The sequence below is a fragment of the Alkalihalobacterium alkalinitrilicum genome (assembly GCF_002019605.1).
Lineage (GTDB): Bacteria > Bacillota > Bacilli > Bacillales > Bacillaceae_F > Alkalihalobacterium > Alkalihalobacterium alkalinitrilicum.
The window spans coordinates 5215556-5273226 of sequence record NZ_KV917368.1; the positions used below are offsets into that span (position 1 = coordinate 5215556).

A 57671-nucleotide genomic window follows, 5' to 3' on the forward strand; every position below is an offset into this window, starting at 1 on the left:
AAGGTGAAATACTAGATTTAATAATTGGATCAATTAGCTAGAGCAAGTGACCAATTAAATATCAATTCTATTCTGCCATTGCTTTTAAACGAAACATGAAACATAACCCCTTAATTTCTCGTATAAATAGTATGAAATTTTGCGAGGGGGCTTTTCATTTGAAGATTGTAAGTGAGACACAATACGGTGATGTTATTATTGAATCAGATACGATGCTTATGAGTGAGGTTAAAGGAAGCGTGACGGTATTATCTGGTGCTAAGCTGAATTTAATATTTTAGAGAAATTAAACATAGTGAGTAATGGTAAAAGCCACTCAGATAAATAATACTGAGTCGTTTTTACGTTGATTTAAGAACTCACCATTTTTTTGTAGTTCACTTTTTTCTGAATTGTTTCTTTTTTGATTTACATGTTATATAATAATGTTATAATGTTATATAACAGATGAAGGTACACGTATCTTCGCTCATTATTATGTGGCTATTTTAAGGAGGTAAATAAAAATGAAAGACTATTTAAGTGTAGGAAATTTACAAGTAGCTTCAGCTCTTTATAAGTTTGTTAATACTGAAGCACTTCCAGGAAGCGGACTAACTAGTGAGCAGTTTTGGTCCAGTATGGAAACATTAATAACTGAATTTGCACCCGAGAATAAAGAGTTACTACAACGCCGTGAAGAATTGCAAACAGCAATTAGTCAATGGCATAAGGAAAATAAAGATAATTTCAATTTTGAAGCGTATAAAACATTTTTACTTGATATCGGTTATTTAGAACTAGAAGTTGAAGATTTTGAGATTACAACGCAAAATGTCGATGAGGAAATTGTTCTACAAGCGGGACCACAGTTAGTTGTTCCTGTTAATAATGCTCGTTATGCGTTAAATGCGGCTAACGCTCGTTGGGGAAGTTTATATGATGCCCTTTATGGAACGGATGCGATCCCAGAGGAGGATGGGGCTGAACGTGGAAAAGGGTATAATCCTGTGCGTGGTGAGAAAGTCATTTCCTTTGCAAAAGATTTTCTTGATCAAGTCGTTCCACTCGTCAATGCTTCACACAAAGACGTTGAAAAATATACGATTTCAAAAGATCAATTAGTCGTCGTACATAGTGGTGGGCAAACAACTGAACTCCAGGATGCTACAAAACTAGTAGCCTATCAAGGTCACCCTGAAGATCTATCCACTATTTTATTAAAAAACAATGGATTACACTTTGAAATCCAAATTGATCGTGACCATTCAATTGGAAAGTCTGATCAAGCAGGTGTCAAAGATGTATTGATGGAATCGGCACTTACAACAATTATGGATTGTGAGGATTCGGTGGCTGCTGTTGATGCGGAAGATAAGGTAGAGGTATACCGTAATTGGTTAGGTCTGATGAAAGGGGATTTGACAGCGACATTCTTTAAAGGGAACCAAACCTTAACACGTGATCTGAATTCAGAACGATCGTATACATCATTATCAGGAGACACACTAACATTACGTGGGCGTTCGCTGATGTTTGTTCGTAATGTTGGACACTTAATGACGAATAATGCAGTGTTAGATCCAAACGGTCAAGAAGTTCCTGAAGGAATTTTAGATTGTATGATTACGAGTCTCATTGCGAAACACGATCTATTGAAAAATAGTAAGCGTACAAACTCTACAAAAGGGTCTATTTATATTGTTAAACCAAAAATGCATGGCTCAAAAGAAGTTGCCTTTTCAAATCAACTTTTCAATCGTGTCGAGGATTTGCTTGGACTTGAAAGAAACACATTGAAAATCGGTGTAATGGATGAAGAGCGTCGTACATCATTAAATTTAAAAAACTGCATTAATGAAGTAAAAGAACGAGTTGTCTTTATAAACACTGGTTTCCTTGATCGAACAGGGGATGAAATGCATACTTCGATGGAAGCAGGGCCGATGATTCGCAAAAGTGATATGAAGTCCTCAACTTGGTTGCAGTCATATGAACAATCGAACGTGAATGTCGGTCTTGCTTGCGGACTTCAAGGGCGTGCGCAAATTGGTAAAGGGATGTGGGCATCGCCAGATTTAATGGCAGAAATGTTAAAACAAAAAGTAGGCCAGTTAAAAGCTGGTGCAAATACAGCATGGGTACCATCACCAACAGCTGCAACGTTACACGCACTACATTATCATCAAGTCGAAGTCCCTTTTGTTCAAAACGAATTGAAAAAGGGCATTACTGATTTAAAAGATAGTATCTTAGAAATACCAGTTGCTGCAAATTCTAACTGGAGTGCTGAAGAAGTTCAAAACGAATTAGATAATAATGCGCAAGGTATTTTAGGTTACGTTGTACGTTGGGTAGACCAAGGAGTAGGTTGTTCTAAAGTACCAGATATTAATAATGTTGGTTTAATGGAAGACCGTGCAACTTTACGGATTTCGAGTCAACATGTGGCAAACTGGATTCATCACGGAATTTGTACAGAAGAGCAAGTATTAGAAACAATGAAGCGGATGGCTGCAGTTGTTGATGAGCAAAATGAAGGCGACCCTGAATATCGTCCGATGGCAACGGACTTTGACAATTCGGTAGCATTCCAAGCTGCTTGCGAACTTGTTTTTAAAGGAATTGAACAACCAAGTGGCTATACGGAGCCAATTTTACATCGACGTCGCATCGAGGCAAAACAGAAGTTTGCGGCTCAGACAAAATAAAAGCCTATAATAAACCAGTGTGGTGGAAGTATATATCCCAACACACTGGTTTTTTAATGTTACTATTAATAGTAAAGAGTACGATTAGTAGTTAATTTTGAAGAGGTAATTATACATAAGGGAGTGGAATAGGTGGAAGAAAGATTATATTACGAAAATGCTTACAAGCAGTCATTTAGCGCACAAGTGTTAAAACAAACGAAGGATGAGGCTGGAAACTGGTATGTTGTCCTCGAACAAACGGCATTTTACCCTACAGGAGGGGGACAGCCGCATGATATAGGAACGATAAATGAAACGAACGTTACAAATGTTGAAGAAATTGATGGTGAAATTCGTCATTTCATAGAAACGCCCTTGGATGATGAACAGCATCAAGTAGTAGGTGCTATCGATTGGCAACGACGATTTGATCATATGCAACAACATTTGGGACAGCATATTTTATCTGCATGCTTTGAAGAGTTATTTAACATGGCTACAGTTAGCTTTCACCTAGGAACAGAAAACATAACTATCGATTTAGAAGCGGATCAATTAACGATAGATCAAGTAGAGCAAGTAGAGAGGTTAGCCAATCAAGTGATTTTAGAAAATCGACCTGTTGAAACAATATGGGTAAAGGAGGCTCAGTTAAGTCAATATCCATTACGAAAAACACCAACTGTTTCAGATGATATACGCTTGGTCATTATCCCTGAATTGGACTATAACGGCTGTGGAGGAACTCATCCTAATACAACAGCTCAAGTCCGAGCAATCCAAATATTAAATTGGGAAAGACAGAACAAGAAAATTAGAGTTCATTTTGTCTGCGGAGAGCGAGTGTTGACTCAATTTCAAAGTAAGCATAGGACCCTTAGTGAATTAACACAGCTTCTTAGTACCCCTGAACAAGAAATGGTTGTAGCAGTTCAACGACTTTTGAATCATGAAAAATTAACACAAAAATCATTAGAAGAAGCACATGAGCAATTAATACAGTATGAGGTCAATGAGCTCCTTTCTGAAAGTAAAATGGTAAATGGTGAAACTGTATTGACCCATGTATTTCAAAACCGTACCATTAAAGATTTACAAAAGTTAGTACGACTACTTACAAACGGGCTTTGTGAAATAAATGTGTTTTTAGTTGCAGAAAATGACGATAAGTTACAAGTTGTTTTTGGACGTGGTGAGGGAAGTGAAATCAACATGAAAACAACTGTCGGACAGATACTACCTCTAATTAACGGAAAAGGTGGAGGAAATGAAGCGATTGCTCAAGGGGGGGGAGAAGCTATCTTAACTGGAGAACAATTAATTGTAGAGACGATGAAGTTGCTACAATTAAATGGTGAAAACGAACAAATAAGGTAGTATCCGAAGGAAAAACTTGAACAACGAGAAACCTTATTGTACGATCAGAATAGTAAAAAGGTGAATAGAGGTACAGTATGGACTACCGTAAGTATATATTGCAAGAATCAATAGGGTTTAAAATTGCCAATACGGGACGACTTGTTATTAACCGTTTAAATAAAAACTTTAAGGATAATAATTACCCAGTTACTAATGAGCAATGGTCCATTATGATTCGTTTATGGGAAGAAGATGGACTGACTCAACATCAACTTGCTCTATTAACAGGTAAAGATCAACCAAGTGTTTCAAGGTTAATTAATAATATGGTCAAGCGAGATCTAGTTAAACGAGTACCACATCCAGTTGATGGGAGAACGAATTTGATCTTCTTAACGTCTGAAGGAAAAAAAATGCAAATAGGCCTCATTGAGCAAGCCCAAAAAACGATTGAACAAATTTCTGAAGGAATACCAAAAGAGGAATTGGATGTTTTTTTAAGTGTATTAGATAAGGTCAATAACAATCTCAAATAATGAAATAAAGTTCTAGAAACACATGAGATTCTCAATGGGGAATCTCATGTGTTTTTTGTTGGATTCTGAAAAAAGTAGTTGTTTAAACAATGAATTATTATTGTGATAAATTGGATAACGATAATATATTGATGAAACAAGGTTATAATTCAATAAAAATACTTGTCTATGCAATTATATTTTAATTAATCCATTGACAATTGTTATCAGTTAGAATTATAATATGAACCATGGTAACGATAATCATTATCAACTAATAAATTGCTATGTTTCCCCAAAACATAATTTAAAGTTTTTGGTAATGGTTATCACCATAACATCAAAAGGGATATGAATACAAAAATAGGCACGTAAGAAATGTAGTTTTTTGTACCCGAAACCAAAGTAGGGGAGAGTTATGAAAAAAAGGTATTTAGTTTTAGCGTTGATTGTATTATCATTCATTTCACTATTTATTGGCGTTTCAGATCTTCATCCGAAACATATACTTAATTTAAGTGACGAGCAAGCTCAAATATTATGGGTCAGTCGATTTCCTCGTTTAGTGAGCATTATTATTGCTGGCGTAAGTCTTGCGATTTGTGGTTTGATTATGCAACAACTGACGAGAAATAAATTTGTCTCGCCAACGACAGCAGGAACGATGGATTCAGCTAGATTAGGAGTTTTAGTTTCACTCATGTTATTTAGTTCAGCTAGTATGTTACAACAGGTAACTGTCGCTTTTCTATTTGCATTAGCGGGAACGTTAATTTTTATGAAGATCCTTGATAAAGTTAAATATAAAGATGCTATCTTTATCCCATTAGTTGGACTCATGTTCGGTAATATCATCGGCTCAATTACAACTTTCTTTGCCTATAAAGAAGGTCTTATTCAAAATATGTCCTCGTGGTTACAAGGAAATTTTTCATTAATAATCAAAGGTAGATATGAGCTTTTATACATAAGTATTCCACTAATGATTATTGCTTACATTTATGCAAACCGCTTTACGGTGGCAGGCATGGGTGAAGAGTTCTCTACTAATCTAGGTTTAAATTATAAGAGAGTCGTAAATATTGGACTAATCATCGTTGCAGCTGTGGCATCGATCGTGCTTTTAACGGTTGGGATGATACCATTTTTAGGATTAATAGTACCAAACATTGTAAGTATTTATAACGGAGATAATTTAAAGAAAAATTTATCTCACACTGCTTTACTAGGTGCTGTGTTCGTTTTAGTTTGTGATATTTTAGGTCGTCTCATTATTTATCCTTATGAAATACCAATCGGCCTTACAGTAGGTGTTATCGGAAGTGGCGTCTTCCTTTACTTACTAATGAGGAGAAAGGCATATGAGTAATAAGACAAAAATTATTTTACTAGCTATATTAGCATTCTCATTAATAGCCACATTTATTTTCTATAATATTGGTAGTAACTGGAGTTATGTTCTTCCGAGACGAGGTAAGATTGTCTTAGCGATTATTATTACTGGAGGGGCTATTGCCTTTTCAACATTAATCTTCCAAACGATTACAAATAATCGCATTTTAACACCAAGTATTATCGGATTTGATTCACTATATTTACTCATTCAAACCTTTATTATTTTTGCTTTTGGTTCAACGAGTGTAACGATGCTGAATCAAAACTTGAATTTCTTAATTTCAGTAGGAGCAATGATTATATTTGCTGGTCTTTTTTACAAGATTATCTTTCAAAGAGAAGGACGCAATATCTACTTTTTACTTCTAGTCGGAATAATTTTTGGAACACTGTTTTCAAGTTTATCGACTTTCATGCAAGTGTTAATTGATCCGAATGAATTTATGGTCGTACAAGATCGCATGTTTGCTAGTTTTAATAATGTAAAGACCGACCTTCTGTGGATTTCAGTTATAGCACTCATATTAGTCACTATTTATTTTATTCCCTATATGAAATATTTAGATGTTCTCTCGTTAGGAAGAGATGAGGCAGTTAATTTAGGTATTAATTACGACTTAGTCGTGAAACGTTTGTTAGTTGTTGTGGCAATTTTAATCTCGATCTCTACTGCTCTAGTTGGACCGATAACATTTTTAGGGTTGCTAGTTGTCAACGTGACTTATGAGTTTTTAAAAACCTATAAACATAGCTATTTAATTATAGGTTCAATCTTAATAAGTATAGTGGCTTTAGTGGGTGGACAGTTAGTCGTTGAGCGAGTCTTTACCTTCTCAACTACACTCAGTGTCATAATCAACTTTATCGGTGGAGTTTACTTTATCTATCTACTCTTAAGGGGGAGAAAATGATGGTCGTTGTAAAAGAAGTAACAAAACAATATGGAAATAAAAACGTTGTAGAAAATGTTTCAGTTTCTATTAAAAAAGGAACGATTACTTCCTTTATTGGTCCAAACGGCGCAGGGAAGAGTACATTATTGTCGATGGTTAGTCGCCTTATCGCGAAAGATCATGGTGAGATTTATATTGAAGATAAAGAAATTGGTCAGTGTAAAAGTGGTGATTTGGCGAAGAAAATTTCAATTTTAAAGCAATCAAATAATATAAATATACGCTTAACGGTTCGAGAACTTGTCTCATTTGGACGCTTTCCATACTCGCAAGGTCGACTTTCGAAAGCGGACTGGAAGTATGTTGATGAAGCCATAGAATATATGGAACTTGGCGATATGCAACATAAATATTTAGAGCAATTAAGTGGTGGTCAACGACAACGCGCTTATATTGCAATGGTTATCGCTCAAGATACAGAATATATTCTTCTTGATGAACCACTAAATAACTTAGATATGAAGCATTCCGTACAAATTATGCAAGTGTTAAGAAGGCTAGTAGATGAGTTAGGCAAAACAGTTGTAATCGTCATTCACGACATTAATTTTGCTTCCTGTTACTCAGACCATATTGTTGCTCTTAAAGATGGCAAGATTGTAAAAGAGGGGACAACACCTGAAATTATTAATCCAGCTGTTTTAAAAGAAATATACGATATGGATATACATATTGAGAACATCAATCAAAATCGTATTTGCGTATATTTCTCTTAGGTTATTATCCACTTTTGATTTTGTGTATAAAGAGTGTCTCTTTAAAGGTAATTTGCGTGCACTAATATGGCCAAATTGGGTTCTAAAACTGCGCAGTAGAACACGAAAACGAGCTGTTGAGGTACACAGGGTAACAAACGATTATCGAGGCTATCAATATACTACATAATCAAACAAAATATATAAAATCCAAACACATATAGGAGTGAGAAGTAGTGAAAAGATTACTTTTGTTAGTGATATCCTTTGTTTTATTAATTACTTTAGCCGCTTGCGGTGAGAGTGCAACAACTACAGGAAGTGAGCCAGAGACTGAGCCACAAGATGACGCTGAAACGACTGAAATCATAGAAGAAGAACCGACGCAATTAGTATTTGAACACTTATTAGGTGAAACAACAGTTGATGTAAATCCAGAAAAAGTCGTTGTCTTTGACTTTGGAATACTTGATTCTTTAGATAAATTAGGCGTTGAAGTTACAGGAGTACCACAGGTGAATATCCCTCCGTATCTATCAAAATATGAAGATGAAGAATATGAAAATGTAGGTAGTTTAAAAGAACTAGATTTTGAGAAGATTGCTGAAATTGATCCAGACTTAATTATTATTTCTGGAAGACAACAAGAAGCTTATGAAGAGTTAAGCAAAATTGCTCCAACGCTTTATATGGCCCTTGATACTTCTAACTATATGGAGTCATTTGAAGAAAATATGAATCGTTTAGGTCAAATCTTTGGTCTAGAAGAAGAAGTGGATGCTGAACTTACTGTCATTAAAGATGCAATTACAGAATTAAATGAAAAAGTATCTGCTACTGATAGCAAAGGTTTAGTTGTGTTAGCGAATCAAGGTAACATTAGTGCATATGGAGCAGGTTCACGATTTGGAATTATTCATGATGAATTTGGATTAACTCCAGTCGATGAGAATATTGATGTTTCTACACATGGTATGAACGTATCATTTGAATATATCGTCGAGCAAGATCCAGATTATTTATTAGTTGTTGATCGTGATCAAGTTGTTGCTGGAGAAGCTGCAGCACAACAAACAATTGAGAACGAACTAGTACAAAGCACAAAGGCTTATCAAAATGGCAACATCATTTACCTTGATCCGAACTACTGGTACCTTTCTGGTGGTGGACTTGTTTCGGTTTCGGAAATGGTGAAAGCCATTGATGAAGTAATTCAATAGGTAAATATTCCCCCTATCTTCGACACTGTGTCGGAGGTAGGTTTTTTACATTCATGAGAAAAGACATCTATTAAAGAACGGGTATGAACGAAATAGAAAATGATGGAGTTATAGTCTGAGTAACTAGTATGCTAGGATCGGATTGACTTTGTCGGAAGGTGTGAGATATTGACAAAAAATATATATGAATTTCAAAGGGCAATTCTGGTAGAATAATAAAATCAAAATAAAAAATAGAGGAACTGTACCTAATGAAAAAAATGATTTTTTCTAGCATATTTGTTTTTGTTATTGTTTTAGTAACATGTGTTAGTTTTTATTATTTACAAGAGAGAACAAGCGAGACAAGTTCATTAATAAAGTATGATGAACATAGTCTGAAGGATGGAGCTTTACTAGATAAAGGAACTTCGGAAGTGCGATTTGATAAGCAAGAGGAATATCCTGTAGTGATGCATATTCCAAAATACAAACATGATAATATTAGTTTTCAAATAACAGGGCCTAATCAGATAACAACGTTTCACACAGAAGAACTTCCGATGACATTTCCAGATATTTATACAGACGTCCAGGGAGTATTAACTTTTAGAGGGAATGCTTTACGAGATGCCCCAGCTTTTGGAAAAGTTAATGAAGAAACTTCTTCATTGGCCATTGATTGGAACTTCCAGACTTCAGCAAGTCCGAGGTGGGGTGGAGGAGCAGGGTGGACAGGACAACCTGTGTTAATCAAATGGGATGATGAAGTGAAAGCTATGATGAATTTACATGAAGATTATAAGAAAAAGGAAGATTTTGTCGAAGTGATCCAAGGCTCGTTAGACGGAAATGTTTATTTTTTAGACTTAGCTTCGGGTGAACAAACAAGAAAGCCAATCAATGTCGATAATCCAATTAAAGGTAGTGTCTCAGTCGATCCAAGAGGATACCCGCTTCTTTACGTAGGGCAAGGGATTCCTCAAGTCGGTCATATCGGTTTTTATATTTATAGTTTAATAGATGGTGAATTACTACACTTTGTCCCTGGAATGGATTCGTTTGCGTACAGAGAATGGGGTGCATTTGATAGTTCAGCTGTAGTCAACCGGATGACGGACACTTTCTTTGTAGGGGGCGAAAATGGCCTATTCTATTCTTTAAAACTAAACACCAATTTTGATAGAGAGAGTGAAACAATCTCCATCAAACCAGAAACGATAAAACTCCGTTATAAAGTAAATGGTAATAGGTATCAAGGAATTGAAAATTCATTAGCAATTTATCGAAACTTAGCCTTTTTTGCAGATAACGGTGGAAGTGTGCAGGCACTAGATTTAACGAAAAATAAAACGGTTTGGGCTTCTGAGCCAACCGATGATACAGATGCAACGATTGTTCTTGGAATTGAACATGAAATCCCATTTCTGTATACTGGAACAGAAGTGGATAAACAAGGACATAATGGGAAAGCCATGTTACGGAAAATTAATGGAATTTCAGGAGACGTTGTTTGGCATAAAGATTATCCTGCCTTTTTTAACGACGGGGTAAATGGTGGTTTATTAGCGACTCCTATTATGGGACAAAAGGATATTGAAAATGTTGTGATTTTTACAATCGCTCGCTATCAAACGATGAATGGTGGAGTGATGGTTGCTTTAGATAAGTTGACAGGTGACGAAGTATGGCGTTGGGATATGCCGAATTACGCTTGGTCGTCACCAGTCGATGTTTATAGTAAGAATGGAAATTCATATATTATTCAAGCTGACTCTGTAGGTAATATTCATTTACTAGAAGGAGCAACAGGAGAGTTGTTAGATAAAATAAGTATTGGCTCAAATATTGAAGCCTCACCCGCGGTTTTTAACGATACTTTAGTCGTTGCTTCACGTGGGGGGACAATTTATGGAGTGAAGATTAAATGAATTGGGAAAACATCGTGGGTAGGAAAATACTCACGATGTTTTTTAAATTTGCTATTATTTAATAAACCATACTTTCGTTATTTTGTCTTCTTCGACTTCATAAATCGCGATCGCAAATACGTCTATTCCATTTTCTCTTCCAGTAACATGTTCATGATCAGTTACGATGTTGTTATTAACCATCCTAGAAAGTAGTTCGGCGTGTTGATTAGGATTTTCTTTAAATAGCTGACTATATCGTTCACTCATCTTGTCTAAACCCGTATATAATAATTTTGAAGGGAATTCATAAATAGAAACATCTTCATGATAAACGGCTAGGAAGTTTTCGATATTTTGTTTGTTGTAGGCGTCTAGTTGTTTTTGAGCTAACATTGCTGCTTTATTTTTCATAGTGATCCTCTTTTCTATTATGTGATGGGATCTTTTATTAATAATTCTTTATTGAACTATTCACAATACGGTTTATCCAAAAAAATTTTAAACGTTTACGATTAGCCTATTTCCTTTTATTTTCTAATCCAAATTTCTTGCTCTTCCATCACACTATTTTCATACGCTTGTGCGATCCCCATTACTTGGATCGCACTTTTTTGAACTGTTTTATATTTTACCGTTAAGTGAAAATCATCGTAAAAAGGGAACGGATTGAACTTTATTTCATTCGCATTATGCCATTCAGCGATAAAAGGATGCTTGCCATCATTAAAAATTTCACTGTTCGTAAATCCATTCCTAAACCACGGATGTTCCTTATCCTTCTTTGTTCCAGGTTCATTTATACAAATATATAAGGATACATCATCACAAAATTGAAGTAAGCGGAAATGTTCTAAAAGTAATTCGTGGTTAGGGTCCTGTAAATGCTCTTTAATATTAGTTTGTCTCCTCCTTTCTTCATGTAAAAAATGAATGCTATTTTTATCACTAGTGGAAGAAAAAAAGGAGCAATAATGTAGGCTACATAATAAGCTAGCATACCGATTTCCCTTTTCGATTTCATCTAGTCCGAGTTTATAAAATGCCAATTTTGGAATGAGGGGAAAATCTGAAAATGAATAAGGTGTGTTCGTTTGATCATTCCATATTGGCCTATCGTCTAAACCGATCCAACTTCGATCGTGTTCATAAGCGGCAAAAACTAAGTCTTCAAAGAAATGAAGAGTTGATAGTAAATCAGACTGAAAATGTTTAGCGACTTCTCCTGATAGGAAGGCATGGTCATGTTGTTTAATCATAATAAATGCATCATTTGTTTCACGGATAATCAATGTTATAAACACTCCTTCCACGGTATGAATTACTACTATTGTACCGATGTTATAAAAATGATCAAAGTAAAACGCGAGAAGATTATGATCATTTACTTAATACTAGTTATAAAGCATATAACGATGAATAAAGGGTATATTAAATGAAAGGGTAAAAAGAAGAACGAAAAGTTTTTTAACTAATAAATGTACCAATAAGGAGAGATTTATGGCTAAACGAAATAGTAATGGACCAGGATTGGTGATTGGAACCCTTGTCGGTGCGATGATTGGAGCTACAGGTGCGCTATTACTTGCTCCAAAAAGAGGCGAGGAGGTTCGGAAAGATCTTGTTGAACGATTGAATATTACGCCCACTGAAAATAAGCCTCTGTCACATATGATCCTTGAGATGGGAAGTGAGTGGGAGTATGATTTTTTTGAAGATGATGAGAATCAAACTTCTTCGGTACAAGAAGATCAAGGTGGCGGCGACGTAGGCTATGTGGTAAATGATATGTTGGACAATATGGAAGAACAAAGAGGCTGAATTTAAGGTCTGTCTCTTTGTTCTTTCTTTGTACTCAAGGAAAGTTTATTCCGTAAAAGGTAATGTATGAGAAAGACAATAATTTTTCGCCATTCTTGGTGGAAAATCGTGATTTTTTAATATTTACGTAACCTCTTAACACTTTTTACATACTTTTGTTTTACGATGAAAAATAATTAACATATTAGAGTGAATGAATAATGCGGTCGATGTTAAGATCAATGATCGGTTCATCGTTCATAATTCGCTGATAGATTTCATTTAATAGATTTTTCTGTTTATTATTTAGGTTGGTAGTATCCCATTTTTTATGAAGCACTCCATATAGTTCACAATCTCTTAATTTGAGAAAAAGCGGAATTTCATAAAGGTGGTCTAACGGTATCGCTCGTTCAACTTGATAGCCTTTTAAAAAATCGGTGAGAAAGTTGTGACTATATTCTGTTCGTGCTTCTTTGGTAGAGACTTTTAACCAAGTGGTATAATAAACAGGTATGGCAATATCACTTATAAAATGATGATAAGAGCAATCGTCAAAATCAAATACAGAAATTTTATTTGTTTCTTCGTCATAGAAAAAGTTTCCTGAATGTATATCCGAATGAATGAGTCCATACCGTTCTGATGTTTTGGGAAGAGCTGAAATGGATTCTAAAACATGCTTTACTTTTTCACGCAATGGTTGGTCGGCAGGAAGAAAAGGTGCAAATTGACTAGCATACTCTTCTATGAGATCGGGTCGTTTCATTATGTAGTCAGGTTTTTCATAATGTCTTGTTAAACGATGAAACGTACCAATCGTTTCTCCCCATTTTGTAATTAAAGCCTGATGAAAGGAAGGTGCATCAACTTTTATTGCGTGACCTTCAGCTTTTTCAAATAAACTAGCGTAAAACGAGGTACTTTCTGCTTGAATGGTTTCAACTGCATTTCCATGTATGGAAGGCAAGCAACCACAAGCAGGGGCCTTATTTTTCTTTAAATAAGACAGCCAATGAAGTTCTGCTTCAATTTGCTCTTTCGTTCTATGACTACTATGAGTTAATCTTAGAACCACATCTTCTCCTTTTGGATTAGTTCCTTCATAAACGTAGTTTTCAAAGTTTCCTAATTCTTTTAAAGAGGAGAATGGTAATTGAAAGCGAGAAGCAGCTTGAAGTAAAATATTACCATTAAAATACTGTTGGACTTCTTTTTCCATAAAGTTCACTTCCTTATAGATAGTACTTTTTGTTTTCCTTTTTTATCGTAGTAAAGCTTAGTCTCGTCATCATTCATTAAAATTAATGTGTTTAGGTACTTGTAAAGTATATAGGATTAGACGTTATAGAATAAAGAAAGTTACGAGGAGGGTCAATTATGAAAAAAAAAAATATTCTCATTGTGGATGATGAAAGAGATATGCGTGAATTAATAAGTATTTGTTTACAAGGTGAATATGAAACAATAGAAGCCGAGAATGGGGATGTGGCGCTAGAGTTATTCGAGTCACAACCTGTTGACCTTGTACTTCTTGATGTGATGATGCCAATTATGGACGGTTTTTCAGTCCTATCGGAAATGAAACAAATCGAGAAAATGAAAGATATTCCAGTAATCTTGCTAACTGCACTTGGAGATACAGATGATATCGTCAGAGGATTAACTCAAGGGGCAGATGATTATATTGTTAAACCGTTTGAACCCAGAGAAATGGTCGCAAGGATTCAATCTGTTCTACGACGGTCAGCAATTACAGAAGACACGTTTGAAATTCATCAACTTATATTTGATCAAGAAAAATATCAAGTGTCTTATAATGGAAAAATTGTTCCATTAACAAAAAAAGAATTTCAACTCTTTTTCCGCCTAGCAAGCCGTCCAGGAAGAGTATACTCACGAGAGCAGTTGGTGGAATTAGAGTGGGATTTTACATTTGACGGAGATGCAAGAAATGTTGATGCTCACATTAAGAACATCCGTGAAAAATTAAAGAAAACAGGATATACTCATAAAGTTATTGAAACGGTTTGGGGCATCGGCTATCAAGTTGTTCAAGAACTTTAGTGAAAAGTGGAGGATAGAATGAAACTTTCTTCAAAACTTACGCTACTCTTAGTGATTAGCTTAATAGCTACAATATTAACGATGAGTATTACGTTTTATATACAATCTAAAGAATTTTATCAGGATCACCTTACAAAACAGTTAGAGCATCGTCTTGTCGCTCATGCTGACAGTATCGAAAACCATTTTGTGATTGATACGATTTTACATGTGTTAAAAATGGAAAAGGAAGATACGGTCAACTTTCTCCTTTTTGACGAACAGTTAACGCCGCTAGTAATGGCACAGCCTATTGATACTGAACTAATTGAAGCGTACCGTTTATGGGTGGAATCAGTTATTTATATAGTTCCTTTGCAGGCTGGTGACCAACAACCGTTTACTGAATATGTCAAATCAAGGGAGCATCATATTCAACATATATGGTCAATGCAGCCAGTGTACGTCAATGAACGAGTCAAAGGCTATTTATTTATAGATCAAGATATGAGGGAATTTGAAACGACGAAAAACAACATCCTTCAACTTGTATTTATTATGAGTATGATTATCTTTGTTATAGGACTCCTATTTGTCTTATATTTAACAAGAGTATTAACCAAACCATTACAAAAGATGGGGGAGGCGACGAATCGAATTGCTCAAGGGGACTTTGAGTATGAAATTCAAACAACAGCTAAAGACGAGGTCGGACGACTTGCCCAAGATATTCAACAAATGTCAAATCAATTAAAACGATATAATGAAACGAGAAAAGAGTTTTTATCCCACATATCACATGATTTGCGAACGCCGTTAACGTATGTAAAGGCCTATGCTGCCTTGTTAAAGGATCGTAAAGAGAGTGATTCTATGTGTAAAAAACAAGCGGAAATGATTTATAAACAAGCCAAAAATATGGAAGTTCTCGTCAATGATTTGTTTGAACTTGCAAAATATGAGGAAGGAAATATACAACTCCATAAAGATGATGTAAACTTATATTCTTGGCTCCAGGATCTGAAGTTAGATTTTGATTTAAAATTACAACAAGAAAATATTCAATTTGAACTACACATTGAAAATAAACAGTGGTCGGCTTATTTTGATAAAGAAAAAATGAAGCAGGTTATTAAAAATGTAATAGAAAACAGTATTCGCTATACACAGAATGGTACGATTCATGTTCGTATTCATAAGGATGAGCAATTAAGGCAGTTAATGATCTCAATTGAAGATACTGGAAAAGGTATTCCAGAAAGTGAATTGCCGTTTATTTGGGAGAGGTTTTATCGAGTCGATAAATCAAGAACTTCTAGCAATGGTGGAAGTGGTTTAGGACTAGCAATCGTAAAACATATCGTTGAACTTCATCGCGGTACAATAGAGGTTGAAAGTATATTAGGTGAAGGAACTACATTTACTCTCTTGTTACCACAAGATGAATAGGAGAGGAAGTCGAATAATGGGGGAGTATGAAGTGCCAGAGTTAATCAATCAACTTATTTCTTTATTTATGCACTATCGAGAGATAACAACAATTATTATTGTCATATTCTTTGTTTTTATTAATCGTTGGATATCAAAGCTCGTAATCTATGTACTATCGAAGCTAATCAATAAAACTCATAATCCATTTTTTATTGCAGTCTTAAATGCGTATGAAAAACCACTGCGAACGTTTTTTATCTTCTTACCGATTTATATTGGAATTAAGACGCATGATCTACCTCTAGGAACTGAGTTAATGGTGGATCGTATTTTCAATACAATTGTCATTTTAATTATTGGATCTGGATTGCTTAAGCTTTCCAGTAAAAGTTCGAGTGTATTTGAAAAACTTAAAGAAAAGTTTGATATGGAGTTTGATGAAATTTTAATTCCATTCTTTTCGAGAGTTGTACAAGTTGTTATTTTCGCTGTACTTCTTAGCTTAGTCGCGCAAGCCTGGGGACACAATATTAACAATTTAGTTGCAGGTTTAGGAATTGGTGGTTTAGCTGTAGCGCTTGCGGCCCAAAGTACATTAGGGAATTTATTTGGTGGAGTCGTAATAATTACAGAAAAACCGTTTTCTCTTGGTGATTGGATCAAGACCGCCTCTGTAGAGGGGGTAGTAGAAGATATTGGATTTAGAAGTACAAAGATACGAACATTTGCCAATTCAGTAATTGTGATACCGAACTCTACATTGGCGAATCAGGAAATTGAAAATTTTAGCAATATGGGTAAACGAAGAGTGACATTTAATCTCGGCTTAACGTATCGAACGTCACGAGAGCAGATGAAAAATTGTGTGGAACGCATTGAAAAGATGATTCGAATACACGAAGAAGTTCATCCAGAAACGATCATGGTTCGTTTTGATAAATTTAATGATAGTAGTTTAGACATTTTCTTATATTTCTTTACGAAAACAACTGTATGGGCCGAATACTTGGCAGTTAAAGAAGATATTAATTTTAAGATATTAGAAATTCTTGAGGAAGAAGGAGCTTCCATTGCGTTCCCAAGCCGATCATTATACATCGAAAAGGGAGAAAAACTGGAAAGAATGGAACAGGTTGAAAAAGAAACTAAAGAGTTAAGCTGACCAATATGTGTCAGCTTTTTTTTTTGTATATTGATGGTGTGCTTTTATACTTAGGCGGAATGAAACTAGTAACGGATTTCCTCAGACATGAAATTACTCGAGATTTAAAGGGGTTTGTCGATGTTCATGAATTTCTACGTATAGTTATTACAGTGTTAATGTCCATTAATTCATCGTAGATGAAAAGAAGACGCTTTAAGTTTACTAAAACTAATGAGTTAGTTTTTTAGATTGATCTGTTATTAAATGTAACAAAGTTGTAGTGAGGAAATTGCTTTGCTATTATAATAATCCGTAATCAGCGAAGTGGAGGGATTACAATGAAAATTGAAAAACAATTGGATTTTCCAAAAGGATTTACGGTTAGAAAAGTAATAGAACTTGTTACGATAAATGAACGTTTTGCTAGCAAGATCTATTTTAAAACTGAAAGTCATCAATGTAATGGTAAGAGTTTATTAGGGTTAATGTCGTTTATGTTAATGACGACAATAGGAGAAGAGTACACGCTTTCTGTTGAAGGTGAAGATGCGGAACAAGTGGTTCAATTTTGGAACTATTTCGTAAACAAACTTCATGAAAAAATACCGTTAAGTTACTGGGAAGAAGAAGGAGCCGAAACTGTACAAGAAGCAATGTGCCATTCGATGTCAGTCCTGAACTCCTCCGTCCGTTCTGTAGCTAAGTCCTATTTGAAAACTGGCAAAAAAGAAATATAGGTTACTACATTTCAAGTTTAAGATTGGTTGTTTTCTTCCGTTCTGTATAAAAGAGTGCATAACATCCTAACCCGCATATTAAACAAGTGATTGCCGATAATAGATGGGCACTTAAATAGGAGTTAGTATAGTCAATTAAAAATCCAGTGACGACAGGGGAGACGAGTTGACCAGCACTAAAAAATATCGTTACAAACCCCATCGCAACAGGAATAAACTTTGCTTCGATATAATCTCCAACACTTGCATTCATTATTGTAGGCACACCCCATAGTGTCGTTCCATAAATAATGACTTGCATGAAAATGAAAAAGCTATCGGTAGAAAAACTAAGTCCCATTAACATCAGAAATTGTGTGGAAAATACGATCATTAACGACAACATTCTACCAACTTTATCTGAGACTGTTCCCCATAAAAAGCCACTAATAATACTAGCAATCCCAGCTGCTGCAAAAAACTGACCAGCTTGTTGACTAGTGAAGTTGACGTCAGTAATCAAGTAATCTACGAGAAATGTTGAGAATATTAAATAACTCATACCCCATAAAAAGTAAATAGAACCAATAAACCAAAGTGTTTTGTTACGATATACAATACTTGGCTTCGAGGAAGTTTCAACATGGTGTTGGTGCTCATTCCTATTTTCAATAGCACCAATTGGTAACAGTTGAACTTCTTCAGGCTTATTTTTTAAAAATATCGAATTAATTAGAGCGATGATAATAACTAAAAAGGCAAGCAAATACCAACTTAAGCGCCACCCTTGGTCCGAACTTATCACAACTAAGGCCGGGACCGCAAACCCGCTAAAAACCATACCAATCCCTGACCCAGCCATGGCAGTTCCCATGGCCATTCCTCTTTTTTTAGGAGAAAACCATTGACTAATGAGACCTAATGAAGGAACATAAGAACCTCCAGTCCCTAAACCCGTAATAAAACTGCCTATATAGGCGACCCAAAAATGCTGAGCATTGGCTGTGATAACCATTCCGGTAGCGATAATTAAAAGTGAAACAATGATCACTTTTTTTGCTGAAAAACGTAATACAAAAAAACCAGATAATAGGACGGCAATTAAATACCCCAAGAATATCGATGAGGCAATTAAACCTGTTTCTCGGTAATCTAACATTAAACCGTCTTTCATAAATGGTAGAATAACACCAAACGAAAAGCGGCCAAAACCGAGACATGCTAGCACACTTAATACGATGAGGATGAGCATAAACCATCCTTTATGGATAGAGTGTTGTTTCACCTTAAACCAAACCTTTGACATTTTATTTAGAAAATTCATACTACTAATTGTAATGCAATTTCATACAAAAACATAGAGTTAAAAATTTTTCTGGAAATTAATTGGCTGATGGGCAGGGGAATTCAAGTTGAACGAGGAATATAATATTATTAAAGAAAGCGGTTTCTTATTAAGCGTAACCATTACCAAAGGGAGATCTTAACAAGACCTCCCTTTAATAACCAGTGTATGTACTCACCTTACTTTAGTAAGTCTTCATATGGAGTTAAATCAATATTTTTACTCTTTAATGTAGCTACTGCACGCTTTTGCATTGGGCCAGGTGAAGCAAGGATATATCCTCGAATGACATGGTCTTTTGTCACTTCTTCACCATTTGCTAATTCATTAATTTTTGCTTGAATTCCTTTTTTAGCCATCGGTCTAACAAATACGGGTACTGGTGCTAATATTTCTTCTAAAAAATTTGTTGCTTCATCATTCCAACTCACGAATTTCAATCCTTTCAAAAAGCTTAATTATTTTCTAATCTATTATATACATAATTGTAAGAGATCACAATTTGTAACCTTATAATCAATCTTCGTCTAACAATAAAGAGTAATTCGGTATAGGCATATTTTTGAGTAAGATAGGGTAAACAGGTAACAAAAGGGGAGCATAAGAAAAGTTTTTATTCGATAACTTATTGTTTTTAACATCCTTAAACTTAAAGGAAAGAGCTATTTATTCGTTTGACTACTGGCTAAAGCAAGTAGAATTGTCTAGATTTTTAAAAATAGCTTAAATCAAAATAAGAGACTTTCATTATTATGTTTTTTGGAGGGATTACAGATTATGAGTCACCGTATGTTTAAATTATCAATGATCACGATGTTTATTATTGTTATGTTGTTTTCAGTTGAATTAGTTAATGAGAAATTAACTACACCTTTGGAAAACAGCAAAATAGTATCGACTAAGGAACAAAAAGTTGATGATGGAGTCGTATTGGCGGCCAATAAAAAGACGGATAAACATATTGTTGATTTTAGTTGGATTGAAAAAGGTTTAGACGGACAGTTAGATGATATAGAATTTCGTATTGGTACAAATAAAGATGAAATACTATCTAAAAGAGGTACTGCAATTGATACAGGTTATTACGAGGGTGGACAATTTTTTCGATACGACGATGCAACCTTTTTTATAAATCCTGAAACGAATCAATTAGTGGCAATCGCTTTGTCTACAGAAGATGAAGATCTTGATGCATCTAAGCTAAAAAAAGCATTAGGTACTCCAGATGTAAGCGAACGAAATGAAATGGAAGATCTATGGATGTATGAATATTATTTAGATCAATATTCACTCATGTTTGAAGCGGATGAAGAGAATGGAAACATCTTATTTGCTTGGTTGAAAAAGAGATTATAATCTTGTTGAAGGAATATAAATTTTCTAGAGTTAAAAAAGCTGCACCGAATGATGCAGCTTTTTTCTACGTATTTATTCAGTTATGTCTTCAAAAATCGTATCAACTTCAGGAGCATCTACAATAAGTCCTGCATCTACTAACCAGTCAATGACTTCTTGCCATGATTCCTCATATTGACTTCCAAAGCTTTCATTTTCACTTTCCATTTTGGAAAGGAGGATTTCTAAGCTTTGTTCTTCGACATCACGAATAAGTGGGAAATTCGCTTGATCTTGATTGGCAAATAAAATATCAAGGCTTTCTGTCGGTTCATTTTTCATTTTTTCGTAGCCTTTCACTGCTGCACGCCAAAACGCTTCGATTTCGTCACGTTTCGTTTCTAAATTGTCTTCATTAGTCACAATGACTAATTCATAATAAGAAGGGACGCCATACTCAATAGGGTTAAAATAACGAATATCATGTCCTTGGTGTTGTAATACTGGATATTCATGATTAATATAAGTTCCAATTACAGCATCGACCCGTTCACTAACAATGGAAGAACCTAATTCAAAACCAACATCAATTAAGTTCACTTCATCATAATTTCCGCCATCTGCTTCAACCATTGTTTTTAAAATGGGTTCATTTACAGGAATCCCAGGGTAACCGACAGTTTTTCCTTCTAAGTCTGCGGGAGATTCAATATCACTGTCCGCCATCACCATCATATGGTTTAAAGGTGAACGAACGATTGCCGCAATAGAAACAACTGGGACATCCATCGTTCGAGCCATAATAACATCAGGTTGATATGTAATTCCGAGCGTAACTCCACCTGAAGCTGCTAAGTTGATCGGGTCTGTTGGATTTGCAGGGAAAACGATATTTACATCCAATCCTTCTTCTTCAAAATATCCTTCTTCTAGTGCTACGTATAAATACGAGTGGACAGCATTTGGATACCAGTCGAGCATGATGTCAATGCTCGTTAATTCTTCAGTTTCAGTGGTTTCAGGAGTTTCACTTCCTGGAGCTTCTTCTGTTTCCTCTTGTTGGGTATCGCCTCCACAAGCTGCTAAGCTGAATGCTGTAACAAGAGACAGGACAAACATTGATAATTTTTTCATGGTTTATTCCTCCATTTAAGTAAGTAAGTTTCTAATGCTTTAACTAGTAAAAATAACGTGATCCCTAAGATCGATAACCAAACAATCGGGGCAAAAACGCCAGCACCATCAAACTGAGTCATCATTCTACGACTAAAATACCCTAAACCTGCATTTGCACCTAACCATTCACCGATTGCTGCTCCAATGACACTTAAAGTGACAGCAACTTTTAAACCAGAGAAGAAATATGGAAGTGCAGTAGGTACTTGAATTTTAAAAAAGGTTTGCCAGCGGCTCGCTCCCATCGTTCGTAATAAATCGATATGATCTCTACTCGTGGAACGAAGACCATCAAATGCTCCAATCGTGATAGGGAAAAATGTAATAAGCACGGTTACAACGACTTTACTCCAAATTGTATACCCAAACCACAATACAAAAATCGGTGCTAGGGCGATAATCGGAATGGTTTGTGAGGCAATGACGAGTGGAAAAAATGTTTTTTCTGCTAGCTGGCTCATATTCATCCAAACGGCAAGACCAACCCCAAATACAACCGAAATACACAAGCCAATTAGAACAACTTCTAACGTTGCTAGTAAATGTACTTTAAACAGTACATCATGAAGTTCGACCATTTTTGCTAATATGAGCGTTGGCGAAGGCAGTATAAACGGTTTATTGAATTGGATTGCACTGATTTCCCATCCTAAAAAAAGAAGGAGTAAAAGAATAACCGAACTCATGTAATACTTTAATTGTTTCATAGCTTCACCTGCTTGCGTAATTCTTGGAGTAAATCTTTTTTTATTTTTGCAAGCTCAGGTGATAGCAAGTCTTCTAATGTTCTTGGTCGAGATAAGGGTACTTGAATTTCCTTAAAGCTCGTAAGTGGTGATTGGGAGAAGAGGAAAATTCGATCCGATAAAAATAATGCTTCATCGACATCATGAGTAATAAAAATGACAGTTTTTTCAAGCTTCTCCCATTGTTCTAATAGCCACTCTTGCATTGAAAGACGAGTCACTGCATCTAATGCACTAAAAGGCTCATCAAGAAGTAAAAGGTCACCACCACCTAGCATTGCTCGTAGAAAAGAGACTCGTTGCCTCATCCCACCCGAAAGTTGATGTGGATAATCATACTCGTAACCTTTTAAGCCGAATTCCTCAAGTAGTTGAAGAACATGTTCTTTTTTGCTTTTTTTCGTAAAGCCGTTTATTTCAAGAGGTAGGAACGCATTGTCAAGTATATTTCGCCAATCAAGTAGCATATCTTGTTGCGGCATGTAACCGACTTTACCTAAACGGTTATTTTCCTCTTGACCATAAAGGGAAATCGCTCCATTTGTAGGTTGTTCTAGACCTGTGATTAGGCGAAATATAGTACTTTTTCCAGATCCACTTGGGCCTAATAAGCTGACAAATTCACCACCTTTAACTGATAATGATAGTTCGTTTAAAATTGGAGAAGTCTTTTCTTTCTTTATTCCCTTATAGGAAAATGAAACGTGGTCAAATGTGAGAACATTATTGCTCCTCATCTGTTGGCCACATCTCCATGTTGTAAGACATATCCCAGAACATATATTCATATCGACTTGTATTTAGGAAAATTTCTTCGAGGTTTGCTAGTTCTGCTTCTGTTTTTCCTTCTGTTAATTCGTTCATTAAAGTAATTAACCAATCCGCTAATTCCCCAAATTCCTCAGAAGCATACATTTTAACCCATTCACCGTATGTTTCATTTTCAAGTGCACCAGGTATTTTACTAAGTTCAGTTCCAATTTCAAAATAGCTCCAAGTACATGGAAGGACAGCAGCGACTAGTTCAGCAAGGGATCCTCTTTGTGACACGTTTAACATATATCCGCTATAAGCTAAAGTAGTAGGAGCAGCTTTTGTTGTTTCAAGCTCATCATCGTTAATACCGAGGCGACGTGCGTACTGTCTATGCAAATCCATTTCTACATTTAAAGTAGAATCAAGTAACTTAGCAAAAGTGGACATCGTTTTAAGGTCTCCTCCTTTCAAGCTACCTAAAGCAAATAAACGGGCATAATCGATTAAATATAAATAATCTTGACGCATAAAAAACTTAAATTTTTCAATGTCTAATGTTCCATGCCCAATTCCTTGAACAAATGGGTGCTTATGATTTTTTTCCCAAATCGGTTTTGCTTTCTCATATAAACGTTCTGTAAATAACATCAAATCACTCCTTTGATTATTTCTTCGTATGACACCAATCATAAATAAATTTTGTCATTACTTTTGTAAATTGAATTAGCTCATCGATAGAGAGTTGTTCATTTACTGCATGTGCATGTTCGAGTTTTCCTGGACCGTAAATGACTGTTGGAATACCAGCTTCACCGAGCCAACCGCCATCGGTAACCGTTGGCGACATTCCAATTGTTACTTTTTCTCTGAATACAACGTCATGAACATTAGCTAGTGTTTGTAGGCCAGCATGATTTTCATCAATAGCTAAGGACGGAAAGATTTCACCACGGTCTTCGATCATCGATGCCCCTCCCCATTGAAAGGTAGGTGGGTTCTCTCTTAGCCAAGGGTCAGCTTTGGCAACGTGAAGAATATGCTCTTCGATTTCTTTCGCGATGTCGTCATGATTTTCATTAGGATAAAAATGGACCGTAATCCAAAGAGCACAACGATCAGCAACAAAAGCCGCATGGCGTCCTCCTTCAATGACAGCTGGGTTAATCGTCGTCATTCCAGGTGGAAAGCCAGGATAGGATTTCGTAACGGCCCAATGTTGCTCTAATTGTTTAAGTCCATCTATAATTTTTGTCATTTTTTCAATTGCGCTAGCTCCGAATAAACCACCACCTGCATGTATCATACTGCGCCGATTCGCATCGTGAAACGTTTGTGGACTTTGGATCGTAATCCAGCCTGTAATAACACCGCCTTGACCTTGAATTTGACAGTTACTAGTATCGACAACGACTGCAAAATCAGCGTTATATCCTTTTTTACAACACTCAAGTGTTCCCGCTTCACCGACTTCTTCACCAATGACGGATTGAAAGGTTAAGTCCCCAGGAAGGTTTATCCCAGCCTCTTTTAGTAGTTTTATTGCAAATAGTGAGCCTGCAAGACCACCTTTCATATCAGCTGCACCGCGTCCATATAAAATATTATCCTTTACAACAGGGGAAAAAGGATCTTGATCCCATTGTTCTCCTTCTTCTACTGAAGCGACATCGATGTGACCGTTAATGAGTAGGCTATTATATTCGTCTGAATTTGATCCAGAAAGGATACCAACGACATTAGGATCACCTTTATATACATCCCATTTATCAATAGAAAAACCTAATTCTTTTAAATATGTAGAAACAAATGTTTGAGCTTCATCTGTGTTCCGCGCTGGAGGACTGGGTGTTTTAAAACGAATTAAAGTTTTGGCTAAATCAATAATCTCTCCTTTACGGTCATTCACCTGGTTTAGTAATGAGATAATTGAAGTTTCTGTCAAAAAAATTCACTCCTTTCAAATAGTAAATATTTAAAGAAACATAAATAACTTTTGAGGAAGTGTTCTCTAAACACGTAAAAAAACCACTTCCTTATAGTTGAGGGAGTGGTTGAATAGTCAGTTGCTAACAAGTAAATGTCTGAGAAGTTATTTATCTCAATGGTCCGACTATCCACTTTCCTCCGCTAGTATTATCTAGATCAGGTTCAAGGGTTTAGGCATTGCCAGTCTCAGCTTTGAAAAAGCACCCCTAGTGGAAATTTTAAATTGTTAAATTATTTATACGTCTGTGTAACAAAGTAACACACTTACAGTAGAAACTCAACTAAAAAGTGTGAAGTACTCCATTATTGTGAAATATTCTGTTTCATAACAGCTTCTCTAGATATTAATATAATATAACAGTAGTCCGAACACATGAAAGGTGAGATTGAATTAGTTTGTATTATATAGATGGTTTTTGATAGCGATTTCAAAAAAAGAGGTAGATTGATAAGCCAAAAAGAAAGTAAAGTATTCAAAAGTGTATTTACCAATGGATAAAGGAGGAGGAAAAAAAGAAGCAGTAAATTAAAGAAAAGTTTTTTGACTAAACAGTTAATAAATTGAATATTGGGACTTTTAATTAAAAAGGAAAAAAAGTGAAAAAAGTAGTTGTGTTTTCTGAAATGCTGTTATATTATAAGGGTGTAAACAACAAACTGTAATAATACAGATTAAGTAGTTCAAGAAATTAGGTAACCTGGTAGTGAAGTTGATTGAGGTATTTCGTATCTTAAACCTAAAGAACTTCTAGAAAACAATTAATCTTTGAAACGAAATTAATTGTGAATGAGGTACTAAGATATTGTTAACTCAGTCATAATTTAAAATTTTTTGAAGAAAAGGGAGATGGAGATTATGGCAAAAGTAAACATTCAAGAGGAAGCAAAAAAATTACAACAACAATGGGATACTGATCCGCGTTGGATGGGCATTGAGCGTCCATATTCAGCTGAAGAGGTAGTAAAATTACGTGGTTCTGTACAAATTGATCATACATTAGCACGACTTGGTTCAGAAAAACTTTGGAAGCTTGTAAATGAAGAGCCTTACGTAAATGCACTTGGTGCACTAACTGGTGGGCAAGCGGTTCAACAAGTGAAAGCTGGATTAAAAGCGATTTACTTAAGTGGGTGGCAAGTAGCAGCGGACGCTAACCTTGCTGGTCATATGTATCCTGACCAAAGTTTATACCCTGCAAACTCAGTACCACAAGTTGTTAAACGTATTAATAACTCTTTACAACGTGCTGATCAAATTCAACATATGGAAGGCGAAGGCGATGTTGATTATTTTGCGCCAATCGTAGCTGATGCTGAAGCTGGTTTTGGTGGACAGCTAAACGTATTTGAGCTAATGAAAGGTATGATTGAAGCTGGTGCTTCTGGAGTTCACTTTGAAGACCAACTAGCTTCTGAGAAAAAATGTGGTCACTTAGGTGGGAAAGTACTTATTCCTACACAAACAGCTGTACGTAACTTAGTATCAGCTCGTCTAGCAGCAGACGTTTCTGGTGTACCAACATTAGTAATTGCTCGTACAGATGCAGATGCAGCTGATTTAATTACAAGTGATATTGATCCAGTTGATGCTCCATTTATTACAGGTGAGCGTACTCCAGAAGGTTTCTACCGTACAAATGCTGGTATTGACCAAGCGATTGCACGTGGTTTAGCATATGCTCCATACGCTGACCTTATCTGGTGCGAAACATCTAAACCAAGCCTTGAAGAAGCGAAGCAATTTGCTGATGCAATTCATGCGAAATTCCCTGGGAAAATGCTTGCATACAACTGCTCGCCTTCATTTAACTGGGAAGCTAATCTTGATAAAGCGACAATTGAAACGTACCAACAAGAGCTTGGAAAAATGGGATACAAATTCCAATTCGTTACACTTGCTGGGTTCCATGCTCTTAACTACAGCATGTTTGAACTTGCTCGTGGCTACAAAACTCGTGGTATGGGTGCTTACTCTGAGCTTCAACAAGCTGAGTTTGCTGCTGAAGAGCATGGCTATACAGCTACTCGTCACCAACGTGAAGTAGGTACTGGTTACTTTGACCAAGTGTCTCAAACTGTTTCTGGTGGTACTTCTTCTACAACAGCTCTTAAAGGTTCAACGGAAGAAGCTCAATTTCAAAAAAACTAATTTTCATAAATTGGTAATTTAACACAACTCTCTCATCAATTTAAATATATTTGATAGGCTAACTCTTCGGTGTTAGCCTCTTTTTTTTTGGTAGAAACCTTTTATAATAAAATGAATGTTTACTACAAATTTTAAAAAGAAATGATCGTATGGATTTCATTCTACGAAAAATCAAAATTGTCAAATTGAAATGATAGAACTGAAAAAAAATTGCTCTCTTACATTAAAACAATACCTTTATCATATAAACATGGAAAAAGAGCACCTTATTAGGTACTCCTCGTGTATTAATTTGGTAACTCACTTATTGTGGTGGGAAAACTAATCTACTTTTTTCTCTGCGATTAGGATTCCATCACTATCTGCGTACACATAATGATTAGGGTGCCAATTCACTCCTGCAAATTGGACAGGAATGTTCGTTTCTCCCTCTCCTTTTTTAATACTTCGAATTGGTGTGGTTCCTATTGCGAATACACCAATATTCATGTTATCAATTTGAGCAGAATCACGAATGCATCCGTTAATAATCACGCCAGCTAAATTACGAGAGACGGCAATTTCAGCTAAGTTGTCTCCCATTAAAGCGCATTTTTTCGAAGCGGCCCCGTCAACAACGAGAACACTTCCTTCTGGTATTTCTTGAAGCGCTTTTTTAACTAGTACATTGTCTTCGAAAACACGTACTGTACATATTGGACCTTCGAATGTTTTCTTCTGTCCAAAAAATTGAAAAATAGGTTCGGCAAGTATTAATTGATCTCCATGTGCGTCGTGTAAATCAGCTGTTTGAATAGACATTGTTCGTCCTCCTAGCGTTATGATGAATAAAAATTCGTCATTTCCTATTAAAATTCCTGCTTTTTTGATAAAGATTTTAACTATTCAAGAGAATTTTTTCATGAATGTGGGAAGTTATAATAGAGGTATGTTAGCTTTTTTGATACAATCATATCATCGGAAAAATTCGTCAGGGCAATCGTCCTCCTGCGACATTTTTCTTATAAACTTTGAAATGAAATATTATTGGAGGCTTGAACAATGAAAATGATGGATGCAAATGAAATTATCTCTTTTATCTCAAATAGCGTGAAAAAGACGCCAGTAAAAGTACATATTAAAGGTGATTTAGAAGGAATCGATTTTGGTTCTGAAACGAAAGCATTTGTTACGGGAAATGTAGGGGTTCTTTTTGGAGAGTGGAAAGAAATTGAAGCTGCTATTCAACAAAATGAAGCAAAAATTGAAGATTATGTTGTAGAAAACGACCGTCGTAACTCTGCAATTCCGCTTTTAGATATGAAAAACATCCAAGCGCGAATTGAACCAGGTGCGATCATTCGTGACCAGGTTGAAATTGGTAACAATGCGGTAATCATGATGGGTGCAAGTATTAATATCGGATCTGTAATCGGTGAAGGTACGATGATTGATATGAACGTAGTAATGGGTGGACGAGCGACAGTAGGTAAGAATTGCCACATTGGTGCAGGATCAGTATTGGCAGGTGTTATTGAGCCACCATCAGCAAAACCAGTTGTCGTTGAAGATGACGTAGTTGTTGGAGCGAATGCTGTAATCCTAGAAGGTGTAACTGTTGGAAAAGGTGCAGTAGTAGCTGCAGGAGCAATTGTAACAGAAGATGTACCGCCGAATACCGTTGTTGCTGGAACCCCAGCTCGTGTCATTAAGGAAATCGATGAGAAAACAAAAGGAAAAACAGAAATTAAGCAAGAATTACGTCGCTTAAACGAAGATAATTAATTTTGAGGATGGCATTCATTGAGCTCAAGCTTGGTGGGTGCCTCAACTCTATCTAAAAAGGAGGCCATTTTGATGACGAATTGGCAAAACCTCGATCAGCAATATTTGATGTCTACATATAATCGTCTTCCAATCACAATCGAAAGAGGTGAAGGTAACCGACTGATTGATACGGAAGGGAAAAGCTATTTGGACTTATTTACGGGTTTAGCAGTTAATGTGTTAGGACATTCTCATCCAGAAATTGTAAAAACAATTAAAGAACAAGGAGAGAAGTTCTTACATATTTCTAATGTATTTTTAAATCAACCAGCTATTCAGTTGGCACAAAAGCTAGTAAATCATTCAATTAACGGGAAAGTGTTCTTTACGAATTCTGGAGCTGAAGCTACAGAAGCAGCCCTCAAACTAATACATAAATGGACGAAAGAAGGCAATAAAGAAAACCGTGGTGTTGTTGTGCTTGAAAAAAGTTTCCATGGTAGAACGCTTGGTGCATTGAAGTTGACTCGCCAGCCTGGAGTGTATCAGGACTTTCCTGTGACGGATATGCCTGTATATGAAGTTGAGCCTCATAACATTGAACAGCTTGAGGAAGTTATCAAGACGAAAAATCCAGCAGCCATACTTATGGAACCAGTCCTCGGTTCAGGTGGGATATTACCATTACAAGAAGAGTATTTACAAGAGGTTTCACGGTTAGCGAAACAATATGGTGTGTTATGTTGTATGGACGAAATTCAAACAGGAATTGGTCGAACAGGCAAGCTGTTTGCTTATCAGCATGCAGGAATTACACCAGACTTAATTTTATTTGCTAAAGGCGTGGGTGGTGGTTTACCGCTTGGAGGAATTATTGTCGCTGAAGAATTAAGTCATCTTTTTAGACCAGGTGACCATGGTACAACCTTTGCGCCATCACCTTTAAGTGCAGCTCTTGGAAATACAGTATTAAGAGTTTTATTAGAAGATGGGGAACTTGACCAATCAGTGAACCGCTCAAATTATTTACATGAAAAATTAAATGAATTAAAGGAAAAACATCCACATATGATAACGGAAATTCGCGGCAAAGGAATGATGGTCGGAATTGTGACAAGCCTTAAAACAGAAGAAGCAAAAGACCTCCAACGTAATTTGTTAGAAGATGGCTATTTAGTCGATGTCACGCAACAAACGATTGTTCGTTTACTACCACCACTTACGCTTACAGAGAGTGAAGTAAACTCATTTGTTGGAGTGTTTGAAACAAATCTTCAACTTGTTAAGGAGAAGGAGCTTAAACAATGATTGATGTTGCCAAACTTATCGAAACAAGAAGAGCACTTCACCAAATTCCCGAACTAGGATTTGAAGAGGTTAAAACTCAAGCATATCTTTTAGATTATATTGCGAAACTACCCCAGGATCACCTTCTGATAAAAACTTGGAAAACTGGGATAGTTGTTAAAGTACATGGTAGCGCTCCCTCCAAGATGATCGGATACCGCGCAGACATTGATGGACTTCCAATGGATGAAGAAACTTCTTACTCTTTTCGTTCTATGCATTCAGGAAAAATGCATGCGTGTGGACACGATTTGCATATGACGATTGCATTAGGTGTGTTAACTCACTTTTCAATCAGTCAACCGAAAGATGATATATTATTTATCTTCCAACCTGCGGAAGAAGGACCAGGTGGAGCAAAACCAATGTTAGCATCGGATATATTGCAAGAATGGAGACCTGACCAAATTATTGCATTGCATATTGCACCAGAATACCCAGTTGGGACGATTGCAACGAGAGAAGGTTTATTATTTGCAAATACATCTGAATTATTTATTGATCTAAAAGGACAAGGGGGACATGCAGCCTACCCTCATACAACGAGAGATATGATCGTAGCTTCCGCTCATCTAGTCACGCAACTTCAATCTATTGTGAGTCGAAATGTCGATCCACTCGATTCAGCTGTCGTTACAATTGGGAAGATAACAGGTGGAACAAAACAGAATATAATAGCGGAAAAAGCTCGTATTGAAGGAACCATTCGAACGTTATCTATAGAGTCGATGCAAAAAGTCAAGAACCGCCTTGAAGCACTTGTACACGGCATTGAGGTGGGATTTGAATGTCTAGCTACGATTGATTACGGTGCTAATTATTGTCAAGTTTATAATAACGAAGCGTTAACTCGAGAGTTTATGGATTTTACAAAACATCAAACAAAAGTCGATTTAATTGAATGCAAGGAAGCGATGACAGGAGAAGATTTTGGTTACTTTCTAGAAGAAGTTCCAGGATTTATGTTTTGGCTTGGTGTAAATAGTCCTTATGGTCTTCATGATAATCGTTTAGAGCCTAGCGAACAGGCTATTGAGGTTGCTGTCACTCATTTAATCGATTACTTAAACTATAAATCAGATAGATAAAAGATCTTCACTTTGGTGATGGTCTTTTTTTTGTATATTTTTCACTTTGTTAGATGCTTCAGTGAGCTTATCATTATGAAATGCTTCCTGAAACTTTATTATTATCACTAGCAAAATCGTGGCATCAAGTTCCATTTCCACCATTACTTAAGTAGTTTCAACTATTAAGTTAAACCTGAAAATGATGTAAAAGTTAAGAGTACAAATGTAAAACTCAAATGTAGAATGTAGATAGTATCGGGGACCGCTGGTTTGTGAGAATTAGAATGAGTTATCGAGAATGGAAAGGAAATGAATTGGCGAGAAACTTTACCGACGATTCAAATCAATTGCAGTTTAAAAACAGAAATTAGAGATTTTGGCTATTTTCGATAAAAATAAAATTAGAATAAAAATCCTTTTATTGTACATCCTAACATTGTAACAAATAATTGATATGTTTTTTGGAGGTGTTTGACATGCCAAAAATTGGTGTGGAGCAATCGTTAACGGATGTACAACAAGAATTACAATCACGAGGATATGATGTCGTCCAATTAAAGCAAGAACAAGATGCTAAGGGTTGTGATTGCTGCGTAATTACTGGACAAGACCAAGATATGATGGGTATTCAAAATACGATAACAGCTGGATCTGTTATATCTGCACAAGGAATGACAGCAGAAGAGATTTGCCAACAAGTGGAACAAAAATTAAATCAATAAAACAAAGAGGATGAGGTCATAATTGATATGGCCTCATTTTCTTTTGGAATAGGACATTCTAGTCACGGAATTAATTAATATTGGAGGTGATTTTATGTTCTATCATATAAAAGAGTTACAATATCATGCCAAACCAGAATGCCCCGATCCGATATATGCAAAAAAACTACAAGAAGTCCTAGGTGGACAGTTTGGAGAAATTTCAGTAGCTTTACAGTATCTGTTTCAGGGTTGGGGATATAGGGGAGAAGATAAATATAAAGATTTACTAATGGATACAGGAACTGAAGAGCTCGCCCATATTGAAATGTTAGCAACAATGATTGCGAGGTTGCTTGAAGGGGCACCTGTAGGAGATTTAGAGGATGCGGCAAAAGACCCTGTGCTCGGAGCGATATTAGGAGGGATGAATCCACAGCATGCAATTGTCTCAGGTTTAGGTGCAATGCCAACAGATAGCGTAGGTAATCCATGGACAGCAAGTTATATCAATGCGAGTGGAAATTTACTAGCTGATTTTCGAATGAATTTAACGTATGAATCCCAGGGACGACTCCAAGCTGTACGGCTTTATGAAATGACGAATGACCGTGGCGTAAGGGATATGCTTTCTTTCCTTATTGCGCGAGATACGATGCACCAAAATATGTGGAAGGCTGCTATTGCAGAGTTAGAAGCAAAGGAAAATATCGTCGTTCCTAGTACCTTTCCTCGTCATCTTGAGAAACAAGAAGTTTCATACGCCTTTTTCAATTTATCTCGTGGAGAAGAAAGTAGTACGGGGCGCTGGGCAAGTGGTCCGAGTATGGATAGTTTAGGGCAGTTTCAATATGTTTCTCAACCAGGGCCCTTTGCAAAGAAACCAAAGCTTCGACCAGCACCACCTTATACTCATAACACAATGCTTCCTGGTAGTCACCATGTTCCTCCCAATTTTGCGTAAAATAAAAGGTTGTAGCAAGTGGGATGCTACAACCCTATTTGCCTTTTAAACTATAACAAATCAATTTGTACTAGTAAGGCAAGTAATACTTGAAGTAATACTTGAATGTTCGCGGCAACTTGAGTGTCGGTTATAGTTACTTTTACATTACGAGAGTTTTCGATAATTGTTTTTTGTTGTGTTACTTGCTTAATCTTCGATGATTGAAGTAAATCTTGGGTAATCATCTCAGCCTTTGAGCTATCTGCAACTGAGATACTGATAACGATTGCTATAGCAGCTTGCAGAGAAGCTTGAAGCGAAATAGCAGCTTTCGTATCGGTTGTATTTACAGAAACATCACATGAATCTTTAATAAAAATATACTCCTCGGATAACTGTAACGTTTTATTCGTGTGTTCTGCAGCCTGCGTATGATCTTCTTCCTTTGGTGGGCATAATGGGTGTTTATGTTTACTATCTAATGCTGACCATGAAGACTTTTTCTTTTCTCCTGAATAGAAAACTTCTTGATTACTCATGTTAGTTATTCCTCCTTTTTGCGTTCTACTTCAGCTTATGAACTAAGGGAATATTTTGTTTGGACAAATAACTTAGGGAGAGCGTACAAAAAAAGAAAAGTGACTCAATTGAAAAGCATAAGACACCTCTATTTTAACTAGCAAAAGAGATGCTAATACTGTGAGTCACCTTTCTTAACTTATTTTTTACGTCTTGGGTTCAGAAACGTCTTTACTGATTTAATATCATTTTGAGATTGAAAAATTTGAGATCTTTTTGGAGGAGTGGGTTGATTAACTGGCTGTTTCGCTTTATTTTCATTTGTTAAGTCTTGTGTTGTATTTTCGTTTGCGAAGTCTCGTTCGGTTAATTGTTTATTTTGGTTTTCTAAAAATCGTTGAACTTCATCTTCAATATTTCCTACGATTTCTTTAATCTCTTCTTTCTCTTTTTTGGAAAGTTTGATGTCTTTTCTTGAGACTTTATGCTTTTTTAATACTTGACCTACGACCATTTCCATCAATTTCTTTTGGTTGCTTGGATCGAAGCCATTACTCATCTAGAATCTTCCTTTCTATACAGTACAAGATATTAATAACATATGGTCAAATAACGAAAAGGTGTAGGTTTATCGGCACCCAATCTATAATAATGGAAAAAAGCTGACTCAGAAGGAGTCAGCCTATGAAAATTATAATGTATTCTTTTACAAAAAAATTTAATTATAAATTTTTCTTTTCAATATAAACTTGATGCGGGAAAGGAATTTCAATTCCATTTGCATCGAGTGCTTCTTTCAATTCTTTTCGTAATGTTCGTTCTACTGCCCACTGTTCCATATTGGTTGTTTTCGCAACAACACGAATGACGACATCAGAATCACCTAAACTTTGAACGCCAACAACGTTAGGTCCTTCTTTAATTCTTTCGTCTGCGGCAGCTATTCGGTCGCAAACTTCTTGCATGATAGCAACAGCTTTATCGATATTATCATTGTACGAAATACTCATATCCACTAATGCTCTCATATTACCTCTAGAATGATTACTAACACTAGCAATATTTCGATTCGGAATGAAATGTAATGTACCATCGAAACCTCTAATGAGCGTTGTACGTAAACCTACTTCCTCAACGATTCCATCAATTCCAGCTGCTGTAACATAATCTTCTACATCGATTTGTCTTTCTAATAACAGGAAAAAACCTGTAACAACATCACTAACTAATCCTTGCGCACCGAAACCGATAGCTAGTCCGATGATACCTGCACCAGCAATTAAACCTGTGGCATCGAGACCAAATATACTAATTACAATTGTAATAAAAACGAAAATAAGTACGTAGGAAAAGGCGTTTGATGTTAATTTTTCTAATGTTTTCACTCTACCAATTGACATTTCTTTTTGTTCTTGCATTTTAGAAAAGCCACTAGTAATTAACTTATTTCCAATTGCTTTTGCAATAAGAAAAGCAATTATAGCCAAAAAAGCCTGACCCAAGTTTACTAGAGCTCCTTCTAAAAAAAACGTCCAGTTAATATTTTCAAACCATTGATCCACAAAACCACTCCTATTTTATTTATTGTCTCATTAGGTTTCGCTTCAATTGTGCAACCATTCAACACTTCTAATGAAAACCCATCTTCATTCTATTACCCACTTTTCTGGATGTAAAACATAAGACCTTTAATAAGATATTGCTCTTTTTTTTACAATTTAAACTTAAATGAGAATTTATTTGGCAAATTATTCGTTTTTTATTAGACAACATTTATATTTCTTTACGAAAAATTAAAGTTTAGTTCTGTTAGCTAAGGGAATAATAGCAATAGTGTAATTATTAGGAGGTATGTACATATGTCTGATAAACGAATGGTAGCAAAACAAGCTCAGCGTTTCGAAATGGAAGCTGTTTTACCGAACAAAGAATTTGGAAAAGTAAGTCTTGAAGAAAACATGAAAAACGATAAGTGGACAGTTCTTTTTTTCTATCCAATGGACTTCACATTTGTTTGTCCAACCGAAATTACAGCTCTAAGCGATCGTTATGATGAATTCGAGGATTTAGATGCAGAAGTAATTGGTGTTTCTACAGATACAATACATACCCACAAAGCATGGATCAACACGTCTCGTGATGAAAATGGATTAGGAGAGTTAAAGTTCCCGCTTGCAGCAGATACTAACCATCAAGTTTCTCGTGATTATGGCGTATTAATTGAAGATGCTGGTATCGCTCTTCGTGGTTTATTCATTATCAGTCCTGAAGGTGAATTAATGTATGCTGTTGTTAACCATAACAACATTGGTCGTGATGTGGATGAGACTTTACGTGTTCTGCAAGCATTACAAACGGGTGGACTTTGCCCTGCTAACTGGAAACCAGGACAAGAGACATTAAGCGTTTAATTTAAGCACAGATTAAGAAATAAAAGGTCTAGCATATATGTTAGACCTTTTTCATCTAGTTAATAATTGTATCTGGAGGGATTATTTATGGCGTTAAAGTTAAGATCTCCAATGCCTGAACTGAGTGGTGCAACTGAGTGGTTAAATGGGAGTGAGATAAGTAAAGATGAGTTGGTCGGAAATAAGCCGACGTTATTTCATTTTTGGTCCGTGTCCTGTGGGTTATGTAAAGAAGCAATGCCAAACATTAATGAGTTCCGTGATAAATATGCAGACAAGCTAAATGTTATTGCGATTCATATGCCACGTTCAGAAAAAGATACTGATGTGGATCAAATCAAACAAGTAGCAGAGGAACATGGGATTTCTCAATTAATAGCGGTTGATAATGGGCACAAAATTACCGATTCTTTTGAGAATGAGTATGTTCCTGCTTATTATGTCTTTGATGAAGTAGGCCAACTTCGTCATTTTCAAGCGGGCGGTAGTGGAATGAAAATGTTGACGAAACGAGTCAATCGTGTGTTAGGGATTAAAGAAGAATAGAGTTATTCCTTGCTTTGTAATAAGTATAGGTGATGAGATAGTCAGACGAGCAGGTGAATTCGTATAGAGTTCATTCTGCTTTTTTTCATAGTTCAATTCGGTGGTTTGTGGTAATTATAAAATAAATGAACGATTGACCTTACCTAATAGTTTTGTTGAAGTCGTTACATCACCTTTTTTTATTTATAGGCATATATAAATAATGAGGTGATTTGATGAATATAATAGACAAGCGAAATTCGTTAGCGAGGCATGGAAGTCGGACGTATCGTCGCCGTTCTAGGGGTTCTATTAGAAATATTGCCATTCATCATAGTGCTACTACATCTGGTAGTGCAGAAGCCTTTGCGAGATATCATGTGAATAGTTTAGGATGGCCAGGGATTGGCTATCATTACGTCGTAGACCGAGATGGTTCAATTAGTTGGTGTTACGATTTAGAGATTGTAAGTTATCATGTTGGAAATAGTAATGGAATGTCCGTTGGTATTTGTATGGTAGGGGATTTCCGAACACAGACACCTACTTCGCAACAACGTGAAGCTGCTCTTGATTTAACACAGTATTTAATGAGTGAATTAAATATTTCAGTTGATAATGTGTGGGGGCATATTGAATTTCCAGGATACTCTTGGAAGCCGTGCCCGTCGATTAGTATGTCGCAATTTCGATCGCAATTAGCAGATAGAACAGGTCAAACTAATCGAAGTGCGATTCCGTCGCCTACGTATGTAGCTGGGGCTAGACAGCGTACGTACTTATCACGTGGAGATCAAGGTGATGACGTTAGAGCACTACAAGAACGTCTTAATGAGCTTAATTTCAAACCAGGACCCATCGATGGAATATTTGGACCTCAAACATATGATGCTGTTGTACGCTTTCAACGTGCAGCAGGCATAGGAGTAGATGGAATTGTTGGACCTCAAACTCGGGAAACACTAAGAGATTTCGATGAAAGTTTAGAGATTGTGGAACATGGTTCACCGACAGATGAAGCCGATGAAAGAGAAGAGCTCTTTACTAGTGAATCAAGAAGGATGTTACGTCATAATACTCCTATGATGCGTGGAGAAGATGTGCGTGAAGTTCAACAAAAAGTAGGGGCAATGGTTGACGGGTTCTTTGGACCTGAGACAGAACAACGAGTGAGAGAGTTTCAACAACGAGAAAACTTAACTGTAGATGGAATTGTCGGACCACAAACCTGGAGGGCTTTGGATCGGGTCAATGCTAATAATCAACCTTCCTATAGTCGTCTGCTATCTCTTCAAACGCCATATATGCGTGGAGATGACGTAAAAAGGATTCAAAGAGCACTTAATGTTTCAGCCGATGGTTTATATGGACCAATTACAGAACGAACGGTGAGAGAATTTCAAAGAAGAGAAGGCATATCAGTTGATGGGATAGTGGGTCCTCAAACGTGGGCACGCTTATTTCAATAATTTCGTGTAAACTTGGTGCCAGGCTCCTTGTTATGGAGGCTGGCATCACTTGTATTATTTCGTTTAAATGGCATTAAGTATCCACTTCAAGGCATTTGGAAACATGAACGAAGAAAAAACTGAAAGAACTGAATAAGAAAGCCACAAACTGAGACAAAGTCTGTATGACTCACATCGTGTGGGCAAGGATTGTCAACAGTGTAAGATGGGGGAAAACTCCCACTGAATGAATTTGCGCTTTATGGTAAAATAGAGTAATTAGGCGTAGATGGAGGAAATGGCATGAAAAAACAATTTGCTGTAATTGGTTTAGGAAGATTTGGTGGCAGCATTTGTAAAGAGTTGAGTCGACTAGGGATGGAAGTTCTAGCCATTGATCATTCAGCTGAAAAGGTAGATGAATTTAAAGATATTGTTACTCATGCAGTAGTAGCGAACTCAACTGATGAAATTACGTTAAAAAATTTAGGGGTAAGAAACTTTGATCATGTTATTGTAGCCATCGGGGATGACATTCAATCTAGTATTCTAACTACATTAATGTTAAACGAATTAGGGGTAAAACATATTACAGTAAAAGCACAAAACGACTATCACGAAAAAGTATTAGAAAAAATTGGGGCGCATGATATCGTTCATCCTGAACGAGATATCGGTATACGGATAGCACATAATATCGTTTCGAAAAATGTACTAGATTACTTAGAACTTTCAGATGAATATAGTATAGTCGAGTTAATAGCAGGAGAAAAAATGCATGGGAAAACGATCATCGAGCTCGATATCCGAGCAAAATACGGCATTAATATAATGGCTATTAAACGTCATGAAAATATTAATGTTTCTCCTCAAGCCCATGAAAAGATTATTAGAGGTGACATATTAATTGTCATTGGAGCAGATAAAGATATTGATCGATTTGAAAAACAATTATTAGATGAAGGTTGAATATGAAGAAAAGGCTGACGTTGTCAGCCTTTTTTGATTAATTTTACTTACACTTCCATAATAATCGGTAAGATCATAGGCTTTCGCTTTGTTCTTTCGTAAAGGAAAGGCCCAAGAATATCACTAATTTCATTTTTAATTTCGGACCATTGTGTTGTTTTTCGTTCCATTACCTCGTCAAGGTGTTTGGCAAGTATCTGTTGTGCTTCGTGTATTAAGTCTCCAGCTTCGCGCATATACACGAAACCACGAGAAATGATATCAGGACCTGCAGATACTTTAAACTCTTTCATATTTAAACTTACAACAACAACAACTAAACCTTCTTCAGATAAGATGCGACGATCTCGTAAAACGATATTTCCGATATCCCCAATTCCGCTTCCATCAACATAGACAGAACCAGAAGGAACCTTTCCTGAAATTATTGCTTCTTCTTTATTCATCGATAACACTTCACCATTATCCATAATAAAGCAATTTTTTTCAAGCACACCACAATCTTGAGCGAGCTTCGTGTGCATTTTTAGCATGCGATATTCCCCATGTATTGGAAAGAAATATTGAGGTTTCATTAATCGCAGCATTAGTTTTTGCTCTTCTTGTCCACCGTGGCCAGAAGTATGAATATTACTTAATGATCCGTGAATGACATTAGCTCCAGCTCGATATAGCTGGTTAATCGTCTTACTTACACTAAGCGTGTTCCCTGGTATCGGTGAAGAAGAAAAGACTACAGTGTCTCCAGGGATAATTTGAATTTGTCGGTGTGTACCAAATGCGATTCGAGATAGGGCGGCCATTGGTTCACCTTGGCTTCCTGTACATAAAATCGTAACTTGCGTATCAGGAAGTTTATTTAGTTGTGATGACTCGATAAAAGTTCCTTTAGGTGCACTAATATAACCAAGTTCTTGTCCAATCGTTAAAGCTGACTCCATACTGCGTCCAAAAACAGCAATCTTTCTACCATATTGGACAGAGGTTTCTACCACTTGTTGTAACCGATGAATATTGGAAGCAAAAGTAGCAAAGATAACTCGACCTTCTACTTTACGGAAAATATTATCAATACTTTCTCCAACTTTACGTTCAGACATTGTAAATTCAGGAATTTCACTATTTGTGCTATCTGATAGTAAACATAAGACACCTTCTTCACCGATCTTAGCCATTTTTGTAAGATTAGCAGGTTCTCCAACTGGAGTAAAATCAAACTTAAAATCACCAGTATGAACGATATTACCAGCAGGTGTTTTTACGACAATTCCGTATGCATCAGGAATACTATGAGTAGTACGGAAAAATTCAACCGATGTATTGGCAAATTTAATTTCTTGGTCTTCATGTATATCGTGTAATTTAACTTTACGAAGTAATCCGTGCTCTTCCAATTTATTTTTGAGTAAGCCGAGTGCTAGTTTACCACCATAAATAGGAATATTGACTTCTCGCATTAAAAAAGGAATCCCACCGATATGGTCTTCATGTCCGTGCGTTATAAATAAACCTTTAATTTTTTCTTCGTTCCGAACTAAATACGTGTAATCAGGAATAACATAATCAATTCCTAATAACTCGTCTTCAGGAAATTTAATTCCTGCATCAATTAAAATAATTTCATTTTGGTATTGGACTGCATAGGTGTTCTTGCCGATCTCACCTAATCCGCCTAATGCAAAAACAGATGCTTGATTTGGTTTTGCTTGTTTCATTTTTTACCCCTGTTCTACTTTAAAGTTTAGATTTTGTTTTTCGTACTCAAGAAAAACGCCCGAAATTTGCTGGACGAATTCAATACTAATATTTTTGTCGGCAAGGATTTTTCGTGCTTCACGTTCGCTGCTTGCTTCTACATAAAACGATTCTGTATTTTCACGTACAGGAACTTGTTCTGGTTTTGGTTGATAAAAAACTTTATAAATCATAATACCTCTCCTTTGATATATGTTTAAAAAGGAGGACAAAAAGACCTGAGAGAGATCCTTGGTTTGCATTACTAATTACACGACCATAGCAGAAATCTCTTTAAAATACCCAAACTAAACATTGAGTGGCAAACGACAGAAGAAATTGACTAGGATTTTCTCAGACTTTCTGAACAACCTCTTATAATCTTATATTTATTTTCATATTATAAATGATATTGGTTAGATTTTCATGTATTTATTCTTCTTTGCCAAATAAATTGAAAAATATTCATCTGACTATGTAAAAAAGAGGAAGATTATTCGTCCTACTATTCCCCTTTTTAGTAAACATTTTTATTGTGGGCTTTGTGCTAGTCTTTTTTTGGGCAGTAAACCACGACAATGTTTAACTAATTTTCGTTTTAGCTTTTTTAGCATACCATTTCCTCCTTAGTTGGAAATAATTCATCGAACAGTTCAATCAGTTTGCTTATAGTATGTGGTAAATCGAAAAAAAAACTACAAGGTAATTACTGGCTATTTGAATGCTATTGCTTCCAAAACAAATAAAAATGTATCATACTGACAGAGAATAGGTTTTCTTTGGAACCAAATTTACGGAAGAAAAGGAGCTAAATAATGAGTGGGAGAGAAGATAAAATAGTGTTTTTTGATATTGATGGTACGTTGTATGATCATAGTCAGACAATTCCTAGTTCCACAGTAACTGCAATAAATGAATTACAAAACAATGGTATACATATAGCGATTGCCACTGGAAGAGCACCTTTCATGTATAAAGAATTGCGGAAACAGTTAGGAATACAAACTTATATTAGCTTTAATGGTTCTTATGTAATATTTAACAATAATGTTATATATAAAAATCCGTTAGAAACGGAAAAACTCAAAAAATTAGAAAATGAAGCGATAAAAAATAAGCATCCAATGGTTTTTTTGGATCATAATAATCATTATGCTAACTCCAAAGAACATCCGTTTATTAAAGAATCGATTGGCAGTATGAAACTTCATTTGCCAGACTATAACCCCGAATTTTATCATTCTGAAGAAGTGTATCAAGCATTAATTTTCTGTGAGAATGATTCTGAAGATCTTTACATAAGCCATCATACTCATTTTGATTATGTCAGGTGGCACCAGTATTCGATAGATGTATTACCTAACGGTGGTTCAAAGGCAAAAGGAGTTGAAATTCTTTTAGATCAGTTGAATATCCCTGTTGATAATGCCTATGCATTTGGAGATGGGTTAAACGATATTGAAATGTTGTCTTATGTAGGAACTGGTGTAGCGATGGGGAATGGTCATAAAGATGCAAAGGAAGCGGCAAACATTGTAACAAATAGTGTAGATGATCACGGAATTTTAATCGGTCTTCAAAAAGTTGGGCTGCTCTAAATCTTATTTAGTTAATGGTGCAAAGTAGTTCTTAAATCAATAAAAATCGCATTGGTGCCAATGCGATTTTTTAATAATTCTTAATGGTTAAGTTGTTAGATACCGTCTATTCTAAACGAATGGTCGGCGAAGCTACAAGCTATCTTCCTTTATTACTATAGTTTAGGTAAGGCATTTGAAAATTTATCCTCATAGCCTTCAATTCGATCATAGAACATAATCCCATTTAAATGATCTATTTCATGTTGGAAGACAATCGAGACAAGCCCTTTTAATCTCCAAGTGACTTCTTCACCTTCTAGGGTGGTTCCTTTAACGGTTATTCTTGAGTATCTTGGAACGACGCCTGGAACATCTCGGTCAACAGAAAGGCACCCCTCCCCATTTTCAAGATGATTTAGTTCAACTGAATGACTAATAATTTTAGGATTGAACATTCCGCAACTTACTAAATTGTCATTTTCGTCATATACATGGACAGCGATCATTCTTTTGCTAATTCCAATTTGAGGAGCAGCAAGGCCAATACCAGGTCGTAACCCATATTGTTCAGCTATTTCAGGATCTTGGCTATTAATAACAAATTCAAGCATTTTCTCGAGCGTATCTTTGTCCTCTTTTGATGGAGGTAATGCAACTTCTTTGGCAATTTGTCGTAATACAGGTTGGCCTTCCCGTACAACATCTCTCATTGTGATCATTTTTTACAACAACCCCTTCACGTTAACTATACATATGTAAAATAAATTCTAAAATAAATCCGCATCTATAGTATACCAAAAAAGAAGATTAGGGGAAAAAACGGAAGTCGCTTCTAGACTAACCTAAATTAATGAGACACTATAAAACACCTTCGAAATGGTACACTTAAACAAAGTACTAATTCGGAGGTGTTTTTGCATGGGCAAAAACGTGTATTCAAATGAGGTTAAGTGGGCAGTTGTGAAAGATAAGATGAGTGGTCAGTTTACGAACCATGAGATCATGGAGAAGTATGGGATTAAAAATGTGTCTCAAATCAAAACGTGGATGAAATGGTATCGTGAAAATCAGGTTCATCGATTCGATCAACCAATAGGGAAACAATATTCATAGGGTCATGGACCTGACAGTTCAAGTGATGAAGAGAAAAAAGAACGTCAAATGAATCACTTAAAACAGGAAAATGAAATCTTAAAAAAGTATTTGGAGATCGAAAAGGAGTTGAAAAAGAAATCGTCCTCCAACTAGTCCAGACTTCACGAAAAAAATATACAGTATCAGCTATTTTATCAGCTTTAAATGTTCCCAGATCCACCTATTATCGCTGGGCATCTGCGCAACTAGTCGAGTTGTCTAAGGAAGAGGAAGCGATTATTTACCTTTGCGAAAAAACAAAGTACCGATATGGCCATCGTAAAATCAAGGAGCTATTAAAACGTGACTATCATATCAAATTAAACCGTAATACTGTTCAACGGATCATGCAGAAATACCACCTTCAATGTAGAGTAAAGCAAAAAAGAAGGTGGAAATCTCAAGGGGAATCTGTCGTTGTCGCGCCAAACTTATTACAGCGAGAGTTTCACGCAAGCAAACCTAACCAAAAGTGGGTAACGGATATTACCTACATTCAATATGGTCCAGACACTTTATATTTATCAACGATCATGGACTTGTTTAATAATCAAATCGTTGCTTATAAGCTTTATACTCATCAACAAATCCCTTTGGTGATTGATACCTTAGATGAAGCACTAGAAAAGCGAGGAAACCCTAAAGGAGTCATCATCCATTCAGATCAAGGAAGTGTCTATTCTTCTTATGCTTATCAAAATCGGATTAAAGAAAAGAATTTAGTCAGTAGTAGGTCACGCCGGGGAAACTGTTGGGACAACGCAGTCATTGAGTCTTTCCATTCGAACCTGAAATCAGAAGAATTTCAGTATGTTAAATTCAATTCTTTGTCTTTAGAAGAAGTAAAGGATCGTGTAGATCAATTTATGAGGTATTATAACGATGAGCGTATCCAAGAAAAACTAGGCTACCACACACCAATAGAGTTTGGTGATATGGCAGCCTAGGAAGGTGTTTTATTACTGTCTCATATGACTAGGTCAGTCTACTTCGACTTCCGTTTTTTTAATCCGTTAGCATCCGTACTTAGATGCACCTACAATGATTAATAAAATGAAGAGAACAACGATTAAAGCGAAGCCTCTTCCGCGTCCATAACCTGGTGTGTGAGCAACTCCTGCAACTTGTGGTCCATAACCGTAACCGTATCCACAAGGATCGTAACATCCATATCCGTGCATAATTCATGACCTCCTTTATGAATTGCATCGCTTATCTTGCGACTCACTAATACACTATGCATTGAAACTCTTCATGACTGGTCATATACCCAATTTAACGCAAAAAAAAATTTGGAAGATGTAAGAAGGGGTACTATATTTTTTTCAAATTCAATATACTATCTATAAGTTTGTTCAATAAAAAGTCCAAGCGTAAGAAATAAATATATGTCAAATGGTGGATTTTTTTATACTTTTTTAGTAGACGAAGATGTATAATTGGGAATTATGGGATAGGAGGTTTTCGGTTTGAAACGCAAGCATTTCGGCTTTATATTAGGAATGGTAATGATATTATTCCTCGGCGCCTGTGGAAACAATCCAGCAGAAAATATGTATACTCATTTGGAAAAAGCGGTGGTATTAGAAGAGGTTTTTGAACAACAACAGGAACCACTAGTGGCAGCTGAAAAAAAAGAACATGAAATATACGAACAAATTATAAAGTTAGGTATGTCTGAATTTGATGAAATTGTAGACCTATCGAGGGAAGCGATTGCTATTGTTCAAGAAAGAAAACAATTGATGGATAAAGAAAAAATGAGTATAGAAGCTGGCTATGAGGAATTCTTGAAAATAGAACCTGAAATCGAAGAAATTAAAGAAGAGGACTTAAAAAATAAAGCCCTTCAATTAATGGAAGCGATGGAAAGCAGGTTTGAAAGCTATCAATCGTTGTATGATGAATACGAGTATGCTCTAAATTTAGACGAGGAATTATATACGATGCTTCAACAAGAAGATTTATCGATTGATGAATTACAAGAAAAAATTGATGAAATCAATGAAGCGTATGTAAGTGTGATGGAAGCAAAAGATACATTTAATGAGTACACTGAAGTGTATAACGAAGAAAAGAAAGAGTTTTATATTATGGCTGATTTGAATATAACCTTTGATGAGTAAAGGGTCAAAAGAGGAAGTGTCGTATAGGCATTTCCTTTTTTTGTGCTGAAGGACACTGCTTTGAAAAGAAGGTGTTTCTATCTGTACTATTAGTTTTGGGTGTTGATATATAACACACTGTTTTAAATTATACATGAATAACTTCAGGTAAAAATTTCGATAAATTGTTAAGCAAAAGGATTGACGAAGGAAAACTTTGTGATGTAGACTAAGTGCTGAAAGAAGTATTGTATTAGTTACTATCTAAAAAGACTAATACAGTTTTTTAAAACATCATATTTTTTGGTTAATGGGTAACTGCACAGGGTATTTAATAGAATTTATACATAGACCTGCCGAGAAATAAAAAGTAGTTACCTTGATGTATTTACATAAATACTTAACTAAAAAAAGACTGGTTGACTTGCATAGAGCGTTGTAAAAAGTGTATTGGAATTAAGGTAAGATGGGTATCCTAGAAAGTGGGTATTCATATAACTTTTAATAATTTGATCTAAAATGCAATGCTGCTTAGTTAAAGTCCAAAAATGCCGTTAAGGCTTTTATTAGAAAGGAAGAGGTGAAGAGCTTGAGTACAAAAACTGTAGAACAAATTGAAAATCAGTTTGAAATGTTTCAAATTTTAAATGAAGAAGGAGAAGTTGTTAACGAGGCTGCAATGCCAAAATTATCTGATGAGCAACTTCAAGAAATGATGCGTCGTATGGTTTATACACGTATTTGGGATCAACGAGCGATTTCATTAAATCGTCAAGGACGTTTAGGATTTTATGCACCAGTTTCTGGGCAAGAAGCTTCTATGTTAGGTTCTCAGTATGCCTTAGAAAAGGAAGATTGGATCTTACCTGGATATCGTGACATTCCGCAAATAGTATTTCATGGCTTCCCACTATATAAAGCATTCTTATACTCACGTGGACATTATGAAGGTGGAAGAATGCCAGAAGGTGTAAATGTTCTTATGCCACAAATCATCATTGGTGCGCAAATCGTGCAAACTGCTGGTGTCGCTTTAGGTTTAAAACGAAAAGGCAAAAAGAACGTTGCGATTACGTATACAGGTGATGGTGGTGCATCTCAAGGTGATTTCTACGAAGGAATGAACTTCGCTGGGGCATTCCAAGCACCTGCAATATTTATAGTTCAAAATAACCGATTTGCGATTTCCGTACCTGTTGAAAAGCAATCTGCTGCTAAAACAATTGCGCAAAAAGCAGTCGCTGCTGGGATCGAAGGTATCCAAGTGGATGGAATGGACATCTTGGCTGTATATGCTGCTACTTCACAAGCTCGTGAACGTGCGATAAATGAAGGTATGCCAACTTTAATTGAAACAATGACCTACCGTTATGGTCCACATACAATGGCAGGAGATGACCCAACTCGTTATCGTACAAGTGATTTAGACGATGAGTGGGAAAAGAAAGATCCATTAGTTCGTTTCCGTAAATTCCTCGAAGGCAAAAATCTATGGACTGAGGATATGGAAAATGAAATGGTAGAAAAAGCAAAAGAAGATATTAAAGAAGCGATTAAGAAAGCTGATGCTGCACCGAAGCAAAAAGTGACAGATTTAATCGAGTTCATGTATGAAGAACTTCCATACAACTTAAAAGAGCAAATGGAAGAATATAAAGCAAAGGAGTCGAAATAATCCATGGCGCAAATGACGATGATTCAAGCCATTACAGATGCAATGCGTAATGAGCTAAAAAGAGATGAAAATGTTCTCGTATTTGGAGAAGACGTCGGTAAAAACGGCGGAGTATTCCGTGCAACCGATGGATTACAAGCCGAGTTCGGTGAAGAGCGTGTATTTGATACTCCATTAGCAGAATCTGGTATTGGTGGGTTAGCCATCGGATTAGGCTTAACAGGTTTCCGTCCTGTAATGGAAATTCAATTCTTTGGTTTTGTTTTCGAAGTATTTGACTCTGTTGCAGCGCAAATGTCACGTATGCGTTATCGTTCAGGTGGTAAATACCATTCACCAATTACGGTTCGTTCACCACTAGGTGGAGGGGTGAAAACACCTGAATTACATGCTGATAACTTAGAAGGTCTAGTGGCTCAGACACCAGGGTTAAAAGTCGTTTATCCTTCAACTCCATATGACGCAAAAGGCTTATTAATTTCTGCAATTCGTGATAATGATCCAGTTATTTTCCTTGAGCATATGAAATTGTATCGTTCATTCCGTGGTGAAGTTCCTGAAGAAGAGTATACAATTCCTCTAGGAAAAGCAGATGTGAAACGTGAAGGAAAAGACATTTCAATCATTACATATGGTGCGATGGTCCACTCTTCACTAAAAGCTGCTGAAGAATTAGAAAAAGCAGGAATCGATGCTGAAATCATCGACCTTCGTACAGTGAGTCCATTAGATATCGATACGATTATTGCTTCAATTGAAAAAACAAATCGTGCTATTGTTGTGCAAGAAGCTCAAAAACAAGCAGGAGTAGCTGCCAATGTAATGGCTGAAATTACTGAACGTGCGATCCTTCATTTAGAAGCACCTGTACTACGTGTAACAGCTCCAGATACTGTTTATCCTTTCGCTGCAGCCGAAGATGTATGGCTTCCTGACTATAAAGATATCGTTGAGAAAGCAAAGCAAGTCGTTAACTTTTAATGAGTAAGTACTGAAAAAGAAGTTTAGCAGGTTTCTTTTTCAGTCTTTTTTCACGAATTTATAACCTATTTTTAAACTTTTCCGTCTTTCATTAATCTTATGACTATAACTAAAAGTCTCAATCTAATTGAATTAAAAGGAGGCGCTTTTCGTGGCATTTGAATTCAAACTTCCTGATATCGGTGAAGGTATCCATGAAGGTGAAATTGTTAAATGGTTTGTTAAACCAGGAGACGAAGTAAAAGAAGATGATATTTTACTGGAAGTCCAAAACGATAAAGCTGTTGTTGAAATTCCATCACCAGTTGAAGGTAAAATACTAGAATTAAAAGTAACTGAAGGTACGGTAGCTGTAGTTGGTGACGTGCTCGTGACGATTGATTTTGAAGGTGAAGCACCTCAATCGGCTCATGGTGATCATGAAGAAGAAGCTCCAGCCCCAGCGAAAGATGAAGCAAAAGCTGAGGCATCAAAAACTGAAGAACAAGCAACACAAGTAGTGGCAGAAACAGAAGTCGATGAAAACCGTCGTGTTGTAGCAATGCCATCTGTACGTAAATATGCTCGTGAAAAAGGCGTAAATATTCTTGCTGTTCAAGGAACTGGAAATAACGGTCGCATCACGAAAGAAGATATTGACAGCTATTTAGCAGGTGGACAACCCGAAACAACAACAGCAGTTCAAGAAGAAGCGGCTTCTGAAACTGAAAAAACACCGCAAAAGGCAGCGCCTGTTGCTATCCCAGAAGGAGCAAATGAAGAGCGTGTTCCACTTAAAGGAATCCGAAAAGCAATTGCGAAAGCGATGGTTAACTCTAAACATACAGCTCCACATGTAACACATATGGATGAAGTCGATGTAACAGCGCTTGTTGCTCATCGTAAACAATATAAAGAAGCAGCTGCAGAACAAGGTGTTAAATTAACGTATTTACCATATGTAGTTAAAGCATTAACAGCCGCACTACGTAAATATCCTACCCTTAACGCATCAATTGACGATGTCAATGAAGAAATTGTTTATAAAAACTATTTCAACATTGGTATTGCAGCTGATACGGAGCAAGGCTTAGTTGTTCCTGTCGTAAAAGATGCTGATCGCAAATCAATATACTCAATTGCAGAGGAAATTAGCGAATTAGCTGTTAAAGCTCGTGACGGAAAGCTTAGTCCGAATGAAATGAAAGGCGGAACATGCACTATTTCGAACCTAGGTTCAGCACGTGGAGCATGGTTTACGCCAGTCATTAACCATCCAGAAGTAGCGATCTTAGGGATTGGCCGTATTGAAGAAAAAGCAATTGTTAAAAATGGTGAAATTATCGCAGCACCTGTTCTTAATTTATCGATTAGCTATGACCACCGATTAATTGACGGTGTTACAGCTCAAAATGCGTTAAATCACATCAAACGATTATTAAACGACCCACAATTGTTATTAATGGAGGGATAAGCAAATGGTAGTTGGGGATTTCGCAACAGAAGTAGATACGCTAGTCATTGGCTCTGGCCCTGGCGGTTATGTAGCAGCAATCCGTGCGGCGCAATTAGGACAAAAAGTAACAATCGTTGAGAAGGACAATCTTGGTGGCGTTTGTTTAAACGTCGGTTGTATTCCTTCAAAAGCATTAATTGAAGCAGGTCATCGTTATCATGATGCTCACTCCTCAGATAACATGGGGATTACAGTAGACAAAGTGAACCTCGATTTTTCTAAGATGCAAGAATGGAAAACCTCTGTTGTCAACAAGTTAACAGGTGGAGTGGAAGGTCTTTTAAAAGGTAATAAAGTAGAAATCGTTAAAGGTGAAGCCTATTTCGCTGATAAAGATTCTGTTCGTGTTATGGATGATAAACAAGCTCAAACATACAAATTTAAAAATTGTATAATTGCGACAGGATCTCGTCCAATTGAAATTCCTGCCTTTAAGTTTAGTAAGCGTGTATTAAGTTCAACTGGTGCCCTTAACTTAACAGAGCTACCGAAGAAATTACTTGTGATCGGTGGCGGCTATATCGGTATTGAGCTTGGAGCAGCTTATTCTAATCTAGGTTCAGAAGTTGTAGTATTAGAAGGTGGAAAACAAATTCTTCCTGGTTTTGAAAAACAGATGAGCCAACTTGTAACGCGTCGTATGAAAAAGAACGGTGTGGAATTCTACACTGAAGCGTTAGCAAAAGGTGTAGAGGAAACAGAAAATGGCGTAACAGTGACAGCTGAAGTAAAAGGTGAAACAAAAACGTTTGAAGCTGATTATGTTCTAGTTACGGTTGGACGTCGTCCGAATACAGAAGAAATCGGTTTAGAACAAATTGGTGTAGAAATCGATGAGCGTGGTTTTATTAAAGTTGATAAACAATGTAAAACATCTGTTGACGGGATTTACGCTATTGGTGATATCGTTGCAGGACCAATGCTTGCTCACAAAGCTTCTTATGAAGCGAAAGTTGCAGCTGAAGCGATTTCAGGCCATTCTGTTGAAGTTGATTACTTAGCAATTCCAGCTGTAGTCTTCTCTGGTCCAGAACTTGCTACCGTCGGACTAAATGAACAAGAAGCAAAAGCGGAAGGGTATGACGTTGTTGTATCTAAATTCCCATTTGCAGCGAATGGTCGTGCCTTATCATTAGATGAAACAGACGGCTTTATGAAAATGGTTACTCGTAAAGAAGATGGCCTAGTATTAGGTGTTCAAATTGCTGGAGCGAATGCATCAGATATGATTTCTGAAGCGTGTGTAGCGATTGAAGCAGGTATGACAGCGGAAGATATTGCCTTAACGATCCATGCACATCCTTCATTAGGTGAAATTACGATGGAAACTGCCGAAGTAGCACTTGGAATGCCAATTCATATAGTGAAATAAGAAATCTTTTCTCTGACTTTTTATAAAAGAGAGGCTGTCCCACTCGGACAGCCTCTTCATATTTTTAAATAGCATATTATTGATGTATATGAAAGGATACTTCTTTATCTTTCATTTCCAAAGTACTAGTAAGCATGTCAATAATATCTTCTTTTGAATGTTTACCTTCAATGACTAAATGAATATCATCACCACTAAGAACCATTAATGTTGGGTATGTATTCACGTTAAAATAACGAATCACATTACGCTCGGAAGCATAAACAATTTGAAATGGGAAATGTTTATCAGGAAACAATCTTTGCATTTCTAATAATGCATCATAAAAACTCGCTTCTTCTAATAGCGATTCTTCATTTGAAAACAGTACAGTCATATATTCTGTATTGTCTGTTGCAAGTGGATTAGTAGTTGCCGCTGATGACCAACACCCTGATGTAAATAAAAAGGTCGTTAAGAGCAAGTAAGATATATGTTGTCTCATCTTTTAGACCTCACTTCCTACTAAGGATAGATTAATGATATTATTTTACCATGCCATTATATGGTTGTACTTGAAGTAACATAAATGTAATGAAATAGAAAAATATTGATAAAAACATGATCATTATGTAACAGGATCATTTTGTCTCTAAAATAACAGAATTTATTCAATAATTGGTGGGGAATCATAACATATTAAACTTCAAATTTAGAAGTTAAATAACATAAAAAAACACTAGTTCAACCGCCTAGTGCCTTTTTAATGGTATATTATCCCGCAACAATTGGCAGTAATACCCTAATATCCCCATTTCAATACTTCGAGAAATCAAATAAGGATAAGTGGGGGATAACTGCCAATAACAATCTTATAAATTAATTATTAATACTGCCTATTGATCGTCTTTTTTTTCATCAACTTCATTTTTCTCATTAAGTGTATTCACTTGTTTCTTTAATGTTGCAATTTCTTCTTTCAATTTTAATTTTTCTTCTCGAAGCCTCAACTTTTCATCTTTCATACGTAGTTTATCTTGATAAAGTATCGGTTTCTCTTGACGGAGAGCCTTCATTAATGAAAAAATCATCAAAATCATTATAACTGCAAATGGAAGTGCAGCGATGATGGAAGCTGTTTGTAACGCATCTAATCCACCTGATGCTAATAAAACGGCCGCAGCTGCTGACTGAACTAGTCCCCAAATAAATTTAACTGAATTGGCGGGATTTAAACTACCGTTTGTCGTTTGCATACCAAGAACAAAGGTTGCCGAGTCTGCAGATGTAATAAAAAACGAACTAATTAGAAGAACTGCAATTATAGACATCACCATACCTAAAGGAAATTGATCTAATACAGCGAACAGTGCTAATTCCATCCCTTGTTCTTCAATGATATTCATGATTCCGATATTATTATGTAGGTCAAGTGAAATGGCGGTACCTCCAAAAACAGAAAACCATAAAGCACCAAATATTGTCGGTACAGCTAACACTCCAATCACAAATTCACGAATCGTCCTTCCCTTAGAAACTCGGGCAATGAAGGTTCCGACAAATGGAGCCCAAGCAATCCACCAAGCCCAATAAAAGATCGTCCAACCTTGAACCCAATTCGTTTCGGGATTATAAGGATCAATCCGAAAGCTCATACCAGCTAAGTTTTGTAAATAACTTCCTAAAGTTTGTGTAAATACACCCATAATAAATGTAGTTGGTCCAACAAAAAGTAAGAAGAGTAATAAACCAATGGCTAAATAAATATTAGTTTTACTTAAAATACGAATCCCTTTATTAAGTCCAGTTTGAGCAGATAACATATAAAGAATTGTAATAATAATGATGATAGTAAGCTGAGTCATCAGGTTATTGTTAACTCCAGGTATGAGTTGTGAAACACCACCTGATATTTGCATCGTTCCAAACCCGAGTGAAGTAGCGACCCCAAAAATTGTAGCAAATACAACGATAACATTTATCGTTGTACCTATAGGACCATGGACACGGTCACCTAACAAAGGTATAAATGCTGCACTGATAACACCTGGAGAATCTTTTCTAAATTGAAAATAAGCAAGGATTAAAGCCACAATCGCATAAATGGCCCAAGGGTGTAACCCCCAATGAAAAAATGAGTACCGCATCGCCTGACTAGCTGCTTGGTAAGGATCAAGATTTGGATTGGGTGGGTAATAAAAGTGATACATCGGTTCGGCAACGCCCCAGAACACAAGTCCAATTCCCATACCAGCAGTAAATAAAAAGGCAAACCATGTTAAATAACTGTATTCAGGACGATCCTCTGGCTTTCCTAATCGTATTCTTCCGTAAGGACTAAAGATAAGGTATATGGCGAAAATGAGGAACCCTGTCGATGCTAACAAATAAAACCAGCCGAATTTTTCAGTAATAAAACTTTGAATGGTGGCAGTAGTTGTATCCAGATGGTTTGGGGCAAAGACCCCCCACAAAATAAAGGCTGTGGCAATGACTAACGAAATGAAAAACACAGGTGTTAACTTTTTCAAAACATTCAAGCCCCTTTCCAAACGACAGAATAGTACTAAGAGTATCTTAAGTATAGTTTTGAGTATTAATCATACTGTATTTTAGTGGGGAACACGTAACTTGGATAGGATTGTTCAGTAAGTGAATATTGTCTTTCAGTTTCTGTAACTTCAGCTAATTCGACTGTTAATTGGTGTATGATATATAATTCATAAAAAACACGTTGAACAATATGTAATTCCGCATTGTCATCATGCTCTATATAATGTAAATTTTCCTTCATTTTGTTTATCCATTCGAAATGAGAATTGTGTATTTGATGGAGTGGATCTTTATAGATTGCCGCAAGAGATGCAATTGACTTTTTTAAAATATCCCATTCGAAATCAGAAAAATCACTTCTTTTCAATTGTTGGTAAGTAAGATTTCCAATTCTTAAATTAATTTGCTCAATAAAATGTAATTTTTTTACTAAGTATTGAAAGGACCGAAATTCATTTTCTTCAAAATTACGGTATTTCCACTCATCCGTTTGAAACTGTGTTAATTGATAGATCTTTTCAATTTGTTGAGAAAGAGGTCGATATGTTATAGATGGATGTTCCTCTTTATGATCATCAATGAGGGATGTTAATTTATTAGCCGCCTCAATGTATAGTGTTTCAATTTGTTGAACTACTATTGGGCCGAACTTAGGTGGTAGAATGACATAATTAACGCATGTAGAAACGATAATTCCGATGGAAGTCCCAGATAATCTAATAATAAAGTCATGAAACATATTATCTGTTGTACCTGGTATCATTGCAACTGCAGTTAAAGTTGCAACGAGTGTACCAGTATCCAATTTTAATCTAGCACAAGCCACAATTGTCAGCATAGCGACTAATGAGTAGGTTAATGCCGACTGTCCTAGTAAAAAGTCTAACAGAACAGCAAAAAGCGCACCTACGGCAGCTGCAGGCAAACGAACTAACCCTTTTTTTAAAGAGTCTGCAGCCGTAGGTTCAGTAGTGACAATAGCAGTAATGATAGCAAATACAACTGGTAAATCGAGTAGTTTACAAATAAAAGCTGTAACAAATACAGATAACCCTGTTTTTAGTACGCGTCGTCCAATCCATCTTGTGTTTTTCATAAAACCACCTTCTTAGTTGACAATCCATCCTTAGTATTGGACTCCTATTTATGAGATATACAAATAAAAAGCTAATTTGTTAATATATTCAATAGTAGAGGTTACTTTAATTATTAAAAATTTTTATTTAATGTTAGGTTGGTGTAAAAATGAGAAAGTTCACTGCTTTATTATTTTGTCTATTCGTAATTAATATGGGTTGCAGCACTGGAAGTATGGAAAATGAAAATGTTTTAAATGACGATGAAACAGAATCCATCGTTAGTGAAGTCGTTGAGAGTAAGGGTGAAGATGAAATTGAGGAAGTGGAAGTTGATAATGAAGAACGTTCAGATGAAATAGAGGTGGCAGCTGTACCGAAATATAAATTGAATCCAACTAACTTTCTTATTCAGCCAAGGGAGGAAGGTGTTAATGAAAAGGTTGTTCTGTTAACGATAGATGATGCTCCTGATCAATATGGGGTAAAAATGGCTGAAATTCTTCACGATTTAGACGTGAATGCAATCTTTTTTATGAATGGTATATTCATTAATAAAGGTTCAGGTAAGGAGCAGTTGAAACAAATTCATGAATTAGGTTTTGAAATCGGTAACCATACGATGACTCATAAAAATTTAAGTGAACTTTCTCCAGAAGAGCAAAGAAAAGAGATCATCGATCTAAATGATCTTATTGAAGAAATTACAGGAGAGCGCCCACGTTTTTTTAGAGCACCCTATGGAGCAAATACAGATGTATCGAAACAAGTCGTTGAAGCAGAAGGAATGCAATGGATGAATTGGACGTATGGTTACGATTATTTTCCTGAATATATGGATGCTGAAAGTCTTGCAGAACAGATGGTCAATTCGGAATTGTTGATGAATGGAGCTAATTTGTTAATGCACGATCGAAAATGGACGATGGAAGCCTTAAGAGATATTGTAAAAGGTCTAAAAGATAAAGGATTTGATATCGTCGATCCAAAAGAAATTAAGTGACTGAGAATAAATGTTAACAGAAACGTCTAAGCTGGTACCAGTTTAGACGTTTCTGTTTTTTATTGGTTTTATTTAATACGTCGAGCTGCTAATAATCAAATAATCTCTGGAAATAAAGAAAGAATATTAAATGTAGCCTAAAAAAATGTAAACTTTTGTAGAACCTTGTCATGTATTATCGAAAAAGATACAATATCTTTATTATTGCTGAAGTAGTAATTAGAAAGAAGAGATGATAATGAAAAAAATAAATATATATAGTTTGTTTTTCCTTTTGTTATTCGTTACAGGATGTCAATCAGATAATCGAGATATAGGGGAGAATAATACATTAGAAAAGACAAGCTATTCTGTGGACTTGCCGATGAAATTAACCGAAAATGAAGCAAGGTTTTCTGTAAACGATTTAATTGCCATTACAGATGGTTCGTATGATTATGATGAAATCCATCGAACCTTACAAATGACAATTAACGATGATCAGTTTTATTTAATAGAAGGAGTGCCTGTCCTTGAAAGAAATGGTGAGTACGTCGCTAATAGTGATATATATTTAATTATTGAAAATGATATTCCATATTTACCTTCAGCTTTTCTAGAAATTGGCCTAGGACTAGAGGTTAATTATGCTAAAGAAGTAGTTTCTTTTGAATGGTACGGACCCATTGAGAAAGTAGGAGGACCTCCATCAGATTTTAATTTTGATTCGTGGGATTCTGAACAAATGATCGAATACCTTTCATTTTTAAAAAAGCCAATTAAGGAAGCTGAGGTAAGTACAATACCTGGTCATTTACCTGGTGCAAAACGACCCTATCGCAATGGCTACCATGAAGGCTTAGATTGGTATGATTTTGCCTCTGGTGGAGATATTAATTTCGACACACCGATTTATGGGATGGCGAATGGAACTGTAGTAAGAGCGGATCATGATTATGAAGAATATTCGTCACCTGAAGTAAGGAATATGGATTTACAGTTTACATCTAATTTAGGAGAAACACCAGAATATATATTTGATAAATTACGTGGAAGACAAGTTTGGGTACAATATCCAAATGGGGTTATGAGTCGCTTTGCTCATTTATCAGATATACCAGAAGAAATTCGAGTTGGGCAAACAGTTGATGAAAATACGATTATCGGTTATGTTGGGAATTCTGGTACAAGTGGTGCTGTAAATCAAGACTCAACGGAATTACATCTTCATCAAGACTTATTAATATATGGTGAGCTGTTTTGGAGACCTTTAGATCAAGATCAAGTAGTTAGTGTTCTTAAAAGTATTTTTAAAGACTAGATTTAATCTATATAGATAAATAAAGATAAGAACAGGCAAATAGCCTGTTCTTATCTTTTATAAAAGTACATTATCCTGCCATTAAATAAATGAACTTCAGCTTGGAGTTTTTTGCCTAAAAATTTACAAAACTCATTAGCCTTTCCTTTATCCCCATGTGTAGCACCTTCAGGCAAGATGACTTGAATATAGAATTGTAATGATTCATTACCATCACTATCTACTACCGTTTCTTGTCCTACTCCAAATACGATGTATTTATATCTAGGCACTCCGTTACTTTTCAAATATATCCAATTACCATCATTTTCAGGAACATCTGCTATTTGGTAAGGAAAAGCAGCTTCTCCATAACCCCAATCTAATTGATTTCCTGTTTTTGTTGTAATCGTTTGATAATATTTGAAAATATCTTTTAGTTCTTCTACAGTAATTTCTTGTTGTGTCGACTTTTTCACAAGCTTTATGTATGCGTGGTCGGACATAGACATCTACTCCCAACTATAAAACGTTTTCAATTTCACTCCTTATATTAGCATTACTCATTAAAGCTGACAACACAATAGAAATTAGGAAAAATGGCCGAAGGGGATTAACATCATGAAATTGAATAATACAGAATACAATATTATGAGAAGAATTAATAGTGAAAAATGAAATAAATGGAATAATAA

55 protein-coding genes, 1 pseudogene and 1 riboswitch are annotated in these 57671 nt (G+C 36.0%); of the genes and pseudogenes, 34 read left to right on the forward strand and 22 right to left on the reverse strand.

Features of this window, described 5'->3' with window-relative positions:
* Positions 1 to 158 precede the first annotated feature (158 nt).
* The 9 genes from BK574_RS29000 to BK574_RS25280 all read left to right on the forward strand — a co-directional run bounded on the left by BK574_RS29000 (position 159) and on the right by BK574_RS25280 (position 10719).
* On the forward strand, positions 159 to 281 hold the full coding sequence (locus BK574_RS29000) for a hypothetical protein (protein WP_274379450.1): 123 nt from the start codon (positions 159 to 161) through the stop codon (positions 279 to 281).
* Between the two features lie 225 nt (positions 282 to 506).
* Positions 507 to 2690, forward strand: a complete 2184-nt coding sequence (locus tag BK574_RS25245) for a malate synthase G (protein ID WP_078430581.1) — start codon at positions 507 to 509, stop codon at positions 2688 to 2690.
* A 132-nt stretch (positions 2691 to 2822) separates the two neighbouring features.
* A complete protein-coding gene (locus tag BK574_RS25250; protein ID WP_078430582.1) occupies positions 2823 to 4049 on the forward strand; it encodes an alanyl-tRNA editing protein in 1227 nt (408 codons plus the stop codon).
* 77 nt (positions 4050 to 4126) lie between these two features.
* A complete protein-coding gene (locus BK574_RS25255) occupies positions 4127 to 4567 on the forward strand; it encodes a MarR family winged helix-turn-helix transcriptional regulator (protein WP_078430583.1) in 441 nt (146 codons plus the stop codon).
* Positions 4568 to 4964: 397 nt separating this feature from the next.
* Positions 4965 to 5915 (forward strand): ABC transporter permease, encoded by a 951-nt coding sequence (locus tag BK574_RS25260; RefSeq protein ID WP_078430584.1) that lies wholly within the window; start codon positions 4965 to 4967, stop codon positions 5913 to 5915.
* Positions 5908 to 6852, forward strand: coding sequence for an iron chelate uptake ABC transporter family permease subunit (locus tag BK574_RS25265; protein ID WP_075385445.1), 945 nt, complete (start codon positions 5908 to 5910; stop codon positions 6850 to 6852). Before BK574_RS25260 ends, BK574_RS25265 begins: the two co-directional genes overlap by 8 nt.
* Positions 6852 to 7610, forward strand: a complete 759-nt coding sequence (locus tag BK574_RS25270) for an iron ABC transporter ATP-binding protein (protein ID WP_075385446.1) — start codon at positions 6852 to 6854, stop codon at positions 7608 to 7610. Before BK574_RS25265 ends, BK574_RS25270 begins: the two co-directional genes overlap by 1 nt.
* Positions 7611 to 7825: 215 nt before the next feature.
* A complete protein-coding gene (locus BK574_RS25275; RefSeq protein ID WP_078430585.1) occupies positions 7826 to 8809 on the forward strand; it encodes a siderophore ABC transporter substrate-binding protein in 984 nt (327 codons plus the stop codon).
* A gap of 251 nt (positions 8810 to 9060) precedes the next feature.
* Positions 9061 to 10719 (forward strand): outer membrane protein assembly factor BamB family protein, encoded by a 1659-nt coding sequence (locus BK574_RS25280; protein ID WP_078430586.1) that lies wholly within the window; start codon positions 9061 to 9063, stop codon positions 10717 to 10719.
* A 54-nt stretch (positions 10720 to 10773) separates the two neighbouring features.
* Here the strand turns inward: BK574_RS25280 and BK574_RS25285 are convergent, their stop codons facing one another.
* Positions 10774 to 11112, reverse strand: coding sequence for a nuclear transport factor 2 family protein (locus tag BK574_RS25285; RefSeq protein ID WP_078430587.1), 339 nt, complete (start codon positions 11110 to 11112; stop codon positions 10774 to 10776).
* Between the two features lie 116 nt (positions 11113 to 11228).
* Positions 11229 to 11990, reverse strand: a complete 762-nt coding sequence (locus tag BK574_RS25290; protein ID WP_078430588.1) for a DUF3891 family protein — start codon at positions 11988 to 11990, stop codon at positions 11229 to 11231.
* 208 nt (positions 11991 to 12198) lie between these two features.
* Between BK574_RS25290 and BK574_RS25295 the strand changes: the two genes are divergently transcribed.
* Positions 12199 to 12519: a YtxH domain-containing protein gene (locus BK574_RS25295; RefSeq protein ID WP_078430589.1), complete on the forward strand. Its 321-nt coding sequence runs from the start codon at positions 12199 to 12201 to the stop codon at positions 12517 to 12519.
* A gap of 184 nt (positions 12520 to 12703) precedes the next feature.
* Here the strand turns inward: BK574_RS25295 and BK574_RS25300 are convergent, their stop codons facing one another.
* Positions 12704 to 13720: a phosphotransferase enzyme family protein gene (locus BK574_RS25300; protein ID WP_078430590.1), complete on the reverse strand. Its 1017-nt coding sequence runs from the start codon at positions 13718 to 13720 to the stop codon at positions 12704 to 12706.
* A 158-nt stretch (positions 13721 to 13878) separates the two neighbouring features.
* Between BK574_RS25300 and BK574_RS25305 the strand changes: the two genes are divergently transcribed.
* The 4 genes from BK574_RS25305 (at position 13879) to BK574_RS25320 (ending at position 17856) form a co-directional block, all read left to right on the forward strand.
* Positions 13879 to 14565: a response regulator transcription factor gene (locus BK574_RS25305; RefSeq protein ID WP_175576458.1), complete on the forward strand. Its 687-nt coding sequence runs from the start codon at positions 13879 to 13881 to the stop codon at positions 14563 to 14565.
* Positions 14566 to 14583: 18 nt separating this feature from the next.
* Positions 14584 to 15993 carry a sensor histidine kinase gene (locus BK574_RS25310; RefSeq protein WP_078430591.1) on the forward strand — a complete coding sequence of 470 codons (1410 nt, stop codon included), beginning with the start codon at positions 14584 to 14586 and terminating at the stop codon, positions 15991 to 15993.
* A gap of 16 nt (positions 15994 to 16009) precedes the next feature.
* Entirely contained in the window at positions 16010 to 17137 is a 1128-nt protein-coding gene (locus tag BK574_RS25315) for a mechanosensitive ion channel family protein (protein WP_218970627.1), read from the forward strand.
* Between the two features lie 320 nt (positions 17138 to 17457).
* On the forward strand, positions 17458 to 17856 hold the full coding sequence (locus tag BK574_RS25320; RefSeq protein WP_078430592.1) for an HPr family phosphocarrier protein: 399 nt from the start codon (positions 17458 to 17460) through the stop codon (positions 17854 to 17856).
* Between the two features lie 4 nt (positions 17857 to 17860).
* On the opposite strand, the gene BK574_RS25325 is transcribed toward BK574_RS25320, so the two are convergent.
* Together BK574_RS25325 and BK574_RS25330 are read right to left on the reverse strand one after the other, a co-directional pair.
* Positions 17861 to 19141 carry an MFS transporter gene (locus BK574_RS25325; protein WP_238458092.1) on the reverse strand — a complete coding sequence of 427 codons (1281 nt, stop codon included), beginning with the start codon at positions 19139 to 19141 and terminating at the stop codon, positions 17861 to 17863.
* A gap of 218 nt (positions 19142 to 19359) precedes the next feature.
* Positions 19360 to 19611: a DUF2621 family protein gene (locus BK574_RS25330; RefSeq protein WP_075385455.1), complete on the reverse strand. Its 252-nt coding sequence runs from the start codon at positions 19609 to 19611 to the stop codon at positions 19360 to 19362.
* A gap of 346 nt (positions 19612 to 19957) precedes the next feature.
* Between BK574_RS25330 and BK574_RS25335 the strand changes: the two genes are divergently transcribed.
* Positions 19958 to 20536 carry a DUF4309 domain-containing protein gene (locus BK574_RS25335; protein WP_078430595.1) on the forward strand — a complete coding sequence of 193 codons (579 nt, stop codon included), beginning with the start codon at positions 19958 to 19960 and terminating at the stop codon, positions 20534 to 20536.
* A gap of 72 nt (positions 20537 to 20608) precedes the next feature.
* Here the strand turns inward: BK574_RS25335 and BK574_RS25340 are convergent, their stop codons facing one another.
* Genes BK574_RS25340 through BK574_RS25360 form a run of 5 tightly spaced genes read right to left on the reverse strand, consistent with a single transcriptional unit; the run spans position 20609 to position 25135 of the window.
* Positions 20609 to 21649 (reverse strand): ABC transporter substrate-binding protein, encoded by a 1041-nt coding sequence (locus BK574_RS25340; RefSeq protein WP_078430596.1) that lies wholly within the window; start codon positions 21647 to 21649, stop codon positions 20609 to 20611.
* Positions 21646 to 22398, reverse strand: coding sequence for an ABC transporter permease (locus BK574_RS25345; protein WP_078430597.1), 753 nt, complete (start codon positions 22396 to 22398; stop codon positions 21646 to 21648). The genes BK574_RS25340 and BK574_RS25345 overlap by 4 nt, the downstream gene beginning before the upstream one ends.
* Entirely contained in the window at positions 22395 to 23174 is a 780-nt protein-coding gene (locus BK574_RS25350) for an ABC transporter ATP-binding protein (protein ID WP_238458093.1), read from the reverse strand. The genes BK574_RS25345 and BK574_RS25350 overlap by 4 nt, the downstream gene beginning before the upstream one ends.
* The gene (tenA, locus tag BK574_RS25355) at positions 23161 to 23841 is read right to left on the reverse strand and encodes a thiaminase II (protein ID WP_078430599.1); all 681 of its coding nucleotides are present in this window, start codon (positions 23839 to 23841) and stop codon (positions 23161 to 23163) included. Before tenA ends, BK574_RS25350 begins: the two co-directional genes overlap by 14 nt.
* Positions 23842 to 23857: 16 nt before the next feature.
* Positions 23858 to 25135, reverse strand: coding sequence for an acetylornithine deacetylase (locus BK574_RS25360; RefSeq protein ID WP_078430600.1), 1278 nt, complete (start codon positions 25133 to 25135; stop codon positions 23858 to 23860).
* Positions 25136 to 25295: 160 nt separating this feature from the next.
* Positions 25296 to 25397: riboswitch (TPP riboswitch) on the reverse strand.
* Positions 25398 to 26035: 638 nt separating this feature from the next.
* On the opposite strand from BK574_RS25360, the gene aceA reads away from it, so the two are divergent.
* A complete protein-coding gene (gene aceA, locus BK574_RS25365) occupies positions 26036 to 27328 on the forward strand; it encodes an isocitrate lyase (RefSeq protein ID WP_078430601.1) in 1293 nt (430 codons plus the stop codon).
* Between the two features lie 321 nt (positions 27329 to 27649).
* On the opposite strand, the gene rraA is transcribed toward aceA, so the two are convergent.
* Positions 27650 to 28129, reverse strand: coding sequence for a ribonuclease E activity regulator RraA (gene rraA / locus BK574_RS25370; protein ID WP_075385461.1), 480 nt, complete (start codon positions 28127 to 28129; stop codon positions 27650 to 27652).
* Between the two features lie 240 nt (positions 28130 to 28369).
* On the opposite strand from rraA, the gene dapD reads away from it, so the two are divergent.
* The 5 genes from dapD (at position 28370) to BK574_RS25395 (ending at position 33156) form a co-directional block, all read left to right on the forward strand.
* Entirely contained in the window at positions 28370 to 29092 is a 723-nt protein-coding gene (gene dapD / locus BK574_RS25375; RefSeq protein ID WP_075385462.1) for a 2,3,4,5-tetrahydropyridine-2,6-dicarboxylate N-acetyltransferase, read from the forward strand.
* 72 nt (positions 29093 to 29164) lie between these two features.
* Complete coding sequence (locus BK574_RS25380; protein ID WP_078430602.1) at positions 29165 to 30382, forward strand: acetylornithine transaminase; 1218 nt, start codon at positions 29165 to 29167, stop codon at positions 30380 to 30382.
* The gene (locus BK574_RS25385) at positions 30379 to 31509 is read left to right on the forward strand and encodes an N-acetyldiaminopimelate deacetylase (protein ID WP_075385464.1); all 1131 of its coding nucleotides are present in this window, start codon (positions 30379 to 30381) and stop codon (positions 31507 to 31509) included. The genes BK574_RS25380 and BK574_RS25385 overlap by 4 nt, the downstream gene beginning before the upstream one ends.
* A gap of 458 nt (positions 31510 to 31967) precedes the next feature.
* Positions 31968 to 32213, forward strand: a complete 246-nt coding sequence (locus BK574_RS25390) for a YkuS family protein (RefSeq protein WP_075385465.1) — start codon at positions 31968 to 31970, stop codon at positions 32211 to 32213.
* Between the two features lie 94 nt (positions 32214 to 32307).
* Positions 32308 to 33156 (forward strand): manganese catalase, encoded by an 849-nt coding sequence (locus tag BK574_RS25395; RefSeq protein ID WP_075385466.1) that lies wholly within the window; start codon positions 32308 to 32310, stop codon positions 33154 to 33156.
* A 50-nt stretch (positions 33157 to 33206) separates the two neighbouring features.
* Here the strand turns inward: BK574_RS25395 and BK574_RS25400 are convergent, their stop codons facing one another.
* From BK574_RS25400 to BK574_RS25410, 3 genes are all read right to left on the reverse strand, one after another.
* Positions 33207 to 33677, reverse strand: coding sequence for a spore coat protein (locus BK574_RS25400; protein WP_078430603.1), 471 nt, complete (start codon positions 33675 to 33677; stop codon positions 33207 to 33209).
* 179 nt (positions 33678 to 33856) lie between these two features.
* Positions 33857 to 34216 (reverse strand): hypothetical protein, encoded by a 360-nt coding sequence (locus BK574_RS25405; RefSeq protein ID WP_078430604.1) that lies wholly within the window; start codon positions 34214 to 34216, stop codon positions 33857 to 33859.
* Between the two features lie 163 nt (positions 34217 to 34379).
* Positions 34380 to 35219 carry a mechanosensitive ion channel family protein gene (locus tag BK574_RS25410; RefSeq protein ID WP_075385469.1) on the reverse strand — a complete coding sequence of 280 codons (840 nt, stop codon included), beginning with the start codon at positions 35217 to 35219 and terminating at the stop codon, positions 34380 to 34382.
* A 297-nt stretch (positions 35220 to 35516) separates the two neighbouring features.
* Here BK574_RS25410 and BK574_RS25415 point away from each other — a divergent pair, with 297 nt between their 5' ends.
* From BK574_RS25415 to BK574_RS25430, 4 genes are all read left to right on the forward strand, one after another.
* Entirely contained in the window at positions 35517 to 36068 is a 552-nt protein-coding gene (locus tag BK574_RS25415) for a peroxiredoxin (RefSeq protein WP_075385470.1), read from the forward strand.
* Positions 36069 to 36155: 87 nt separating this feature from the next.
* Positions 36156 to 36614: a TlpA family protein disulfide reductase gene (locus BK574_RS25420; RefSeq protein ID WP_075385471.1), complete on the forward strand. Its 459-nt coding sequence runs from the start codon at positions 36156 to 36158 to the stop codon at positions 36612 to 36614.
* A gap of 215 nt (positions 36615 to 36829) precedes the next feature.
* Positions 36830 to 38062, forward strand: coding sequence for a peptidoglycan recognition protein family protein (locus BK574_RS25425; protein ID WP_078430605.1), 1233 nt, complete (start codon positions 36830 to 36832; stop codon positions 38060 to 38062).
* A 282-nt stretch (positions 38063 to 38344) separates the two neighbouring features.
* On the forward strand, positions 38345 to 39010 hold the full coding sequence (locus tag BK574_RS25430; RefSeq protein ID WP_078430606.1) for a potassium channel family protein: 666 nt from the start codon (positions 38345 to 38347) through the stop codon (positions 39008 to 39010).
* Positions 39011 to 39057: 47 nt separating this feature from the next.
* On the opposite strand, the gene rnjA is transcribed toward BK574_RS25430, so the two are convergent.
* On the reverse strand, positions 39058 to 40725 hold the full coding sequence (gene rnjA, locus BK574_RS25435) for a ribonuclease J1 (RefSeq protein WP_075385474.1): 1668 nt from the start codon (positions 40723 to 40725) through the stop codon (positions 39058 to 39060).
* Positions 40726 to 40728: 3 nt separating this feature from the next.
* A complete protein-coding gene (locus BK574_RS25440; RefSeq protein WP_078430607.1) occupies positions 40729 to 40938 on the reverse strand; it encodes a DNA-dependent RNA polymerase subunit epsilon in 210 nt (69 codons plus the stop codon).
* A gap of 621 nt (positions 40939 to 41559) precedes the next feature.
* On the opposite strand from BK574_RS25440, the gene BK574_RS25445 reads away from it, so the two are divergent.
* Positions 41560 to 42342 carry a Cof-type HAD-IIB family hydrolase gene (locus BK574_RS25445; RefSeq protein ID WP_078430608.1) on the forward strand — a complete coding sequence of 261 codons (783 nt, stop codon included), beginning with the start codon at positions 41560 to 41562 and terminating at the stop codon, positions 42340 to 42342.
* Between the two features lie 155 nt (positions 42343 to 42497).
* Here BK574_RS25445 and def read toward each other — a convergent pair whose 3' ends face one another.
* Entirely contained in the window at positions 42498 to 43043 is a 546-nt protein-coding gene (gene def, locus BK574_RS25450) for a peptide deformylase (protein WP_078430609.1), read from the reverse strand.
* A gap of 199 nt (positions 43044 to 43242) precedes the next feature.
* Between def and BK574_RS25455 the strand changes: the two are divergent.
* Positions 43243 to 44405 (forward strand): annotated as a pseudogene (locus tag BK574_RS25455) (IS3 family transposase).
* 66 nt (positions 44406 to 44471) lie between these two features.
* On the opposite strand, the gene BK574_RS25460 reads toward BK574_RS25455, so the two are convergent.
* Positions 44472 to 44639 carry a YjcZ family sporulation protein gene (locus tag BK574_RS25460; RefSeq protein WP_075385478.1) on the reverse strand — a complete coding sequence of 56 codons (168 nt, stop codon included), beginning with the start codon at positions 44637 to 44639 and terminating at the stop codon, positions 44472 to 44474.
* Between the two features lie 288 nt (positions 44640 to 44927).
* Here BK574_RS25460 and BK574_RS25465 point away from each other — a divergent pair, with 288 nt between their 5' ends.
* The 5 genes from BK574_RS25465 to lpdA all read left to right on the forward strand — a co-directional run bounded on the left by BK574_RS25465 (position 44928) and on the right by lpdA (position 51086).
* Positions 44928 to 45584, forward strand: coding sequence for a YkyA family protein (locus BK574_RS25465; protein ID WP_238458094.1), 657 nt, complete (start codon positions 44928 to 44930; stop codon positions 45582 to 45584).
* Between the two features lie 610 nt (positions 45585 to 46194).
* A complete protein-coding gene (pdhA, locus tag BK574_RS25470) occupies positions 46195 to 47238 on the forward strand; it encodes a pyruvate dehydrogenase (acetyl-transferring) E1 component subunit alpha (protein WP_078430987.1) in 1044 nt (347 codons plus the stop codon).
* 3 nt (positions 47239 to 47241) lie between these two features.
* The gene (locus tag BK574_RS25475; protein ID WP_078430610.1) at positions 47242 to 48219 is read left to right on the forward strand and encodes an alpha-ketoacid dehydrogenase subunit beta; all 978 of its coding nucleotides are present in this window, start codon (positions 47242 to 47244) and stop codon (positions 48217 to 48219) included.
* Between the two features lie 151 nt (positions 48220 to 48370).
* Positions 48371 to 49672, forward strand: coding sequence for a dihydrolipoamide acetyltransferase family protein (locus BK574_RS25480; protein ID WP_078430611.1), 1302 nt, complete (start codon positions 48371 to 48373; stop codon positions 49670 to 49672).
* 4 nt (positions 49673 to 49676) lie between these two features.
* Positions 49677 to 51086 (forward strand): dihydrolipoyl dehydrogenase, encoded by a 1410-nt coding sequence (lpdA, locus tag BK574_RS25485; RefSeq protein ID WP_078430612.1) that lies wholly within the window; start codon positions 49677 to 49679, stop codon positions 51084 to 51086.
* A 76-nt stretch (positions 51087 to 51162) separates the two neighbouring features.
* Here lpdA and BK574_RS25490 read toward each other — a convergent pair whose 3' ends face one another.
* The 3 genes from BK574_RS25490 to BK574_RS25500 form a co-directional block, all read right to left on the reverse strand.
* On the reverse strand, positions 51163 to 51570 hold the full coding sequence (locus BK574_RS25490; protein WP_075385483.1) for a hypothetical protein: 408 nt from the start codon (positions 51568 to 51570) through the stop codon (positions 51163 to 51165).
* A gap of 391 nt (positions 51571 to 51961) precedes the next feature.
* Complete coding sequence (locus tag BK574_RS25495) at positions 51962 to 53596, reverse strand: glycine betaine uptake BCCT transporter (RefSeq protein ID WP_078430613.1); 1635 nt, start codon at positions 53594 to 53596, stop codon at positions 51962 to 51964.
* A 65-nt stretch (positions 53597 to 53661) separates the two neighbouring features.
* Positions 53662 to 54714, reverse strand: a complete 1053-nt coding sequence (locus tag BK574_RS25500; RefSeq protein ID WP_075385484.1) for an FUSC family protein — start codon at positions 54712 to 54714, stop codon at positions 53662 to 53664.
* A 149-nt stretch (positions 54715 to 54863) separates the two neighbouring features.
* On the opposite strand from BK574_RS25500, the gene BK574_RS25505 reads away from it, so the two are divergent.
* Both BK574_RS25505 and BK574_RS25510 read left to right on the forward strand, forming a co-directional pair.
* A complete protein-coding gene (locus BK574_RS25505; RefSeq protein ID WP_078430614.1) occupies positions 54864 to 55697 on the forward strand; it encodes a polysaccharide deacetylase family protein in 834 nt (277 codons plus the stop codon).
* A 238-nt stretch (positions 55698 to 55935) separates the two neighbouring features.
* Positions 55936 to 56997 carry a M23 family metallopeptidase gene (locus tag BK574_RS25510; protein ID WP_078430615.1) on the forward strand — a complete coding sequence of 354 codons (1062 nt, stop codon included), beginning with the start codon at positions 55936 to 55938 and terminating at the stop codon, positions 56995 to 56997.
* Between the two features lie 50 nt (positions 56998 to 57047).
* Here the strand turns inward: BK574_RS25510 and BK574_RS25515 are convergent, their stop codons facing one another.
* Entirely contained in the window at positions 57048 to 57482 is a 435-nt protein-coding gene (locus BK574_RS25515; protein WP_075385487.1) for a DUF1885 family protein, read from the reverse strand.
* Positions 57483 to 57671 lie beyond the last annotated feature (189 nt).

Bases quoted from the DNA above. Each gene is read 5' to 3' on its own strand.
- aceA (WP_078430601.1), top strand. From the start codon at position 26,036: ATGGCAAAAGTAAACATTCAAGAGGAAGCAAAAAAATTACAACAACAA.
- BK574_RS25310 (WP_078430591.1), top strand. From the start codon at position 14,584: ATGAAACTTTCTTCAAAACTTACGCTACTCTTAGTGATTAGCTTAATA.
- BK574_RS25340 (WP_078430596.1), bottom strand. From the start codon at position 21,649: ATGAAAAAATTATCAATGTTTGTCCTGTCTCTTGTTACAGCATTCAGC.
- BK574_RS25345 (WP_078430597.1), bottom strand. From the start codon at position 22,398: ATGAAACAATTAAAGTATTACATGAGTTCGGTTATTCTTTTACTCCTT.
- BK574_RS25320 (WP_078430592.1), top strand. From the start codon at position 17,458: ATGAAAATTGAAAAACAATTGGATTTTCCAAAAGGATTTACGGTTAGA.
- BK574_RS25245 (WP_078430581.1), top strand. From the start codon at position 507: ATGAAAGACTATTTAAGTGTAGGAAATTTACAAGTAGCTTCAGCTCTT.
- BK574_RS25415 (WP_075385470.1), top strand. From the start codon at position 35,517: ATGTCTGATAAACGAATGGTAGCAAAACAAGCTCAGCGTTTCGAAATG.
- pdhA (WP_078430987.1), top strand. From the start codon at position 46,195: ATGTTTCAAATTTTAAATGAAGAAGGAGAAGTTGTTAACGAGGCTGCA.
- BK574_RS25260 (WP_078430584.1), top strand. From the start codon at position 4,965: ATGAAAAAAAGGTATTTAGTTTTAGCGTTGATTGTATTATCATTCATT.
- BK574_RS25460 (WP_075385478.1), bottom strand. From the start codon at position 44,639: ATGCACGGATATGGATGTTACGATCCTTGTGGATACGGTTACGGTTAT.
- BK574_RS25300 (WP_078430590.1), bottom strand. From the start codon at position 13,720: ATGGAAAAAGAAGTCCAACAGTATTTTAATGGTAATATTTTACTTCAA.
- BK574_RS25405 (WP_078430604.1), bottom strand. From the start codon at position 34,216: ATGAGTAATGGCTTCGATCCAAGCAACCAAAAGAAATTGATGGAAATG.
- BK574_RS25400 (WP_078430603.1), bottom strand. From the start codon at position 33,677: ATGAGTAATCAAGAAGTTTTCTATTCAGGAGAAAAGAAAAAGTCTTCA.
- BK574_RS25425 (WP_078430605.1), top strand. From the start codon at position 36,830: ATGAATATAATAGACAAGCGAAATTCGTTAGCGAGGCATGGAAGTCGG.
- BK574_RS25490 (WP_075385483.1), bottom strand. From the start codon at position 51,570: ATGAGACAACATATATCTTACTTGCTCTTAACGACCTTTTTATTTACA.
- BK574_RS25280 (WP_078430586.1), top strand. From the start codon at position 9,061: ATGAAAAAAATGATTTTTTCTAGCATATTTGTTTTTGTTATTGTTTTA.
- BK574_RS25385 (WP_075385464.1), top strand. From the start codon at position 30,379: ATGATTGATGTTGCCAAACTTATCGAAACAAGAAGAGCACTTCACCAA.
- BK574_RS25475 (WP_078430610.1), top strand. From the start codon at position 47,242: ATGGCGCAAATGACGATGATTCAAGCCATTACAGATGCAATGCGTAAT.
- BK574_RS25500 (WP_075385484.1), bottom strand. From the start codon at position 54,714: ATGAAAAACACAAGATGGATTGGACGACGCGTACTAAAAACAGGGTTA.
- BK574_RS25390 (WP_075385465.1), top strand. From the start codon at position 31,968: ATGCCAAAAATTGGTGTGGAGCAATCGTTAACGGATGTACAACAAGAA.
- dapD (WP_075385462.1), top strand. From the start codon at position 28,370: ATGAAAATGATGGATGCAAATGAAATTATCTCTTTTATCTCAAATAGC.
- BK574_RS25430 (WP_078430606.1), top strand. From the start codon at position 38,345: ATGAAAAAACAATTTGCTGTAATTGGTTTAGGAAGATTTGGTGGCAGC.
- BK574_RS25515 (WP_075385487.1), bottom strand. From the start codon at position 57,482: ATGTCCGACCACGCATACATAAAGCTTGTGAAAAAGTCGACACAACAA.
- BK574_RS25255 (WP_078430583.1), top strand. From the start codon at position 4,127: ATGGACTACCGTAAGTATATATTGCAAGAATCAATAGGGTTTAAAATT.
- BK574_RS25315 (WP_218970627.1), top strand. From the start codon at position 16,010: ATGGGGGAGTATGAAGTGCCAGAGTTAATCAATCAACTTATTTCTTTA.
- BK574_RS25305 (WP_175576458.1), top strand. From the start codon at position 13,879: ATGAAAAAAAAAAATATTCTCATTGTGGATGATGAAAGAGATATGCGT.
- tenA (WP_078430599.1), bottom strand. From the start codon at position 23,841: ATGTTATTTACAGAACGTTTATATGAGAAAGCAAAACCGATTTGGGAA.
- rraA (WP_075385461.1), bottom strand. From the start codon at position 28,129: ATGTCTATTCAAACAGCTGATTTACACGACGCACATGGAGATCAATTA.
- BK574_RS25395 (WP_075385466.1), top strand. From the start codon at position 32,308: ATGTTCTATCATATAAAAGAGTTACAATATCATGCCAAACCAGAATGC.
- BK574_RS25445 (WP_078430608.1), top strand. From the start codon at position 41,560: ATGAGTGGGAGAGAAGATAAAATAGTGTTTTTTGATATTGATGGTACG.
- lpdA (WP_078430612.1), top strand. From the start codon at position 49,677: ATGGTAGTTGGGGATTTCGCAACAGAAGTAGATACGCTAGTCATTGGC.
- BK574_RS25380 (WP_078430602.1), top strand. From the start codon at position 29,165: ATGACGAATTGGCAAAACCTCGATCAGCAATATTTGATGTCTACATAT.
- BK574_RS25350 (WP_238458093.1), bottom strand. From the start codon at position 23,174: ATGAGGAGCAATAATGTTCTCACATTTGACCACGTTTCATTTTCCTAT.
- BK574_RS25265 (WP_075385445.1), top strand. From the start codon at position 5,908: ATGAGTAATAAGACAAAAATTATTTTACTAGCTATATTAGCATTCTCA.
- BK574_RS25420 (WP_075385471.1), top strand. From the start codon at position 36,156: ATGGCGTTAAAGTTAAGATCTCCAATGCCTGAACTGAGTGGTGCAACT.
- BK574_RS25285 (WP_078430587.1), bottom strand. From the start codon at position 11,112: ATGAAAAATAAAGCAGCAATGTTAGCTCAAAAACAACTAGACGCCTAC.
- BK574_RS25505 (WP_078430614.1), top strand. From the start codon at position 54,864: ATGAGAAAGTTCACTGCTTTATTATTTTGTCTATTCGTAATTAATATG.
- rnjA (WP_075385474.1), bottom strand. From the start codon at position 40,725: ATGAAACAAGCAAAACCAAATCAAGCATCTGTTTTTGCATTAGGCGGA.
- BK574_RS25325 (WP_238458092.1), bottom strand. From the start codon at position 19,141: ATGTCAAAGGTTTGGTTTAAGGTGAAACAACACTCTATCCATAAAGGA.
- BK574_RS25440 (WP_078430607.1), bottom strand. From the start codon at position 40,938: ATGATTTATAAAGTTTTTTATCAACCAAAACCAGAACAAGTTCCTGTA.
- BK574_RS25335 (WP_078430595.1), top strand. From the start codon at position 19,958: ATGAGTCACCGTATGTTTAAATTATCAATGATCACGATGTTTATTATT.
- BK574_RS25295 (WP_078430589.1), top strand. From the start codon at position 12,199: ATGGCTAAACGAAATAGTAATGGACCAGGATTGGTGATTGGAACCCTT.
- BK574_RS25270 (WP_075385446.1), top strand. From the start codon at position 6,852: ATGGTCGTTGTAAAAGAAGTAACAAAACAATATGGAAATAAAAACGTT.
- BK574_RS25510 (WP_078430615.1), top strand. From the start codon at position 55,936: ATGAAAAAAATAAATATATATAGTTTGTTTTTCCTTTTGTTATTCGTT.
- def (WP_078430609.1), bottom strand. From the start codon at position 43,043: ATGATCACAATGAGAGATGTTGTACGGGAAGGCCAACCTGTATTACGA.